Consider the following 54,282-nt stretch of genomic DNA (forward strand, 5'->3'; position numbering starts at 1 on the left):
GGGGGGGGCCGCCGGGCCCCCCAATCCCCCCCCCCGCGCGCCGCCCCGGGGGGGGGGCCCGGGGGGGGGGGGCCCCCCCCGGGGGCGGGGGGGGGGGGGCCCCCCCCCCCCCCCCACCACCCGCGGCCGGACTCAGCTGTAGTCGGAGAAGGTGGCCTGGGTCATCGACAGGGCCTCGGTCCCGTACTCGGTGGCGTCGAGCTCCACCAGGTCCTGCACGATCGCGTCGACGCGGAGCAGCTCGGTGTTCGTGATCTCGCTCATGGCGTTCTCCCTCGGTCTCGGTTGGGTTCGCCGCAGTGTCGTCTGCCGGCACGAGGAACTCTGCCGAACCGCCGGACCGCCGCCCAGCCACGTCTTCGCGGGGACGCGGTCCGGGTCACGGACACGCGTGACCGCTCCCGCGTGGGGGCAGGGGCACGCGACCGGGCACCCGACCACGCCGATCCCCGTGTTCACCGGGTCTCCACCGCGCGCACGCTCCGCCGCCGCACCGCTGTGGCACGGCTGTGACAGCCGACGCATGGAGCTGTGGATCTCCGCCCGATACAACTGGTGAGGAAGGTTTACGAACACGAGCGACACGGATACGGCAGGGAAGCCCTGCCTCGGGGGGAAACACACATGCGCACCGCAGCACGCCTGATCGCCACCGCCGCCGTAGCCCTGACCGCCGGCCTCGCGCTGACCGCCTGCGACGGGCCCGGCGCCGGTTCGGAGGCGGCGGGCTCCGCGCCCTCGGCGGCGGGCCCGGTCGCGTCCGGAGCGACGGCCGCGGCGAGTTCGGGCGCCGGCGCGTCCTCAGGCGCGGCGAGTGCGACGACGGGCGGTGGTTCCGGCGGTTCCGGCACCGCCGCGGGCTCCAAGAGCTGCACCCCCGCCGACGTGAAGCTCAGCGTGGCCGGCCCCACGTCCCACGCCTCCGAGCAGCAGCCCGCCACGGCGATCATCCGCGCGGTCAACACCTCCGGGCGCAACTGCACCCTCAGCGGCTTCCCCGGCGTCCAACTCGCCGACGACCAGGGCAAGTCCTCCCCGATCGACGCCGTGCGTCACGACGGCGGCCCGAACACCCCGGTGACGCTGGCCCCGGGAGCCCAGGCCACCGCGGATCTGCTCTACAGCGACGTGAACGGCCAGGCCACCGCCTCCGGCCGTTACGTGTGCGCGGTGACCGGCTCCAAGGTCTCGATCATCCTGCCGAACACCACCCAGCAGGTGCAGGTGGCCGTGACCGGCGGCGTCGACAACGGCACCCTCAGCGTCTGCGGCGACCTCAACGTCGACCCCTTCGCGAGCAGCCGGGGCTGACCGGGGCGCCGAGCGCGCCCGCCCTCGGACACCACGGACCCGCTCGACCTCCGCCGTTCCGGCGGACCGGGGCCCGGGGGAGCCCGGGCAAGTGAGCCGCTTCGATGTCCGGGGCCCGCTCCGCCCGCCGGCGCGGGCGGAGCGGGGCCGCCGTTCAGGAGTTGAGGCGGTTCAGTGCCGCGGTGACGATGCCTTCGACGTAGGCCGGGGCGTCGGTGGGACGGCCGGTGAGCTCGACGATGGCGACCTTGGTGCCGCTGCGCAGGACGGCGGCCCCGCCGCTGACGGTGCCGTCGCCGTTGTAGGCCAGATACCAGTGGGCGGTGCCGCCGTTGGTGGTCAGGGTGTGGGCCGCGCCGTAGTACCAGTGGCCGGCGGGCTCGTCCTGGCACTCCTGGACGAGTGCGACGAGCTGCTGCTCCCAGGTGGCGGCCTCGGTCCCGGTGGGGGCGCTCGCGGCCGACTCGGCCAGTCGGCCGGGGGTGTCGAAGGTCCAGGCCACGGACGCGTACCCGGTGGCCGTGCCCTTGGTCAGGTCGCGCATCGTCTCCTCGCCGGAGCACGCGGACAGCCCCTCGCGTCCGGTCAGCGAAACGGTCGCGCCGACCGGGTTCAGGCCCTGCCGGAAGTCCTCGCTCTGGACGAGGTCGGCGGAGCCGAGTCCGGGCGCGGCGACCGCGACCGCGGTCGGGCGCGCGGCGTTGGGCGTGGCCCCGTCCGCGGTGGCCGACTGGGTGCCGACGACGCCGACCGTGATCAGCGCGGCGGCGAAGCAGGCCGCGGCGGCGACCCGGTTGCGGCGAACGGACTTCTGCTGGACGGTCTGGTTCTCGGTCATCTGGTCCCCCTGCTGGTCGGGACGCCTGCTGCGTCCTCGTACAACCGGGGAGATGCCGCCGGAGAAGGGAAAGTTGGAGTCCCGACCGGCTGTTTCACAGCTGTGACAGAGCGGTCCTGACGACGCGGTCCATCGCGGCCGTCCCCAGGCAGGCGTGGACCTCCAGCACCGCGTAGTGGGTGCCGCTGCGCAGCACGGCGATGCCGCCGCAGGGCTCCTTGCCCTCGGGCGCCGTACCGGTGGTGTTGAGGTCTCCCTGGTAGCTGCCCATCCAGCTCGCGGTGACGTCCGGGGCGAGCCGCACCGTCGTGGTCCTGCCGTAGACCCAGTGCCCTGGCGTCGCCTCCTGGCAGGGCACCTCCTCCAGCAGCAGGCGGTCGGCGGCGTTCTGCGCCAGGGAAGGGCTCCGGGCCTCGGCGGCGACCTCGCGGGCGACCTGGTCGGCGATGCCGGCGGCGGTCCACGTGGGGTCTTCCGGGACGGTGCGGGGGCTGGTCATCAGTCCGCGGAAGTGGGCACCGGGCCCGCCCAGGGTCTGCGTGAGGGTCTTCTCGCCGGAGCAGGCCGCGTTGGCGTAGGCACCGTCGCCGTACCGGTCGGTGACGTGGATCCGCCCGGGGTCGACGTCCGGGTCGAACGCCGCGGGTCCCAGAAGGTTCGCGGTCGTCATCGGCCCGGTCGCACCGGTCGCACCGGTCGCACCGGTCGGCGAGGCGGGGCCGGAGCCGGAGGCCGAGGACTCGGGCGTCGGGACGGACACGCCGGGCGTCGCGGGAGCGGACGCGTCCTGGGACGCCCCGCCGGCCGCGGTACCCGACCGCGCTGCCGGGTGCGAGGTGGCGCCGGGGGGCGGTGGCAGGACGAAGCGGCCGGTCGCCAGCCCGAGCGCGGCCGCGGCCACCAGGGCGGCGACGGCGGACCGGCGCCGGACGGCGACGCGGCCGCGGCCCGCCGCGGGACCGTCGTTCACAGGCCGGTGACCAGACGCTCGCGCATGAAGCGGCGGGCCTGGTGGATCCGGTCCTTGACCGTGCCCAACGGAACGTCCAGCTCCTCGGCCACCTGGACGTAGGTCAGGTCGCCCAGGTCGCGCAGCACGAAGGCCTCCACCAGGGTGGGGTGCCGCCGCTCCAGCGCGGCCAGCGCCTCCATCACGTCGAGCCGGGTCCCGGCGATGACGCTGGTGGTGCGCGGGTCGACGGACTCGGGGAGGTCGGCGTGGCTGTCCTCGGCGCGCCGGCGCATCGAGCGGTAGGTGGACCGGGCGGCGTTGGAGGCGATCACCGTCACCCAGCCCAGGAAGGAGCCGCGGCCGCCGTACTCGTGCAGGTGCGTGCTGATGGACAGCAGCGCGTCCTGCGCGGCCTCCTCCGCGTCGGCGTGGTGGGGCAGGAAGCGCGAGCAGCGGCGCAGCACCACCGGCCGCAGCTTGGCCAGCAGGTACTCCGTCGACCCCGGCTCCCCCGCCTGAGCAGCCGTCACGAGCCGTTCCAGCTCGCCTTCCTCGAACACCCGGATCCCCCCGTTCCGTCCCGCCCGGCATCCCGCCCGGCATCCCGTCCATCGAACGGGAGTTCCGCGCTCCCCCCGACTCCGGCAGAATGCTGCCACATGCGCAAGCTCGGCCGTTACCTCCTCCTGGAGCGGCTCGGAGCCGGCTCCTTCGCGACGGTCTGGAAGGCCTACGATCCGGAGCTCGACACCGAGGTCGCGGTGAAGGTGCTGGCCGAGAACTGGGCCGCCAACGCCGATGTGCGCGAGCGGTTCCTGGCGGAGGCGAGGCTGCTGCGCCGGATCGCCAGCCCGCGGGTGGTCCGGGTGCACGACGTCGGGGTGCAGGAGGACCGGCCCTACTTCGTCATGGACTACGTACGCGGCGGCACCCTGGCGGACCGGGTCGGGCAGTGCGACCCGCAGGAGGCGCTGCGGCTGGCCGCGGAGGCGGGCTACGCGGTCCAGGTCCTGCACGAGGCGGGCGTGGTGCACCGCGACGTCAAGCCGTCCAACCTGCTGCTCGCCGACGGCCCCGCGCCCGCCGCGGTGCTGGTGGCGGATCTGGGCAGCGCGAAGAACCTGGCCGACGCGTCCGGGCTGACGGTGACCACGGGCACGCCCGCGTACATGGCACCGGAACAGGCCTTCCAGACCGGCGGGTTCGACGGGAGGGCCGACGTGTACGCGTTGGCCGTCGTGGCCTACGAGCTGCTGACCGGGCAGAAGCCGTTCGGCCCGGGCGGACGCGCCACGGCCCTGATGACCGACCAGCCGACCGCCTCGACGCTGCCGGCGCTCCCGGCCGGAGCGGAGATCCCGCCGAACGTCTCCCTGTTGCTACGGACCGCGATGTCCGTCGAGCCGGCGGACCGACCGCCGACCGCCCAGGCCTTCGCGGACGCGCTACTGGCTCCGGTCCCGCAGTCCCGGCCCCTGGCAGGCCCCGGGTGGCTGACCCCGCGCGCGGTCTGTCTGGCATCGGGCGCGGTGTTCACGGCGACGACCCTGCTGAGCTGGCTGCGGCGTTGAATCCGCGTCGACGATGACGACGGTTCACTGCCGTAGGGTCGTCGCCATGCGACTGAGCACCGTGATCCTCCCCGTCCACCGGTGGAGCGAAGGGCAGAAGATCTGGCGGCGGGCCGAGGAGCTCGGCTTCCACGCCGCGTACACCTACGACCACCTGAGCTGGCGCTCCTTCCAGGACGAGCCGTGGTTCGGCTCGCTGCCGACGCTGACGGCGGCGGCCTGCGCCACCGAGCGGCTGCGCCTCGGCACCCTCGTCACCTCGCCGAACTTCCGGCACCCGGTGACGCTGGCGAAGGAGCTGATCACGCTGGACGACGTGTCCGGCGGGCGGTTCACGCTGGGGATCGGGGCCGGCGGGACGGGCTTCGACGCGACGGCGCTGGGGCAGGAGGCGTGGTCGCCGCGGGAGCGGGCGGAGCGGCTCGGGGAGTTCCTGCCGCTGCTGGACGAACTGCTGCGCAACGACGCCACCACCCGGGAGGGCGCGTACTACTCGGCGGTCGAGGCGCGGAACGTCCCCGGCTGCGTGCAGACCCCGCGGGTGCCGTTCTACGTGGCGGCGACCGGGCCGCGCGGGCTGAAGCTGGCGGCGGAGTACGGGCAGGGCTGGGTGACGTACGGCGACCCGAAGGGCCCGGCGGACGTGCCCGTCGCGGAGGCGCCCGGTGTGGTCGCGCGGCAGATCGAGAAGCTGACGGCGGCGTGCGAGGCCGTCGGACGGGACGCCGGGACGCTGGAGAAGGTGCTGCTCCAGGGCTCGACGGCGGAGAAGCCGCTGCAGTCGGTGGACGCCTTCGTCGACTGGGCGGGCACCTACCGGGAGCTGGGCGTCACCGAGCTGGTGATCCACTGGCCGATCCCCGACTCGATCTTCGAGAACGACCTCGCGGTCTTCGAGCGGATCGCCACCGAGGGGCTGGCCCAGCTGGGCTGAGCGCCGCCGTCGGGGACGGTGTCGGGCCGGGGCGCTAGTCTGTCCGCCGCACAGGACAACTGATCATGCGTCACAACGGGGGGTTCTTCGTCATGCCTTCTTCCAGCTCCGGGAAACTGCTCGCCACCGCCCTGGTCGCCGCCGCGGCGTTCGGACTGGCCGCCTGCGGCCCGGACAACTCGGACCAGGGCGCGGGAGGCGGGTCGACCGCGGTGACCACCGCTCCGACCGGCGCCGGCGCCGTCCCGGCCACCGCGGCCCCGACCGGCGCCGGCTCCGCCCCGGCGGCGAGCGGCAAGCCCGCCCCGACCGGCAAGCCCGCGCAGAGCGCGAAGCCCTCCGACGAGCCGGAGGGCTTCTGCACCCACGAGCCGCTGCCCGCCGGGCAGAAGTGGGTGTACCCGGTGAAGGGCACCAGCGCGACGACCCTGGTCTACAAGGAGACCAAGGACGCCTGCGGTGTGAACGACGTCGTCTTCGAGCCCGTGGGCGCGGACAAGAGCGCCCCGATCGCGCCCACCGCCAAGGGCCACCTGAGCTCGGTGCTGGCCCCGCCGAAGGACGTCGCCGTGGCCGACCTGGTGAAGCACGTCAACGAGTGCCTCGCCGATCCGACCAACGTCAAGGGCTCCTACCCCTGCTCGGGCGTCGGCGACTACAAGGTGGCACTCGACGCCTCCGGCAAGGTCACCGAGCTGTGGGAGCGCGCCCACAGCTGACGCGCGCCAGGGGCGGTGCCGGGCGGCTCACATCACCTGGAGCCGTTCGGCACCGCCCGCGCAGCCGAGCTGCTTCCCGGCGGCGCGCTCGGCGAAGCCACCGGCGATCCTGCCCATCCGCGCCCGGCCCGGTCCGTCCGCGACGGCCTTGCCGTCCTTGCCGGTGAGCGTGACGACGGCCCGGTAGCCCGTGCGCTTGCCGTCCAGGGTGCATTCGAAGTCGACCGCCCCGGCGCTGTCGCCGCCGGGCAGCACGACGCCGAACGACGCTTCGGCGGTCAGCAGCCGTCCGTCCTCGCCGTTGACCGAGCACCGTACGGAGGCCGGGTTGGTCTCGTCCGCCGTCCGGTAGTCCGTCTGCACGTAGACCCGGGGAGCGCCGCCCAGCACCCTGGCGACGTCCGGGTCGTCGAGCAGGCCCCGGCACTCGCCGTGCGACAGGGCGACGGCCGGCGGCCGGTAGGACGTGTGGTCGAGGTGCAGGTGCCAGCCGAGCAGGCCGCCGCCGAGCAGCAGCGCGGCCCCGCCGGCGGTCAGGGCCCGGGGGTGCCTCATGAGCACTGTTCCTTCCTCGTCTCCTCCAGCGCGGCCCGGGCGAGCTGTTCGAGGTCGGCCCGGACGCCGTCGGCGGAGCCGCCGGGGGTGCGGACGGCCTCCCCGGCGACGATCTCCAGCTCGAAGTAGTCGTACCGATCGTGCTTCCCGGTCAGGCAGCCCGCGGCCGCGGCGGCGCCGCCCGGCCACGAGGCGCCGAGGCCGGCGACCTCGAAGGTGCGCGCGTCCGGCCGCTTGGCGGCCTCGGTGCCCAGGGCGAGCTCGCCCCGGCGGCCGACCGACGTCAGGGTGAGCACGGTGCGCCCGTCGATTCGGATGGCGCAGGTCCGCGGGTCGTCGCCGACGACGGACTTCGTCCGCTCCTCGGAGTCCTGGTCGCCGTCCGGCAGCAGCCGCCCGAGCGGGGTGTCGGGGCCGGTGGGCAGGTGGCAGAGCTGGGCCGACCGGCCGGCGGACTCGGCCGGGCGGTGGCCCTGCCAGTCCCGGTAGCCGACGAAGCCGGCGGCCGCCACCGCCACGACCAGCACGGCGGGCAGCAGCAGCGGATCGTGCAGGCGCCCGGCCCACCGGCCAGGGAGCCCGCTCACGCGTCGCCCTTCGCGTTGGTGCTGCTGTTGTTCGCCGTCCCGCGCGCCATGCCCTGGAGCGCGCTGTCCCGGGCGCTGTTGGCGAGCCGGTCGAGGTCCTGGCGGGAGATCCCGGTGCCGTCGCCGGCGTCCCGGACCGCCTGGTCGGCCCCCTTGGCCACCCGGCCCTCGGCGTCGGCGGTGTGGTCGCGGCTCTCCTGGCGGCCGTCCTCGGTGGTGTCGTGCTTGTTGGCCTCGATCACGCTGTCGGCGATCTCGTCGACCAGCGCGCCGGCGATCTCGCCGCCGAGCGGGATCTTTTCGGTCACGCTGCCGATGACGGCGTTGAAGGCGTCCTTGCCGTAGCCGACGTTCTTCTCCAGCGCGTCGTTGAACTCCTTGTCGGAGACGGCGTGCTGGTTCTGCACCTCGTCGATCCGGGCCTGGTTGAGGTAGCCGCTGACGACGCCGCCGGACTCCGCGTTGTGCTTGATGTCCGACTCCAGCCGGGCGAAGTCGGTCTGCCCGCTGTCCAGGTGGCCGCGGATGAGTGCGGTGGTGTACGCCTGGTTGGCGTTCGCCACCGCGCCGTAGGCGTCCGGGTCGCGCCCGAGGGCGTCGAGCAGGCCGGCCACGGACGAGGCGTTGAGGGTGGCCGGGGAGCCGTTGACCGGCAGGTCGTGCCCGTGGGAGAGCGAGTTCTGCACGTCCCCGATGTACTCGGCGGTCATGTGTCCGAGGCTGCCGCGCATCGCGGCGAGCTTGCCGTCGCCCTTGATGTCGTCCAGCGCGCCGTCGCCGCCGTGCCGGCCGAAGGTGTCCACGACCCGGTTCATCAGGTCGGCCTGCTCGGAGGTGTGCTTGGCCGGCGGGATCGGGCCCGGCTCGTCGTACGGGTGGCCGGTGGTGGCGGCCTCCAGGGCGCGGCCGAAGGCGGCCGGGCCGGCCTGCTTGCTCGCGTCCCACACCTTGGAGTCCCGCGAGGTGGTGTCGGGGATCCAGTCCTTGTCGTGGGAGTAGTAGGTGAAGTAGTCGGCGGGCTTGGGCTTGCCGCCCTGGTTGACCGTGCCGTCCTGGTTGTACGCGGTCGGCTGCTCGGTGAAGAACTTGGTGGACGCCTCCGGGCTGTGCGCGAGCGCCTCCAGGATGGCGGTGGTGGGGCGGAAGCCGGAGCCGGCCTCGTCGCCGCCGGTCAGGTTGAAGCCGTGGATCTTGGATCCGGGCATCGGGGCCGGCCAGTACCGGTCCTGGGTGTCGAGCTGGGTGACGTGCTCGGCGATCGGGTTGATGAAGTGGGCGTCGTAGTTCCCGTTCATCAGGATGCCGGAGAGCACCTGGTAGCCGTACGGCACGTAGTCCAGGCCGGAGGCCCGGTACGGCTTGTCCCAGACCGGCTGGGAGCCGGCCTTGCGCAGGGCGGCGGCCCACTCGTCGGACAGGTGCGGCTCGTTGGTGGTGCGGGTGGCGGTGGCCAGGCTGAGCCCGAGGTTCTTCTGGAGCTGCTCGTAGGCCTTCCAGCGCGGGTCCTTGGCGTCCCAGGGGTGCGCCGGGTCGCCGACCATGCCGTTCCAGGACTTGATCAGGCCGTCCGGGCCGAGGTCCTGGTAGAACTTGGTGGCGAACTTCGGGTCGCTGCCGTGCGAGGCCAACAGCGAGTTCAGCTCGGTGAGTTCGGGCTCGGTGATGTCCCCGCCGCGGGCGGCGAGCTGGGCGGCGCGCTTGCCGTCCGCCTCGGGGCCGCCGCCGATGGCCTTGCCGTTGAAGGACTTCTGCTGGTCGGTCATGCTGTCGGCGCGCAGTGCGTAGGCGATCCGCTCGTCGGCGGCGGTGGCCTCGGCGACGGCGGCGTCGATCTCCTTGCGGGCGGCTTCGGCCTTGTCGCCCCACTCCCGCTGGTAGTCCCGCATGGCCTCGTAGTCGTGGCGGGTGGCGTTGTCGGCCGGGGGCCAGCTCACGGTGCCGTTGTCGGTGACGGTCAGGCCGGCCGTCCGGGCGGCCGCGACGGCCTTGTCCAGCTTGGCCTTGGCGGCCTTGAACTCGGTCGACGCCTCCGTGAAGATCGAGGCGAAGGCGTTCGCCTCGGTGACGGCGGCGGTCAGCTGCTCGTTGGTGCGCTGCAGGCCGGGGCGGGCCTGGTCGGCCGAAGGGCCGCTCCAGCAGGCCGAGTTGACCTTGGCTATCACCGTGCTGTCCCAGTCGCTGTCCAGCGAGTGGAGCTTCTGGGCGACGGTGGTCCAGGCGGTGGCGGCGGAGTCCAGCACGCCGAAGTCGGCGGTGCTGAGTTCGTGGAAGTCGACCATGACGGGACTCCTCTCAGCCGGTGAAGCCGGCCTGCGTGGCCGACTCGTTCTGGCGGTAGTTTCCGGCGGTGGCGCGCAGCGCCTGGGTGGTCTGTCCGATGGTGCCGCCGAGCGCGGCGACGCACTGGTCCCAGGTGCCGGCGGCGCCCGCCGCGGCCTTTCCGGTGCTCCAGTTGGCGAGTGAGGTGGAGACCTTGGCGGTGGCCTCGTCGGCGCCCCGGCCGTCGGTGTTGAGGCGGGCGTGGATCTGGTCGGAGTTGTTCCCGGCGGTGGTGAGCGCGTCGGGGTCGGCGCTGAAGCCTCCGCCTCCGCCGCCTCCTCCGCCCGCCGCCGCGGCCGAGTTGAGCTGGGTGCGGGCCGTCTCCTGGGCGCGGGCCTGGGCGGTCAGGTTCCCGTCGGCGTCGTAGGCCCAAGGGTTCATCATCCGGTCGAACGCGGTCGCCCGATCAGACATGTCGATCGCTTCCCCTCCGTGCCGGCACGCTGTTCCGGCACCCCCGTCGGCAAAGAACTCGGCAAGTACGTCAAGAGTTCGACAAAGGGTACAGGCGGTTCCGCCTGTGCCGAACCCCTAGGGGTGAGGGGGGCCGACGTCATACCGCAGCAGCAGACGGCCTCGTCATTCCAGCTCATGACCCGTACCGCACAAGACCGTTACGTTGTGTCCGTGTCCACAGCTGTCATCACGACGGACGGCCTCACCAAGAGGTTCCCCCGCGTCACCGCCCTCGACCAGCTCACCGTCGAGGTGCGGCCGGGGGTGGTCGGGCTGGTCGGGGCCAACGGCGCGGGCAAGTCCACTCTGATCAAGATCCTGCTCGGGCTCGCCCCGGCGACCTCCGGCCGGGGCGAGGTCCTCGGTCTGGACGTCGCCACCCGGGGCTCCGAGATCCGCGCCCAGGTCGGCTACATGCCCGAGCACGACTGCCTGCCACCGGACGTCTCCGCGACCGAGTTCGTGGTGCACATGGCCCGGATGGCCGGCCTGCCCGCCACCGCGGCCCGTGAGCGCACCGCGGACACCCTGCGGCACGTCGGCCTGTACGAGGAGCGGTACCGCCCGATGGGCGGCTACTCGACCGGCATGAAGCAGCGGGTCAAGCTCGCCCAGGCGCTGGTGCACGACCCGAAGCTGGTGCTGCTGGACGAGCCGACCAACGGCCTCGACCCGGCCGGCCGGGACGAGATGCTGGCGCTGATCCGCCGGGTGCACACCGACTTCGGCATCTCGGTGCTGGTCACCACGCACCTGCTGGGCGAGCTGGAGCGGACCTGCGACCACCTGGTCGTGATCGACGGCGGCAAGCTGCTGCGCTCCTCCTCCACCGCCTCCTTCACCGGGGCGACGGCCGTCCTCGCGGTCGAGGTCGGCGACTTCCCGCAGGACCACCGGCGGGAGCCGGGCCCGGAGGTCCGCGAGCGGCTCGCCGTGGCGGGCCTGTCCGTCCAGTCCGAGGGCTCGCACCAGCTGCTCGTCCGGCTGGCCGACGAGTCGACGTACGACACCATCCGCGACGCCGTCGCCGAACTGGGCCTCGGCCTGGTCCGGTTGGAGCAGCGCCGGCACCGGGTCGCCGAGCTCTTCACCGACTCCGGGGGCGCCGAGCGGAACGAGGACACCGAGCAGAGCAAGGGAGGAACGGACGATGTCGCTGCCTCCTGAGGCCAGGTCCACCGACACCGGCGTCATCCACGACATCGGCTACCGCGGCTACACCGGCCCCCGGCTCGGCCGCTCCTACGCCACCCGCGCGCTCTTCACCCAGAGCCTGCGCGCCGCGTACGGGCTCGGCCGCTCCGGCAAGTCCAAGGTGCTGCCGATGCTGGTGCTGGGCGTGATCACCGTGCCCGCGCTGATCATGGTGGCGCTGTCGGTCGTGATGAAGCGCGAAGAACTGCCGGTCGAGTACGCGGGCTACCTCTCCATGCTCAGCCTGGTGGTCTCGGTCTTCCTCGCCTCCCAGGCGCCGGTGCTGTTCTCCCGGGACCTGCGCTACCAGACCGTCCCGCTCTACTTCTCCCGCCCGATCACCCGCACCGACTACGTCCGGGCCAAGTTCGGCGCCATGGTCTGCGCCCAACTGCTGCTCATGGCGGCCCCGCTGCTGGTGCTGTACATCGGCGCGCTGCTCGGCGGGATGGACTTCGCGCACAACACCGGGCACTTCCTGTACGGCCTGGTCGCGGCCCTGCTGTACGCCCTGGTGCCGACCTCGGTGGCCGTGGTGATCGCGGCCGCGACCCCGCGCCGGGGCTTCGGGGTGGCCGCCATCATGGGCTACCTGGCGGTCAGCGCCGCGCTGGGCGCCGCCGTGGTCGGGATCAGCCACACCGGCACGACCGACTCCGACGCCGCGCAGTGGGTGTCCCTGATCTCGCCCACCGACCTGGTGGAGTCCCTGGTCAACGAGCTGTTCGGGCTCGGCGACGGACTCGACCGCCGGCACGCGCCGGGCGGCCTCGGTCTGGCGGTGTTCGCGCTCGTCGCGGCGGCCATGGTGGTCGGCTCGTACCGGCTGCTGCTGCGCCGCTATCGGAACGTCTGAGAGGGCGGCATGGCCACCATCAGCATCGACAAGGTCTCCCGCTGGTTCGGGAACGTGGTCGCGGTCAACGACATCACCATGGCCATCGGCCCCGGCATCACCGGCCTGCTCGGGCCCAACGGGGCGGGCAAGTCCACGCTCATCCACATGATGAGCGGCTTCCTGGCCCCCTCCAGCGGCTCCGTCACCCTGGACGGCGCGCCGATCTGGCGCAACCAGCAGGTGTACCGGCAGATCGGCCTGGTGCCCGAGCGGGAGTCGATGTACGACTACCTGACCGGCTGGGAGTTCGTCCTCGCCAACGCCGAACTGCACGGCCTGCCCCAGCCGGGCGCCGCCGCCCGCCGGGCACTGGACCTGGTGGAGATGGACTACGCCAAGGACCGCCGCACCGGCACCTACTCCAAGGGCATGAAGCAGCGGGTCAAGATGGCCTCCGCCCTGGTCCACGACCCGTCCGTGCTGCTGCTCGACGAGCCCTTCAACGGCATGGACCCGCGCCAGCGGCTCCAGCTGATGGACCTGCTGCGCCGCTTCGGCGCGGACGGCCGGACGGTGCTGTTCTCCTCCCACATCCTGGAGGAGGTCGAGCAGCTGGCCCGGCACATCGAGGTGGTGGTCGCCGGACGGCACGCCGCCTCGGGCGACTTCCGCAAGATCCGCCGGCTGATGACCGACCGCCCGCACCGCTACCTGGTCCGCTCCAGCGACGACCGCCGGCTCGCCGCCGCGCTGATCGCCGACGGCTCCACCACCGGCATCGAGGTGGACGAGCGGGAGCGGGCACTGCGGATCGAAGCGGTCAACTTCCAGGGCTTCACCACCCTGCTGCCCAGGGTCGCCCGGGAGGCCGGCATCCGGCTGTACACCGTCTCCCCGGCGGACGAATCGCTGGAGAGCGTCTTCTCGTACCTGGTCTCCGCGTGAGCGCCGCCGCCAGGACCGTTGTTGCCCAGGAAGGGGCCGACCGACCATGAACCCCACCGTCGCCAGGCTGACCCTGCGCGGGCTGCTGGGCCGTCGCCGCGGCCTGCTGCTGCTGGTGGTCCCCGCCCTGCTGCTGGTCGTCTCGGCCGTCGCGAGCGTCTCCAGCGCCGACCCGCACGACACGGCCGACAACATCATCGGCGCCCTCGGCCTCGGCACCCTGGTCCCGATCCTCGGGCTGGTGGTCGGCACCGGGGTGATCGCCAACGAGATCGACGACGGCTCGATCGTCTACCTGCTCGCCAAGCCGCTGCCCCGGTGGCGGATCGTCACCACCAAACTGGTCGTCGCGATCGGCGTCACCTGGCTGTTCTCGGTCGTCCCGACGCTGCTGGCCGGGCTGCTGCTGGTCGGCACCCAGGACGGCGTGGCGCTCGGCTACACCGTGGCGGTGCTGGTCGCCGGGGCCGTGTACAGCGCGGTGTTCCTGCTGCTCGGCGTCGTCACCCGGCACGCCGTGGTGGCCGGGCTGGCGTACGCCCTGATCTGGGAGTCGACGATCGGGAACTTCGTCGAGGGCGCCCGGACGCTGAGCATCCAGCAGTGGGGCCGCTCGGTGGCCGAGGCGGTCGCCGGACAGAACGCGATCAGCGCCGACGTCTCGCTCGGCGCGGCCGTACCGCTGCTGCTGGTGGTCACCGTCGCGGCGACGGTGTTCGCCTCGGTGAAGCTGGCCGGGATGACGCTCGCCGGCGAGGAGTGAGCGCCGTACCGGACCCGGTACAGCGCTGAGCCCCGAACGGCGGTGGGGGGGGCCCCCCCCCCGGGGGGGGGGGCCCCCCCCCGGGGGGGGGGGGGGGGCCGCCGCCGGGGGGGGCCCCCCCCCCCCCCCCGCCCCCCCGGGGGGGGGGGGGGGGGGGGGGGGGGGGGGGCGCCCGGGGGGGGGGGGGGGGCCCGCCCCCCCCCCCCCCCGCCCCGCCGCCCCCCCGCCGGGGGGGGGGCCCCCCCCCCCCCCCGGCCCCCCCCCCCCACCGCCGTTGTGCTCGGAGGTTCAGAGCGTCCGGTTGCGGCCCGCGCCCCAGCCGGCCGTGCCGACCACCACGACCAGCACCAGCATCAGCACCAGCGGGGTCTCCCAGCCGCCGGTCAGCTGGCGCAGCGCGCCCGCGCCGACCGGGCCGGCCGCCGCGACCAGGTACCCGATCGCCTGCGACATCCCGCTCAGCTGGGCGGCACCGGCCGCGGTGCGGGTGCGCAGCACGATGAACGCCAGGCCCAGGCCCAGCGAACCGCCCTGGGCCACACCCAGGATGGTCGCCGACACCCACGCCGCGGAGACCGGCGCGACCAGCAGCAGGGCGATGCCGGTCCCGTTCAGCGCGACCATGGCCACCGCCAGCGCGCGCTGGCTGGTCATCCGGCCGGCCATCAGCGGCACCAGGAAGGCACCCGCCACCTGCACCAGGTTGGAGAAGGCGAAGACCAGACCGGCCTGCCCGCGGTCCATGCCGTGCTCGGCCAGGATGGTCGGCATCCAGGCGACCAGGGTGTACACCAGCAGCGACGAGATGCCCATGAAGAGGCTGATCTGCCAGGCCAGCGGGGACTTCCAGATGCCCTCGATCGGCTTGGCGGCCGCGGCGGCCGCGGCCGGCGTCCCCCGCTGCTGCTCCTGCTGCCGTTCCTGGCGGGCGCGCAGCACCTGCGGCAGCCAGGCCACCGCCGCGATCAGCGCGAGCAGCGACCAGGCGCCGAGCGAGGCCCGCCAGCCGCCGCCGAGCGCGTGCTCCAGCGGGACGGAGGTGCCGGCCGCGAGCGTGGCGCCGATCAGCATGGTGGTCGAGTAGACGCCGGTCATGGCGGCCGCGCGGTCCGGGAACTCGCGCTTGACCAGACCGGGCATCGACACGTTCAGCACCGCGATGGCCACGCCGATGACCACGCAGCCCGCGTACAGGGCCGCCACCGAGGGCAGCACCCGCAGCAGCACGCCCGCGCCGAGCACCAGTACCGCGCCGAGCACCACCCGCTCGGCGCCGAAGCGGCGGGTCAGCCGGGGGGTGAGCGGGGCGCCGACGCCCTGGAAGAGCACCGGGACGGTGGTGATCAGCCCGCCCACGGTGGCGGACAGGCCGAAGGTCTGCCGGATCTCGCCGACCATCGGGGAGACCGCCGCCAGGCAGGCGCGCATGTTCAGCGCGACCAGCACGATGCCGGTCAGCAGCAGGAGCGGATGGGCCAGCCGGGCGCGGACGGGGACCGGGGCGGGAGCGGTGACAACCGGCTGCTGGGCACGGGTGACGGCCATGGATGTGCTGTTCTTTCGTGGATGTGCGTGGAAGCGGACGGTGGAAGGGGAGGCTCGCGCCGTCCTACTTCCGGGCCGCGATGGCCGCGAGCAGCTGCTCGACGGCCGCGGTCGGGCCGGCGAGCAGCGCACGACACGCCGCCTCGGCCCGGTCCGGGTCACCGCTCTCGATCGCGTCGACCAGGTCCTCGTGGGTCGCCACGACCGCCTCGGGCATGTCGTGGTCGCCGAAGGCGGAGGTCATCGCCTCGCGGACGGAGGCACCGAAGTAGCGGTACACCTCGGCCAGCGCGGGGTTGTGCGCGGCCTCGACGACGGCGGTGTGGAACTCCAGGTCGTGCTCGACGGTCGCCTCGCGGCTCGCCCGCTCGGGGTGCTTCGCGAACACCTCGGCCTCACGGGCCAGGGCCGCGCGCATCCGCCGGACGTCCTCGGGGGTGTGCCGCAGCGCGGCCAGCCGGGCGCCCTCGGTCTCCAGCGCCGCACGGACCTCCAGGACGTCCCGGATGCCGGAGCGCTGGACGCCGCGCAGCACGGACGCCGGATCGCTGGTGGAGCGGACGAACGTGCCCTCACCCTGCCGGGAGACCAGCATTCCGGCGTGCACCAGCACCCGGATCGCCTCCCGGACGGTGTTCCGTCCGACGCGCAGCTGCTCGGCCAGCTCGTGCTCGGTGGGGATCTGCGACCCGACCGGCCACGTCCCACCCGCGAGCTGCTCCCGCAGCTGCTCGATCGCGGTGTCCACCAGGGAACGCCGCCCGGCCGCCTGCAGACCGCCGCTCATGCCGGACCTCCCTTCCCACCGCATCTCGCCACCATCGGTCGTCGGTCATCCTACAACCGCTTGCCCGGTCATCCTACAACTGCCCCGCGGGCCTGTCGGGCGCCGAGCCGGGCGTCGCGGGGTGCGCCGGTCGCGGGCCCTGGCGGACCGGATTCTGCGCGCCGGCGGATTCGCCACCTGATGACAGGTCAGGTTTCGTCGTGGAGCGGGTAGTTACGTCACACGAACCCTCACCGAAGGGTGGTCGATCATGAGCACCTTCGACACCTGGACCTGTCCGACCTGCGGGCTGGTGAACCCTCCGGGAGTGCCCTGCACGGGGTGCCGCGCGGACCCCGACCCGGCCACGGCCTTCCACCGGGCCCCCACCAGCACCTGGAAGACCCCCGCACCGGCCCCCGCACCGGCCCCCGCCCAGGCCGGCCCGACCTTTCACCCGACCCCCGCCGGTGCCGCCGGCGGCCCTGCGCCGACCCCCGTCCCCGGCAGTCCGGCGTCCCCGCTCGGCCCGCCCCCGCGCGCCTCGGACGCCACCCGCTACCTGTGCGCCGCCGTACAGATGGACAGCGCCCTCGCCCGCCGCGCCATCGACACCGTCCTCGGCGAGCCGCGCCGGGCCGTCGCCTCCTCACCCGACGTCGACCTGGCCTGCGTGCTGCGCTACGCCGTCGCCGCCCGTACCCGGCACACCACCACCAAGGTGCTGCTCGCCCTGATCGCGGCCTGCATCGTCGCCTCGTTCTTCCTCCACCCCTTCGAGCAGGCGGACGCGCCCGTCCCCCTCCCCGGCTACCCCGGCGTCTACACCGTCCCCCGGTCGGACCCCTCGCTGCTCCCCTTCGACCTGCCGGTCGTCCTGGTCCCGCTCCTGGTGGTGGCCTGGGCCGTCGTGCTCATCGAGCAGCTCACCGCCTACTTCGGCGTGATCAAGCCCAGGCTGAGCCGCTCCGCGTTCGACCCCGCGCGGGCGCCGGTGGCCACCCGGCCCAAGGAGGAGGCGCAGCTGCGCGAACTGGCCGGGCTGGACCACAGGGGCAACGTCACGATCTTCTCCGGCTTCGAGCCCTTCCTCGGGTACGGGCGGCTGCTCGACACCTGGAACTTCACCATCCCGGTGGACCGGCCCGGTGAGCACGCCGACCGCGTCCTGCCGTTCTCCATCGCGGAGCTGACCGCCGAGATCACCAGGGCGGTGGAGTCGCTCGGACTGCCCGGGGTCGACGTCCGCGAGCGGATCTTCGTCAGCGGCGCCGACCTGTCCCTGGGCCTCGACCCGGCCGTCCGCGGCTTCCTGCTCCCCTGGCCGACCAAGCGGCCGTCCCCCGAGCTGCCGGCCGCCCTCGTCGACCGGCTGCGGGAGGACGGCGCCGCCCGGGCCCGGCCCTACCTGGTCACGACGGTGTCCGGCTGGGGCAGCGAGGTGGTGACCACCAGCACCGTCCGGTTCGGCCTCAGCCCCGCCAAGGACGTGCTCTTCGTCGAGGGCGCCTCCTCGATGCTCCCCCCGGTCAAGGAGGCCTACCACCTGGTCGACCACCTGCTCGACCGGCCGACCTGGCGCCAACTGACCGCCCTGGCCCGGATGTCCCTCACCAGCATGCCCGGCAGGCTGGTGCGCGGCACCGGTTACGTGCTGGCCCTGCCCTTCGCGCCCCTCCTGGCCCGGCTCACGGACGGCGACCAGCTGCGCCAGATCCGGCACAGCGCCTTCAACTACGGCTCCATGGCCAGCATCCGGCAGCTGGCGGCCGACTCGAGGTTCCACCGCTACTACCAGCAGATCGACCACCAGATGTACACCAAGGTCGTCGAGCGGCGGATCCTGGACAGCCTGATCGACTTCCTGGAGGAGCACCAGGTCGACATCTCCGAACTGCGCGAACGCCAGAGCGTCATCTACAACGGGGGCATCTTCACCTCCGGCAACGCCAGGATCAGCTTCGTCAACTCCCCGGTCGCGGCCGGGGCGGGCAGCCGGGTGCGCGCCATGCTGGCGCCCCGCGGCCCCGAAGGAGGGAAGGCCAAGTCATGAGCGAGGACCGGAACACCTCCGGCGGCTTCCACGTCAGCGGCCACGCCACCGTCCACTTCACCGACTCGCCCGTGGCGGCGGGCCGGAACTCCTCGGTCACGGTCAACTCCGGTGCGGGGGAGGTCGACGAGGAGGCGCTCGCCCGGCGGGTGCTCGCGCTCGCCGACCGGCTGCGCCAGGACAGCGAACCGGACAGCAGCCAGGCACAGGCTGCCGAGGACCTCCAGGCCGAGGTCGCCTCCCCGGCCCGGCGCTGGGACCAGGTGCTGCGCTTCCTCACCCGGGCCAGGGCCGGCGTCGTCGCCACCACGGCGGTGGCCGCCGAGATCCAGAACCTGGACGAGGCGGTCCGCTCGCTGCTCCCGTAGCCGCTCCGTCGGCCGGCCGACGCGGGAAGTCGGCCGGCCGCGCAAGGAAGAGGTCCACCCGACAAGAAGGGGGAGTGCGGTGGCCGAGACCAAGGGTGTCCTGCTGCCCGCCTACGTACTGGCCGACGAGTCGGCCTCGATGGAACCGTACCTGGCCGAACTCTCCGGCGGCCTGGTCTCGTTGTGCGAGGGGCTGCGGGCCGAGCCGATGATCGCCGCGAAACTGCGGCTGGCCGTCCTCGGCTTCTCCGACGACGTGCGGATCCGCCTCGCGGTGACCGACATGCGGACCGAGACCAGGCTGCCCCAGGTGGTCATCCGCGGACTGACCGTCTACCGGGCGGTCTTCGAGGACCTGCTGGACCGCATCCCCGAGGACGTCCGGTGGCTGCGCGGCCAGGGGTACAAGGTGCACCGCCCGGTGGTCTTCCTGCTCAGCGACGGCCAGCCGACCGACGGCGAGGAGTGGCGGGACGCGCACGCCCTCCTCACCGACCACCAGCGGACCCCGACCGCCCCCAACATCATCGCCTGCGGCATCGGCGAGGCCGAGCCCCGGACCATGCTCGCGGTGGCGACCCGCCCGGAGTTCGCCTTCGTGGCCCGGTCCGGCATCGACCTCGGCCGGGCCATCGGCGAGTTCTTCCACGCGCTCACCACCAGCCTGGTCGCCTCCGGTCAGGCCCTGGGCTCGGCCAACCCCCACCTCGTGGTCAACCGGCCCGACCAGTTCGTCCTCGCCATCGACGAGGTCGGGCAGTGACCCGGCGCGGTCCCGGCCCGGAGCGGGCGCCCGGCCCGGAGCAGGGGCCCGGTCCGGCCGCCGCCGTCCCCTGGGAGCGGATCGCCGTGGGCACGCCCGGGATCGAGTTCGAACCGAGGCCGCCGCGCCAGCCCGCCTACGACTTCCCCGACACCGAGTGCGACGGCTGGTCCACCGAAGCGCTGGCCGTGCGCTTCGCCTCCGTCCGCGGCGCCAAGCACCGCTACTACGGCCGTCCGCGCCAGGACGCCGCGCGCGCCGCCCTGCACCAGCCCACGGGCGCGGTCGCCTTCGCCGTCGCCGACGGCGTCTCGGCCGCGACCAGCGCCGAACTCGGCGCCATCGAGGCCTGCCGGGCCGCCCTCGCCCGCACGCTCCACCTGCTCTCCGCGAGCCCGGGCCCGGTGGACTTCCCGGACGTCGCCCGGCACGCCGCCCGACGGCTCCGGCAGGTCGCCCGCTGGCGGCTGGGCGGCGGGGAACCGGACCCGGCCGAGGTCTCCCGGCTGTACGCGACCACCCTGGTCACCGGCGTGGTCCACCCCGACCCGGCCGGCCCCGTCGTCGAGCTCTGCCGGATCGGCGACTCCGGCGCCTGGCTGCTCGACCTCCCGCACGGCCGCTACCACCCGCTCTTCGACCCGAAGTCCGCCGGCGACACCCCGCTGATCGGCACCGAGGTGACCCCGCTGCCCACCGTGCCCGACCCGATCGAGCGCACCAGCGTCCGGCTCACCCCGCAACTCGCCCTGCTGATCGGCACCGACGGCTTCGGCGACCCGCTGGGCGACGGGGACGGCCTGGTCGGCGCCCTGTTCGCGGACGCCCTCGCCGAGCCGCCCACCCCGCTCCGGCTCGCCCACCTGCTCGACTTCTCCCGCGAGACCTTCGACGACGACCGGACCCTCCTGGTCGTCTGGCCGCACGCCGCCGGGGAGGAGCGATGACGGACGGCCGCTCCGTCAGGACCGTCGACCACGACGACCTGGTCCTGCTCCGCCGCCTCGGGCAGGGCGGCCAGGGCACCGTCCACGAGGTGGCCGACCGGGCCGACGGCCACGCCGTCGCCTACAAGGAGTACCGCCCGGAAACCCTCCCCGGGCTCGACACCGACGCGCTGACCGCGATGGTCGCCCTGCTCGCCGAACTCGACCCGGCCGAGGCCCGCTGGCTCCTCGACCGGGCCGCCTGGCCCACCACCCTGGTCCGGCAGCGGGGCCGCACCTGCGGCTTCCTGATGGGGGCCGCCCCCGAACGCTTCCACTTCGACCTGCACGCCCTCGGCGGTGCCACCGCGCCCACCAGGCGGCTGGCCACCCTGGAGTTCCTGCTCAACGACGACGACTACGTCGCCCGGGTCGGCCTCACCGTCAGCGACCGCGACCGCCTGAGACTGCTCGCCGACCTCGCCACCACGCTGTCCCGGCTGCACCGCCTCGGCATCGCCGTGGGCGACCTGTCCCCGAAGAACCTGCTCTTCGCCACCGGAGCCGACGGCGGCCGGGCCGCCTGCTTCCTCATCGACTGCGACGCCGTGCGGCTGCGCGGCGCCACCGTCCTGCCCCAGGTCGAGACCCCGGACTGGCAGCTCCCGCACGGCGAGGAGCGCGGGACGGCGGCGGGCGACGCCCACAAACTGGCGCTGCTCGCCGTACGGCTCTTCGCCCGCGACCAGAGCGCCGTCGACCCGGCCGCGCTGACCGCGCTCAGCCCCGCCCTCGGCGAGCTCGCCCGGGCCGGACTCGACCCGGACCCCGCCCGCCGACCCGCCCCGGCGCTCTGGGCGGAGCACCTCACGGCGGCCGCCGCCACCGCCTCCACCACCCCGGCCGCCGCGGCCCCGTCCATCCCGTACGCACCGTCAGCCCCGTCAGCCCCGTCAGCCCCCGTTCGTACGGTGGGAGCGCCGGCCGCGAGCTGGGGTCAGGGCGCGCCGGTGCCGACCAGGACGCCGTACGCCGCCGGCATCGGCGTCGCCGCGGTCCTCGCGGCCGTCGTCCTGGCGATCGTGTTCGCGGTCGTCCACAACCGGTCCGACTCCCCGGTGGCGGACTCCGGCCCCTCGTACACGCCCACCTACACGCCGACGTACACGCCCACGCGCACCTACACGCCGACCTACACGCCCACGTACACGCCCAGCACCCCGGCCTTCGACCCCGCCTCGCTCGACGACGCCGGGACCGACCGCACCCCGCTGACCCACACCGCGCTGCTCGCCGACGCGTTCACCGACGCCAAGGGGGTGCGCTACGAGAAGGCGAGCGGGGGGCTGCACAGCTGTGTGACGGCCGACATGAGCAAGAACGTCCAGACCGTGCTGAGCAACGGCGGCTGCGTGAACCAGATCGTCGGGACCTACCGGGACACCGACGCCAAGATCCTGGTGATCGTCCAGGTCAAACCGATGGCGGATGCCCGGACCGCCGAGGCGGCCCTCAACACCCTCTCCACCGCGTACAGCACTGATTGGGACTTCTGGTGCCCGAACAAAGGGCCGGGCTCCGAACTGTGCGACGCGGGCGTGGACGTCAGCCGGGCCACCCAGACCGGCAGGAAGACCACCGACCACCGGTACCTGATTCACGCCCAGGCCCTCTATATCAACCTGGGCACCGACGACAGCCTGGAGCCGTGGACGGACGCGGCCACCCGTGCTGCACTCAGGGCCGCCGGCCCCGACAACTACTGGGGGTAGAGGCTCTCCAGGACCTCGGCGACGCCGTCCTCGTCGTTGCTGGCGGTGACGGCGTCGGCGACGGCGAGGAGTTCCTCGTGGGCGTTGGCCATGGCGACGCCGTGGGCGGCCCAGCCGAACATCGGGACGTCGTTGGGCATGTCGCCGAAGGCGATGGTGTCGGCGGCGCGGACGCCCAGGCGGCGGGCGGCGACGGCCAGGCCGGTGGCCTTGGACAGGCCGAGCGGGAGCAGTTCGACCACGCCGGCGCCGGCCATCACCACGCCGACCAGGTCGCCGGCGGCGCGGCGGGCGGCCTCGGCGAGGGCGTCGTCGGTGAGGGCGTGGTGCTGGATGTACAGCTTGCTGAGCGGGGCGTCGAACAGCTCGCCGCGCTCGACCCGGACGACCGGCAGGTCGGAGCCGATCAGCAGTTCGTAGCCGGGGCCGGCCAGCACCTGGCCGTCGAGGCCGTCCTGGTTGGCGGCGATGGCCAGCGGGCCGGTCTCGGCCTCGATCTTCTCGATCGCGATCGCGGCGAGCCGCCGGTCCAGGGTGAGCGAGGTGAGCAGCTTGTGCGCGCCGGCGTCGTACACCTGGGCGCCCTGGCCGCAGACCGCTATCCCGGTGTAGCCGATCTCGTCGAAGACCGGGCGGGCCCAGACCGCCGAGCGCCCGGTGACGATGATGTGCAGCGCGCCCGCGCCGGTGGCCGCGGCCAGGGCGGCGCGGGTGCGCTCGGAGACGGTCTCCCCGCTGGTGAGCAGGGTGCCGTCGAGGTCGGTGGCGACCAGCCGGTAGGGCAGGTCGCCACCGCCGCTGGCTCCGGGGGAGGCGGGGCTGGGGCTGGTGGTGCTCATGGGCCGTGCGTCTCCCGGGAGTTGCGGGTGGTGCTGGGTGGTGCGGACCGGGTTACCCGACCGGCTGGAGGACGGTCCGCCCGCCGAGGAACGGCCGCAGCGCCTCGGGCACGACGACCGAGCCGTCGGCCTGCTGGTGGTTCTCCAGGATCGCCACGATGGTGCGCGGGATGGCGACCAGGGTGCCGTTCAGGGTGGCCAGCGGGCGGGTCTTGCCCTCCTCGCGCATCCGGATGGAGAGCCGGCGGGCCTGGTACTCGGTGGTGTTGGAGGTCGAGGTGACCTCGCGGTACTTGCCCTGGGTGGGGATCCACGCCTCGATGTCGAACTTGCGCGCGGCCGAGGCGCCGAGGTCGCCGGAGGCGACGTCGATCACCCGGTAGGGCAGTTCGAGGGCGTTGAGGAAGTCCTTCTCCCACTGGAGCAGGCGGCGGTGCTCGTTCTCCGCGTCCTCCGGAGTGGTGTAGACGAACATCTCCACCTTCTCGAACTGGTGGACGCGGATGATGCCGCGGGTGTCCTTGCCGTAGGTGCCGGCCTCGCGGCGGAAGCAGGACGAGTAGCCGGCGTAGCGCAGCGGCAGCTTGTCGGCGTCGAGGATCTCGTCCATGTGGTACGCCGCGAGCGGGACCTCGCTGGTGCCGACCAGGTACCGGTCGTCCTCGGCGAGGTGGTACACGTTCTCGGCGGCCTGACCGAGGAAGCCGGTGCCGTCCATGGCGGCCGGGCGGACCAGGGTCGGGGTGATCATCGGGGTGAAGCCGGCCGCGGTGGCCTGGGCGATCGCCATGTTGACCAGGGCGAGCTCCAGCAGCGCGCCGACGCCGGTCAGGTAGTAGGAGCGGGCACCGGCGACCTTGGCGCCGCGCTCGGTGTCGATCGCGCCGAGGATCTGGCCGAGCTCGACGTGGTCACGGGGCTCGAAGCCCTCGGCGGCGAAGTCGCGCGGGGTGCCGATCTCCTCCAGGGTGACGAAGTCCTCCTCGCCGCCGACCGGGGCGGCCGGGTCGATGAGGTTCGCCAGGGAGCGGAGCAGGCGGTCGGCCTCCTCCTTGGCCGCGCTCTGCTCGGCGTCGGCGGCCTTGACCTCGGCGGCCAGGTCCTTGGTGCGCTGGAGCAGGGCGGCCTTCTCGTCGCCCTTGGCCTGGGCGACCTGCTTGCCGAGCACCCGCTGCTCGTTGCGCAGTTCGTCGAAGCGGCTGCCCGAGGACCGGCGCCGTTCGTCGGCGGAGAGGAGGGCGTCGACCAGGTCGACGTCCTCGCCACGGACGCGCTGCGAGGCGCGCACTCGGTCAGGGTCCTCACGGAGCAGGCGAAGGTCAATCACAGGCCCAAGCGTACCGGGAGACCGTTCCTCCACCGGTACGGCTTTTCCCCTGGGGATAACTCACCCTCGCCTGTGGATAACTTCTGTGGGGAACTCTCCGCCGGCGGGTTATCCACAGGCCGAACCCCGAACCTGTGGATCAAAGGGGAGGATTGCCTTCCGCGTGAACGAACCAGGGAATTGAGGTTTCAAACCTCAATCAACCTTCTCGGGTGAGGGAATTGAACCACTCGGACGGGTGATTTGCTGGCAACCGGGTGACTCTGGTCCGATTGGTCATCTCTGCAACGCAAACCGATGGTCCGACCGGATCCGGGCAATGGCTATACCGGTTTGTCGACTCGTCCCCAGGCCTGTGGATAACTCCCGGCTGTGGACAGTCGGGGTCCCCTGTGGACAGCGGCCGCCGACCGGGGGCCGCCTGTGGATGACGGTGAGGTCACTCGTCCCGCCCGATCGGGTCGATCAAAAACGGTCGGAAAAGGCTGGAATGACGATGGATGGCGTTCAGATGTCCCCGCGGCCGTCGAGCGCGCGGGAGAGCCAGTCCGCCGCCGAGGTGAAATCCTCGTCCGAGGTCCCCGGCCGCCGCTGGGTGGACGCCTGCCGGTCGGCGCGCGGATAGGAGCCGAGGTACCGCACCTTCGGGCAGATCCGCTTGAGCCCCATCATCGCCTCGCTCACCCGGCGCTCGGACAGGTGGCCCTCGCAGTCGATCAGGAAGCAGTAGCTGCCCATGCCCTCGCCGGTCGGGCGGGACTCGATCCGCATCAGGTTGACCCCGCGCACCGCGAACTCCTGCAGCAGCTCCAGCAGCGCGCCCGGGTGGTCGTCCGGCAGCCAGACCACCATCGAGGTCTTGTCCGCGCCGGTCGGCGAGGAGACCCGCCCGGGGCGGCCGACCAGCACGAACCGGGTGGCCGCGCTCTTCGCGTCCGCGATCTCCTTGACCAGCGGCTCCAGCCCGTAGATCGGCGCCGCGAACTCGCCCGCGAACGCGCCGTCGTAGCGGCCCTCGGCGACCAGCCGGGCGCCGTCCGCGTTGGAGGCGGCCGACTCCCACGTCGCCTCCGGCAGGTTGGCCGCCAGCCAGCGCCGCACCTGCGGCTGGGCCACTGGGTGGCTGGTCACCGTCTTGACCCCGGACAGCTCGGTGCCAGGCCGCACCAGCAGCGCGAAGGCGATCGGCAGCAGCACCTCACGGTAGATCATCAGCGGTGCGCCGGAGGCCAGTTCGTCGTTGGTCGCGGTGACCGCGCCCTCCACCGAGTTCTCGATCGGGACGAACGCCCCGGCCGCCTCCCCGCCGCGTACCGCGTCCAGCGCCAGCGCCACCGAGGACAGCGGGACCAGCTCCCTGGTCGCCGCCTCCGGCAGGGTGTGCAGGGCCGCCTCGGTGAACGTGCCGGCCGGTCCGAGGTAGGTGTAGCGGGTGGCCGACATGACGCCTCCGGGGCTCTCGGTGCTGCGCGGTCAGGGTGTGCCGAAGCAGTCACCATAACGATTCCGCGGCCCCGGCAGGAAAGCGTTCCGGTGGCCGGGACCGCGGCGGTGGACCGGGTGAACCCGGGGGAACTACCCCTCCAACAACTGCTGGCCGAGGTAGCCTCCGGGCGGCGGGCCCGGCGGCAGCGCGTACAGGCCGCTCGCCTCGTGCCGCAGGAAGCGGGAGAGGCCGTCGCCCCGGGAGAGCTTGCGCTGCACCGGGGTGAACCCCTTGCGCGGGTCGGCCTGGAAGGCGAGGAAGAGCAGCCCGGCGTCCGGCGAGCCGTCCGGCAGCAGCCCGTCGTGGTACGAGAAGCCGCGCCGCAGCATCGCCGCCCCGCCGTTGGCCGCCGGGGCGGCGACCCGGATGTGCGCGTCGGCGGGGATCGCCAGGGTGCCGTCCGGGCCCTGCGCGGTGAGGTCGACCGGGGCGCGCTCACCGGCCCCGGCGGGCGCGCCGAGCGGGGCGCCGTCCGACTTGCGCCGTCCGATCACCCGCTCCTGGCGGTCCACCGGCAGCGCCTCCCAGTGGTCCAGCAGCATCCGGATGCGCCGGAACACCAGGTACGAGCCGCCGGCCAGCCAGGCCGGCTGGTCCCCGCCGGCGGCGCAGAACACCTTGGCGGCGAAGCCCTCCTCGTCCGGCCGGGGGTTGTTGGTGCCGTCGACCTGGCCCATCAGGTTGCGTCCGGTCACCGGCTGCGCGGCGGCGCCGGGGGTGCGGGCGAAGCCGGCCGACTGCCAGCGCAGCGCCGCCGTCCCGGCCGCCAGCCGCTGGAGCACCCGCAGGGCGTGCACCGCGACCAGGGCGTCGTCCGCGCCGATCTGGACGAACAGGTCGCCGTCGCCGCGGGCCGGGTCGAGCGCGTCGCCGGGGAAGGCGGGCAGCGGTTCGAGCCCGGGCGGGCGGCGGTCGGCCAACCCGGCCTTGTCGAACAGCGCGGCGCCGAAGCTGACCGTGACGGTGAGCGAGCAGGGCCCGGCGTCCAGCGCGACCTGGCCGTCGAACTCCTCGGCCGGCTCCCCGGCGGTCAGCCGCTCGGCCGCCCTCGTCCAGCGCTGCAGCAGGGTGCGCAGCCCGTCCCGGCCGACGCCCTCGGCCAGGTCGAAGGCGGCCAGCTGGACCCTGGCCTGCGCCGGGTCGGTGATCCCGGCCTGGTGCTCGCCGCGGAACGGCACCCGGGCCGCGCCCAGCGCCCCGCCGGACGGGCCCGCCGCGACGGTCGTCCCGCCGCCCCGCCCGTCCAGGGTGACCGCCCCGGCGACGCCCGCGCCGGCTCCCGCCAGCAGCCCGGCCCCGGCGGTGCCGAGCAGCGCCCGCCGGGTGAAGCCCGCCGGCCCCGCCGACCCGTTCGAAGCCGACTCGTGCGCCGTCGCGCCGTCCGCCGTCGGACCGTGCTCCGTGGAAACGTCCGTCACCCCGCTCACCCGATCTTGAACTGCTGGGTCGGGGTGGTCTGGTCGATGTCGGAGGAGCGGACCTGCACCGACACCACCCAGTTGCCCGCCAGCGGCAGCTGCGCGATGCCGCTCCAGCGGCCGGTGCCCTCCGGGGTGAGCTGGACCGGCAGCGGGCCGAGGTCGCGGTCCGGCAGGGTGAAGGCGAGCTGCACCTCGGGGACGTCCACCGGCTGGCCGTCCGCGCCGTCCAGCGCGAGCTGCACCTCGTTCGCCCCGGTCCGGGCCGGGTTGAGGCTGACGGTCGCGGTGCCCTTGGCGTTCGGCGTCCGGCCCTTGGTGTCGTACGGGAGCTTGAGCTCGACGGTGCGGCCCGGCTCGGTCTGCGCCGCCGCCCCGGGCCCGCCGGCCACCGCGGCGCCGGCCGCCCGGGCCTTGATCTCGTCCGCGACCCGTCCGGGCGGGGAGTTGGTGAGCATCGTGGTGACCACCAGCACCGCCACCGCGACCAGCGCCTCGACCAGCACCGAGCGGCGCAGCCCGGCCCGGGTCGGGGTCAGCCCGCGGTCGCGTCCGGCGCTCTGCCGGGCGGCCAGCTGGCGCTCCAGCTGCGCCTGCCGGACCGGGTCCTCGCTGTTCGCCGCCACGGCGACCGGCTCCGGCAGCTCGACCGGCGCGACCTCCTCCGCCTCGGCCGGAGCCGAGCGCAGCCTGGCCAGCCAGGTGCGGGACATCCAGGCGACGCCGAGCATCGCGACCACGCAGCCGCTCTTCACCAGCAGCAGCCGCCCGTACTCGGTGCCGGTCAGCGCGTTCCAGCTGCCCAGGCCCCGCCAGGACTGGTAGATCCCGGTCACGGCCAGCACGGCCACCGAGCCGAAGGCGATCTTCGAGAAGCGGTCCACCACCTCGACGCCGACGCCCTCGCGCAGCGCGACCAGCAGCGCGGCCAGCCCGCCCAGCCAGAGCGCCATGGCGATCAGGTGCAGGACGCCGAGCGGCAGGGCCAGCCAGACCTGGATGCCCACCGAGGCGTGGTCGGCGCCGACCCAGGTCGCCGCGAGGGCGACCGCCAGCACCAGTCCGGCCACGCCGAGGCCCAGCCGGACCTCGCGCTGCGGCCGTTCGGCGGCCCGGCGCTCCAGCTCGCGCAGCTCGGCGGCCTCGGCGTCGTCCTCGGAAGCGGCGGAGCCCTCGGCGGCGGTGCCGTTCCCGTCCTCGTCCCGCGGCTTGGGCACGACCGGCCGCGGCGCCTGCCCCAACTGCCCGACCAGGAGCGACAGGAACACCCCGCCCGCCGCGAGCAGCAGCAGCCGGGCGGCCAGCCCGGTGCCGATCCGCTCGTCCAGCGTGGCGCGCATCAGCGACAGGTCGAAGGCCTGCCCGACCCCCGTGCCGCGCTCGTAGGGGCCGCGCAGCATCAGCACCGCGACGGTGGAGACCAGCAGCGCCGTCCAGCCGGTCATCAGCAGCCGCTGCACCCGGGGCCGGGCGGTGCCGGCCGGCCAGCAGATCAGCACGAAGGCGGCGACGCCGACCAACAGCGCGAAGGCGGTGTACGCGACGGCGCGCCCGGTGCCGTACAGGGCGGCGACCAGGCCGTCGGCCTCGGCGCCCTGGAACGCGGTGGCCGACACCGTGGTGTCCGAGGGGGCACCGATGGAGAAGGTGAACGCGCCGCCGACCGGGTGCGAGTCGTCCGAGACGGCCCGCCAGGCCACCGTGTACGTGCCGTTGGCGAGCCCGTCCTGCAGCCCGACCCGGGCGGTGTTGCCCTTGCCGTCGGCGTGCGCCGGGTTGCCGGTGTCCACGGCCTTGCCCGCCGGGTCGAGCACCCGCACGGAGTCGCCGGAGAGCGAGACGGACTCGCTGAAGGTCAGCGTCACCGCCCGTGGGGCGGTCCCGACCACCGAGTTCTGCGACGGGTCGGTGGAATCCAGGGTGGCGTGCGCGGAGGCCGGCCCGGCGCCCGCGAGCATCAGCGCGAGCAACGCGCCGAGCACTCCGAGCACCCCGGCGATCCGGCGGTGGGTGGCCTTCTCCAGGCCGGCCGACTGCATGCTGGCGGTCCCCTTAACTCTGGCCGGGTCGGTAGGTGAGCTCCTTGACCGGCACCTTGACGGAGATGGTGCCGGACTTGGCGAAGGTGAGGTCGAGTTCCAGCTCGTCGCCGAGGGCGGGGGCCTTCTGCCACCCCATGATCATGAGGTGGTTGCCGCCGCGGGCGAGCTGCAGGGCGCCGTGCGCGGGGACGTCCAGGCTGTCCACCTGCTCCATGGTCGACGCGGTGGAGCGGTGCATGGTGACCGACTCGGCGGCCGGGCTGGTCACCTTGAGCAGCTGGTCCTTCCCGCCGTCGTTGCGGACGGTCAGGTAGCCGGCCGCCATGCCGCCGGTCGGCGGCAGCGGGATGTACTCGTCGGCGACGCTGATCCTGGCCGGGCCGGCGGAGGCGCCGTCCTGGCCGCCCGTTCCGCACGCGGCCAGGATCACGCCGCCGCCCAGGGCGGTCGCGACGACGGCGCCGAGCAGGGCACTGCGGCGGAACCGGCTGGTTCCGGTCTGGACCGGGCTCACGCCGCGACCCCCTTGGCGAGCAGCGGCAGGTCGTGCTCGTAGGTCTTCTCCTCGGTGCCGCTCATGTAGAGCACGTGCGCCTTGTCGTCCGAGGGGAGGAAGGCCAGCACCTGCGCGCCGTGGGTGGAGGTGACGGTGCCGTCCCCGTTGACCACCGGGTCCTCGATCATGATGCCGAGCGACTTGGCGGCGGTCTTCACCTTGGCCAGGTCCCCGGTGAGGCCTATGAAGTCGCTGCCCATCGAGTCCAGCCAGGTGCGCAGCACCTTGGGGGTGTCGCGCTGCGGGTCGGTGGAGACGAAGACGACGTTGATCTTCTGCCGGTCCTCCGCCGGGAGCGCCTTCATCGCGACGCCGATGTCGCCCATGGTGGTCGGGCAGACGTCCGGGCAGCTGGTGTAGCCGAAGAACAGCAGGGTGGCCTTGCCGTTGGTCTGCTGCCGCAGGTCGAAGGGCTGGCCGGAGGTGTCGGTCAGCTGGAGGTCCGGCTTCTCGAAGTTCTTGGCGAGCTTGGTGCCCTGGTACGGGGTGTCCTCCTTCTGCCGGGTGACCTTGGCGGCGGTGGAGTCCCCGCCGCCGGAGGACCCGCAGGCGGAGAGGGTCAGGGCGGCGGCCAGCGCGAGGGCGGCCGCGCCGGCCAGGCGGGTGGTGCGGGTGGTGCGGGACATGCGGGTTCCGATCGTGCGCGGTGGACGTCCGGCGGTGCCGCACCCGGTGTGCGGGTGCGGCACCGCCGGCGCGGTGGGTCAGGAGGCGGAGCCGCCGCTCTTGCGGCGCAGGCCGAGCACGCCGACGGCGGTGCCGATCACGCCGACCACGATGCCGACCACGCCCAGGGTGCGGGCGGTGGAGTCGCTGGACTTGGCGTCGGCGGAGGCGGCCTGGTCGGAGCTGTCCCCGTGGGCGCCCGCGGCGGGGGTGGCGGTGACGCCGTGGCCGTCGCCCCCGGCGGCCTTGGTGAGCTTCAGGACGGGCGCGGGCTTGGCCGGCTCGGGCTGGCCCTCCTTGGACTCGTCGATCCAACGGGCGATGTCGCCGTTGTCGTAGGTCTGGAGGGTCTTGAACTCCATGCTCTCGGTGTCGGTCGGCAGCGGGCCGAGCGAGACCCGGAACTCCTGGAACTGGCCGGGGGCGATCTTGGTGCCGGCGTCGGCGGTCCAGGTGATCTTGGAGACGGCCTCGGTGACGTCGTTGCCGTGCACCTTGATCGGCTTGTCGAGCTTGGCCTTCTCGACGGTGGCGGTCCAGCCCGGCAGCGGCAGGGTCCGGACCGAGGCCAGCGGGTGGTCCAGCGGGAGGTTGACCTCCAGCTTCACGGTGCTCGCGGTGTCGCTCTCGTTCGGCACCCGGAAGTCGACGGCCGTGTAGCCGCCCTGGGTGGCCGAGCCCGGGTTCACGGTGACGTGCGCGAAGGCGGGGCCGGCCAGCGCCACCACGGAGGCGGCGGCGGTGAGGGCGACGGCGGCGAGACGGCGGGTGGGAAGGGAACGCATGATGCGGGTCTCCGATCGGAGCTCGGCGGCGGCCGGAACCGGGCGACGGACGTGAGCCGTGCCGCGGGGCCGCGCGTGGGGAGGTGGGGGCAGAGCCTCGGGCCGCCCCGGTGGTCGGGGGAACGGCCGGACGGTGCGCACGCCGCGAACCCGGCCCGCACGGGGCGCCAGGAACGTCGGTCAGTACGCGAGGGCCCCGCACGGCGGGCCGCGCCGCACCACGCTGTGCCGCAGCACGGCACCCGCCGGGAGCGGGCTCTCCCCGCCCCGGGCACCGAACCGGCGGGCCGGGCCGGCCTCGCCGAACAGACCGCGCAGCAGCGCGGCCACCAGCGCGAACGCCGTGCGCAGCGGCGCCGCCCAGTGCTCCCGGGCAGCCGCGGCGGCCACCCGCAGCAGCCGCCACAGCGCCGCCTCGCCGCGCCGCAGCCACCAGCCCGCGACCAGCGCGGCGCCCAGGTGCCCGACCAGCATCGACGGCGTCATGCCGAACAGCCCGGCCTGCCACCAGGGCGCGGTGGCGAACGCGTGCGGGTCCAGGCCCGCGGAGGAGACCAGCTGCTCCGGGGAGGGGCTGCCGGGCAGGCCGACCAGCGTGCCGGGCCTCGCCTCGTTGCAGATCAGCCGGCCGGCCACCTGCGGCACGGTCAGCGGACCGGCACCGCCGTGGTGCATGCCGGACATGGCGCCGTCGAAGCCGTGGAAGAGGAAGTGCAGCCCGAGCTGCCCGGCGCCGAGCGCCCCGGCGATGGCCGCCAGCGAACGCTCCCGCCCGCCGCAGACCGCCGCGAACGCCAGCACCGCGGCGAAGCCCAGCGCCAGCGCCGTCGGCGGCACGTTCCCGCCGCCCGCCAGGGAGTGCCCGGCGGCCGCGATCAGGGTGCACACCAGCGCGAACGGGACCGCCCGGGCAAGCCGCAGGTCCCAGGCGGCGGACCCCACCGGCTGAGCCGGTCCGGGGGCGCCCGGGAGCGGGGCGGCGGCGAGGGCAGTCATGGCCGGGCCATCCTCTCATTGCGTACGCCGCTGACACGGGCAGGGTGGGAAATCCCTACGAATGCCCCTTTCGGCCGCGGCGTGCGCAGGGGCGTACGCGTCGCCCGGCACAGACCACGTCCCCCGGTCCATCCGCCGAACGGGCGGTAGCGGGCCCCGGGCACGGTTCACCCGCGAAACGCCCGGAGATACCTAGTTGTATGTGGAGCCGCAGCCAGGAGGGACCTCCCGTGGACATCTGGTGGACTCTGCACCTCAAGCGCGACCCGGCCAGCGTTCCGCTGGCCCGGCGCATCCTGCTCGGTGCGATGGCGACCGCGGGCGTCGACCCGCAGATCGCGGACGACCTCGGCGTCGCCCTCACCGAGGCCTGCGCCAACGCCGTCGAGCACGGCGCCACCGGGCGGCCCGACGACGGTTTCCAGGTCACCGCCTCGATCTGCGGCGACCGGCTGCGGATCGAGGTCACCGACTCCGGGCCCGGCCTGCCCACCCCCGCGGTGCCCGCCGCGCCCGCCCGCCGCCCGGCGGCCCCGGCCGAGGCCCGCCCGGCGGCCGGCCGTGCGGCCCGGCGCACCCGCCGCGGCCGCGCCACCGTCCCGGTCCGCGTCCTCGCCGCCCACCGCCCCCGCCGCGACGGCCACCCGTACGACACCCACGTCCTGCCGTTCCGCCCCAGCGCCCCCACGCTGCGCCCGGTCGACCTGGACACCCTCCCCGACCTCACCGCCGAATCCGGCCGGGGCCTCTTCCTCATCCACGCCCTCACCGACCACGTCCAGCTCCGCAACCACCCCCTGCGCGGCGCGATCGTCAGCTTCGACAAGATCCTCAAGTGGCAGGACGGCGCCCTGCTGCGCGCGGCGTCCTGAGGGCGGGCGGGCGTCGGCGCGGAGCCCGGAGCGTGGCCCCCGGCCTGCGGTTGCCGGGGGTGGGGGCGGGCCGGACGATGGGGGCATGAGGCACCAGATGCGGGCTGAGTACGGCGAGGGCGGTGCGGCCGCGGGGGTGCGGCTGTGGCACGTGGTCCGGGGCGAGGAGAGCGTCGCGATGTGCGGGCGCGAACTCGATCCGGGCGCGCGGGTGCGGGAGGCGGTGGACTGGGGGAAGACCACGGAGCTGTGCTGCCACACCTGCGGGGCGTACTTCCTGCGCGAGGCACCGTACTTGGCGGCCGAACACCACGAGTGAGGCCGGTCGCGTGAGGCCGTCTACTGTGACCGGCATGGAGGAACCCCTCGTCCGGCCGCGGCCGTTGACCGACGAGGCCGCCGGACTGCGCGCCGGTGTGCCCGAACTTCCCGAGTACGTCGACCGGTTGTGCGCGCTGGTCGAGCGGGTGGACCCGATGATCCACGCGTTCGTGCCGGAGCCCGGGCGGTACGGGCGGCTGCGGTCGCAGGCGCGGGAGCTGGCCGAGCGGTACCCGGAGCCCTGCGGGCGGCCGCCGCTGTACGGGGTGGCGGTCGGGGTCAAGGACATCGTGCACGTGGACGGGCTGCCCACGCACGGCGGTTCGGCGCTGCCGCCCGGGGTGCTGGCCGGGCCGCAGGCCGCGGTGGTGGACCGGCTGCGGGCGGCGGGGGCGCTGGTCGCGGGCAAGACGGTGACCGCCGAGTTCGCCGCGAGCGCCCCGGGCCCGACCCGCAACCCGCACCATCCGGGGCACACCCCGGGCGGCTCCAGCAGCGGCTCGGCGGCGGCGGTCGCGGCCGGGCTGGTGCCGCTGGCGATCGGCACCCAGACCGTCGGCTCGGTGATCCGCCCGGCCGCGTACTGCGGGGTGGTGGGCTTCCGGCCGACGTACGGGCGGATCCCGGTCACCGGGGTGATCCCGAACGCGCCGAGCCTCGACACCCTCGGGACGTTCACCGCCGACCTGGCGGGCGTGGCCCTGGTGGCCCCGCTGCTCTGCGACGGCTGGCGCGCGGAGCCCGCGGCGCCGTCCGCGCCCGTGCTCGGGGTGCCGGACGGGACGTACCTGGAGCACGCCGAACCGGCCGCGCTGCACGCCTTCGAGGAGCGGCTGGCGCGGCTGGTGCGGGCCGGGTTCACGGTGCGCCGGGTCGAGCTGTTCCCGGACTTCGCCGGGATCACCCGGCAGTTGCAGGCGGTCAACCGCTTCGAGCTGGCCCGCAGCCACGCCGACTGGTTCGCCCGCTTCGGCGGGCTCTACCGGCCGGAGACGGTGGCGAGCATCCGGACCGGGCAGGGCGTCGCGGCCGAGGACCGGGCGGCCGGGCTGCGGTTCCGGGAGGAGCTGGGCGAGCGGGTGGCCGCGGCGGGTGCGGCGGCCGGGGTGGACCTGTGGCTGGCGCCCTCGGCCACCGGCGGGGCGCCGGAGGGCCTGCACAGCACCGGGGACGCGGTGATGTCGCTGCCGTGGAGCTTCCTCGGGCGGCCGGCGCTCAGCCTGCCGGCCGGGCGGACCGCGCGGGGGCTGCCGCTGGGGCTCCAGGTGGTCGGTGCGGAGGGCGGGGACGAGCGGCTGCTGGCGCAGGCGGCGCTCCTCGAGAGCGTCCTGGCGGAGCGTTAGGGACGCCGCCGGGGCCGCCAGGGTGAGCCGGAACGGCGCGCTGCCCCTCAGGAGGTCCGGGAAGAGCCGGTGGCCCCGGTGCCCGCGTGTCGGGCGGTGTCGGGGCCGCGCCGCTCGTCGGGGAAGCGCGGCCCGCCGATCAGGTAGAACAGGGCGGCGGTCGGGAAGCCGAGCGAGGCGGCCAGCAACACGATGAACTCCCAGAACATCTTCCGCTCCTCGTCAGTCGCGGGCGGCCCGGACCCCCGAAGGTGATCCCGAACCCGGCCCGCTCCGATTGGCCGAATCGTCCGGTCACTGTCCGACGGTATGGCCGAATCGCCCCGGCTGCCACCGGGCGCCGTGCCCCGGACCGCGCCACACCGGCGCACGGGTCTGGGCGCGGACCGGGGGTGGCGGCCACACTGTCGGGATGCAGCTACAGCTCGCAGGGGAAGCACGGCGGCCCGACCGCGAGAGCGAGGACTTCGCGGCGGCCTCGCCGGAGGCGCTGGTCCTGCTGGACGGCGCGAGTTCGCCGGCCGGCCTGGAGTCCGGGTGCCGGCACGGGACGGCCTGGTACGTGCGCCGGCTGGGCGTGCACCTGCTCGCCCGGCTCACCGACCGGGCGGACCGCTCGATCGCCGAGTGCCTGGCCGACGCCATCGTGGAGACGGCCGCGCTGCACGGCGGCCGCTGCGACCTGGCCCACGCCAACACCCCCGCCGCGATGGTCGTCGCGGCCCGGCGGCACGGCGAGGCGCTGGAGTACCTGGTGCTCGGCGACTCCCTGCTGGTGCTGGAGTTCAAGGACGGTCCGCCGAGGGTGATCGGGGACAACCAGCGCTTCCCCGGCGGGGAGGAGCTGCGCCGCCAGGTCTGGGAGACCGTCCCCGGCTCGGCCGAGCGGGCCGCGCTGCACCTGGAGTACGCGCTGGCCGTGCGCGCCGCCCGCAACCGGGGCAACGGCCCGTGGATCGCCGCCGCCAGCCCGCGGGCGGCCGAGCACGCCGAGACCGGCTTCGTGCGGCTGGACCGGCTGCACGCGCTGGCGGCCCTCACCGACGGCGCCTCGCGCTACACCGAGCGCTTCGGTCTCGGCAGTTGGGGCGACGCGCTGCGACTGCTCGCCGAGTCGGGGCCGGGCGAGCTGATCGCCCAGGTCCGGGCGGTGGAGCGGGCGGACGCCGACTGCGCGCGCTGGCCGCGGGGCAAGACGCACGACGACGCCTCGGCCCTCTACGCGCTGCTGTAGCGGGGGACGGCGGGAACGGCGGAGCGGCCGCAGGTGCCACCTGCGGCCGCTCCGCCGTTCCGGCTCCGGAGCCCTCAGTGACCGGAAGCGGGGATGGTGCCGAGCCGGCCGGCCTGGAAGTCCTCCATGGCCTGCTGGAGTTCGCGGTGGCTGTTCATCACGAACGGGCCGTAGTGGGCGACGGGCTCGCGGATCGGGAGGCCACCGAGCAGGACCACCTCGAAGTTGTTGTCGCGGGAGTCCTGCTTCTCGTCGGCGCGGATGGTGATCGAGTCGCCGTCGCCGAAGACGACGGCCTGGCCCCGGTGGAAGGGGCGCCGCTCCGCGCCCGCCGAGCCGCTGCCCGCGAGGCCGTAGGCGAGGGCGTTGAAGTCGGAGCGCCAGGGCAGGGTGATCTGGGCGCCGGGGCTGATCGAGGCGTGGATCATGGTGATCGGGGTGAAGGTGGTGCCGGGGCCCTGGTGGCCGTCGAGCTCGCCCGCGATCACCCGGAGCAGCGCGCCGCCGTCCTCGGTGCTGAGGAGCTTGACGTTGCCGCCGCGGATGTCCTGGTACTTCGGGGCGATCATCTTGTCCGAGGCGGGCAGGTTCACCCACAGCTGGAGGCCGTGGAAGAGGCCGCCGGACATCACCAGCGACTCCGGCGGGCTCTCGATGTGCAGCAGGCCGGAGCCGGCCGTCATCCACTGGGTGTCGCCGTCGGTGATGGTGCCACCGCCGCCGTGCGAGTCCTGGTGGATGAACGTTCCGTCAATGATGTAGGTGACGGTCTCGAAGCCGCGGTGCGGGTGCCAGGGGGTGCCCTTGGGCTCGCCGGCCGCGTAGTCCACCTCGCCCATCTGGTCCATCATGATGAACGGGTCGAGGTACTTCTGGTTGATCTTGGCGAAGGCGCGGCGGACGGGGAAGCCCTCGCCTTCGAAGCCCTCGGGGGCGGTCGCCACGGTGAGGACCGGCCGGGCGCTCGTGACGGCGGGGTCCGGCGTGGTGACGCGCGGGAGGGTCAGCGGGTTGTCGACGGTCACGGCGGGCATGTCGGCCTCCTTCGGGGGGTGTCTGGCCTACGTCCACGAGGTTAGTTCAATTCTCAACAACAAGCAAGTTGAATGTTGAACTATGTGGTGACAAAGGAGCGCGGGGCTCCTCGTCCAGGATGGGTCAGCCGTACATCCGGCGCATCGTGAAGTCGACCATCTGCTCGACGGCCTTGGCGTCGAACACCATCCGGTGCTCGCCCTCCATGTCCAGCGCGAAGCCGTAGCCGGTCGGCAGCAGGTCCAGGACCTCGGCGCCGGTGACGGTGAAGTGCTTGGAGTCCTTGCCGGCGTAGCGGCGCAGCTCCTTCAGCGAGCTGAACATCGGGATCACCGGCGTCGGGGTGTTGTGCAGCGCCAGGAAGCCGGGGCGGTCGCCGCGGGGGCAGTGCACCTTCGAGGTGATGAAGATCGCCTGGAAGTCCTCGACCGCCATCGAGCCGGTGGTGAAGGCCCGCACGGCGTCCGCGAGTGAGGGCGGCGAGGGTTCGGGGTACAGGGACTGCTGGGGGGCCTGCGCCTGCCCGCCGTAGGCGTCCGGTCCGGGCATGCCGTTCATGCCCTGTTGCGGTCCCGCCTGCTGCTGGTAGGGGTCGCCCGGGTATGTGTTCTGGTCATATCCGTACACACGGACAGGCTAGCGGTCGCGCACCCTCCTCCGCTGGCGCCGATCCTGACAAGGAGTGGCCGTCCCGGCTGTGGGACGTGACCACGTTCATAGCGGCGGATTCCCCGGCGGGGGCTTGCCCAAGTTACCGCTGGGTAGCATCATGATGCCTACTGGTGGGTACGGGACGCCGGAAGCGGCGGTCTCCCGGAAGCGACGAACCGGAGATAACGGCCATGGGTCACTACAAGTCCAACCTGCGGGACGTGGAGTTCAACCTCTTCGAGGTGTTCGGCCGCGAGCAGGTGTACGGCACCGGACCGTTCGCGGACATGGACGTCGAGACCGCGAAGAACATCCTCAGCGAGATCTCGCGCCTCGCCGAGAACGACCTGGCGGCGTCCTTCACCGACACCGACCGCAACCCGCCGGTCTTCGACCCGGAGACCAACACCGCGCCGATCCCGGCCACCTTCAAGAAGAGCTACCAGACCTTCATGGACGCCGAGTGGTGGCGTCTGGGCATCCCGGAGTCGATCGGTGGCCAGGTCACCCCGAACTCGCTGATCTGGGCCTTCGCCGAGCAGATCCTGGGCTCCAACCCGGCCATCTGGATGTACTCCTCCGGCCCGGCCTTCGCCGGCGTCATCGCCGAGGAGGGCACCGAGGAGCAGCTCGCGGTCGCCCAGCGGATGACCGACCGCCTGTGGGGCTCCACCATGGTCCTCACCGAGCCCGACGCGGGCTCCGACGTGGGCGCCGGCCGCACCAAGGCGATCCAGCAGGAGGACGGCTCCTGGCACATCGAGGGCGTGAAGCGCTTCATCACCTCGGGCGAGCACGACATGTCCGAGAACATCGTCCACATGGTGCTGGCTCGCCCCGAGGGCGGCAAGCCCGGCACCAAGGGCCTGGGCCTGTTCATCGTCCCCAAGTTCGACTTCGACTGGGAGACCGGCGAGCTGGGCGAGCGCAACGGCGTCTACGCCACCAACGTCGAGCACAAGATGGGCCTCAAGGCCTCGAACACCTGCGAGATGACCTTCGGTGCCAAGCACCCGGCCAAGGGCTGGCTGCTCGGCGAGAAGGTCGACGGCATCCGCCAGATGTTCAAGATCATCGAGTTCGCCCGGATGATGGTCGGCACGAAGGCCATCGCCACCCTCTCCACCGGCTACCTGAACGCCCTGGAGTACGCCAAGGAGCGCGTGCAGGGCGCCGACATCTCGCAGTTCCTGGACAAGACCGCCCCGCGCGTCACCATCACCCACCACCCGGACGTGCGCCGCTCGCTGCTGACCCAGAAGGCCTACGCCGAGGGCATGCGCGCGCTGGTGCTGTTCACCGCGTCCACCCAGGACGACATGATGGCCGCCAAGCTGCGCGGCGAGCGCGACGAGGCCGCCGAGCGCCTCAACGACCTGCTGCTGCCGATCGTCAAGGGCTACGGCTCGGAGAAGTCCTACGAGCAGCTCGCCCAGTCCCTGCAGACCTTCGGTGGCTCCGGCTACCTGCAGGAGTACCCGATCGAGCAGTACATCCGGGACGCCAAGATCGACACCCTGTACGAGGGCACCACCGCGATCCAGGGCCAGGACTTCTTCTTCCGCAAGATCGTCAAGGACGGCGGCCAGGCGCTCACCGCGCTGTCCGAGCAGATCCAGAAGTTCATCGGCTCCGCCGCCGGCGGCGACGCCCTGGCCGCCGAGCGCGACCTGCTCGCCAAGGCCGCGGGCGACCTCGAGGCCATCATCGGCAAGCTCCTGGCCGACCTCTCCTCGGTCGAGCAGGACGTCAAGAACATGTACAAGGTGGGCCTCAACACCACCCGCCTGCTGATGGTCTCCGGCGACGTCGTGGTCGGCTGGCTGCTGCTGCGCCAGGCCGCGGTGGCCCTGGCCAAGCTGGAGGCCGGCGCCTCGGAGAAGGATGTCCCCTTCTACCAGGGCAAGGTCGCGGCGGCCCGCTTCTTCGCCAAGAACGTCCTGCCGACCGTCGCCCCGCAGCGCCTGATCGCCGAGGGCATCGACAACGAGATCATGGAGCTGGCGGAGGAGGCCTTCTGAGCCTCGGTTCCTGACCGGACCGCCTGACACACCCTCACACCGAAGGGCCCGGCTGCCACCGGGCCCTTCGGTGTGTCGGTGCCGAGGTGCCGTGGTGCTTCGGCGTCGTGGTGCCGATGTGCCGCGGCGTCGAGCCGCTGACGTGCCGTGGTGCCCCGGGGCGGAACCCCCCGGTCCCGCAGGGCGGTTCGCGGACACGTCCGGGGCACATCTCGAACGAGGTGTTCCGAATGCCCTGTCTGTGTACGGGCATATGCTCAGGTGCGAAGTCGACTCCCCATCCGGCTTCGGCCCTCACTCGACCCAGGAGCAGTATGTCGACCGCCGCCCGCCAGGCATTCTTCGACCGGACGCACAGCGACGACCTGATCGCGTTCCTCGGCACCTCGCCGTCTCCGTACCACGCGGTGGCGAGCGCCGCCGAGCGGCTGGAGAAGGCGGGCTTCCGGCAGGTCGCCGAGACGGACGCGTGGGACACCGCGGCCGGCGGGCGCTACCTGATCCGCGGGGGCGCGCTGATCGCCTGGTACCTGCCGGAGGGAGCGGGCCCCGAGACGCCGTTCCGGATCGTCGGCACCCACACCGACTCGCCCAACCTGCGGGTCAAGCCGGTCCCGGACACCGGTTCGGAGGGCTGGCGGCAGGTCGCCGTGGAGATCTACGGCGGCGTCCCGCTGAACACCTGGCTGGACCGCGACCTCGGCCTGTCCGGCCGGCTCGCGCTCAAGGACGGCACCGCCCGGCTGGTCCAGCTGGACGAGCCGCTGCTGCGCGTGCCGCAGCTCGCCATCCACCTGGACCGCCAGGTCAACGAGGGCATGAAGCTCGACAAGCAGCGCCACCTCACCCCGATCTGGGGCCTCGGCCCGGTCGACGAGGGCGCGCTGATCTCCTACGTCGCCGAGCGGGCCGGCCTGGCCGCCGCCGACGTGGTCGGCTGGGACCTCATGACCCACGACGTCCAGCCCGCCTCCTACCTGGGCCGCGACCGCGAGCTGCTGGCCGCCCCGCGCCTGGACAACCTGCTCTCGGTGCACGCGGCGACCGCCGCGCTCGCCGCGGTCGCCACCGCCGACGGCGCCGCCCGGCTGCCGTACATCCCGGTGCTGGCCGCCTTCGACCACGAGGAGACCGGCAGCGAGTCCGACACCGGCGCGCAGAGCCCGCTGCTCGGCAACGTGCTGGACCGGACGATCCACGCGCGCGGTGGCACCACCGAGGACCGGGCCCGGGCGCTCGCCGGCACCGTCTGCCTCTCCTCGGACATGGGCCACGCCGTCCACCCGAACTACAGCGAGCGGCACGAGCCGGGCCACCACCCGATGCCGAACGGCGGGCCGATCCTCAAGGTCAACGTCAACAACCGCTACGCGACCGACGGCGTCGGCCGGGCGGTGTTCGCGGCCGCCTGTGAGAAGGCGGGCGTGCCGTGGCAGACCTTCGTCTCCAACAACGCCATGCCCTGCGGCACGACGATCGGCCCGATCACGGCGGCGCGGCTGGGCATCAGGACGGTGGACTGCGGCATCGCGGCGCTCTCCATGCACTCGGCGCGCGAGCTGTGCGGGGCGGAGGACCCGTACCTGCTGGCGAGCGCGCTCAAGGCCTTCCTGGAGGGCTGAGCACGGTTCGCGGAAGGGGCCCGGCGTTCGTTCGCCGGGCCCCTTCCCGCTTGCTCCGCTCCGTGTGCTCCGGGGGTCTACTCCATCCCGGCCAGGACCAGCGGGAGGCGGCGGGCGCCGTCGGCGACCAGCTTCACCGGCACGCCCCAGTCCTGCTGGTGCACGTGGCAGGCCGGGTACTCGATCTCCGGGTCGTCGTCGCAGGAGGCGGCCATCGCCGAGACGTGCAGCACGCCCTCGGCGACCTCGGCGGAGAGCACCAGCTCGCGGGAGAGGTCGCTGTCCGCGCCGGCTCCGGAGACCAGCAGCTCGGGCGGGGTCGCGCTGACCAGCAGCCGGGTGGACGGGCCGTAGCGCTCGTCCAGCTTCTGGCCGTTCGGCGCCTCGAAGACCACGTCCAGCCGGAAGGCGCCCGGGGCGACCTCGGTGGCGGCGCGCTGGGTGCGGTGCGCCACCGACTCGACCCGCACCGCCTCCTCCGGCAGCCGCAGCCTGGTCAGCCGGTGCCGGGCCGACTCGACCACCACCACGTCGCCGTCCACCAGCACCGCGCCGGAGGGCTCGCGCAGGTCGGTGGCCAGCGTTTTGACCTCGCCGCTCGCCGGGTCGTAGCGGCGCAGCGCGTGGTTGTAGGTGTCGGCGACGGCCACCGAGCCGTCCGGCAGCACGGTGACGCCCAGCGGGTGCTGGAACAGCGCCTGGTCGGCCGCGCCGTCGCGGTGGCCGAAGTCGAACAGGCCGGTGCCGACGGCGGTGTGGACCGTTCGTGTTTCACGTGAAACCCAGCGCAGCGCGGAGGTCTCGGAGTCCGCCACCCAGAGCCGCTCGCCGTCCGCCGAGACCGCGAGGCCGGACGGCTGGGCGAACCAGGCCTCGGCGACGGGCCCGTCCACCAGGCCCTCGTTGGTGGTGCCGGCCGCGACCGCGACCGTGCCGGCGGCCGGGTCGTACGACCACAGCTGGTGCACGCCGGCCATCGCGATCCACACCCGGCCGTCGAACCAGGCGACGTCCCACGGCGAGGAGAGGTCCACCTCGCGGGCCGGGCCCTCGGTGGCCGAGCCCTGCCACCACTGCCGGCCGGTGCCGGCCAGGGTGGTCACCAGGCCGTCGGCGAGCCGGACGCCGCGCAGGGCGTGGTTGACCGTGTCGGCGACGACCACGTCGTACTCCGAGCCCTCCGGCAGCAGCGCGAGGCCCTGCGGCTCGCTGAACCGCGGGCCGGCACCGTCCGTGCCGTCGCCGTCCACCAGACCGCGCCGCCCGTCGCCGATCCGGCGCACCACCGTCTCGCCGTCCTCGGCCAGCTCGACCAGGGAGTGGTGGCCGGAGTCGGCGACCAGGAAGTGGCCGTTCGGCAGCCGGAGCGCCTTGCCCGGGAACTTGAGGTCCCCGGCGGTCGGCTCCGGCGCCACGTACGGGCCGTCGCCGCGGCGCAGCGTGCCCTTCGCGGCGTGCTCGGCCTCCAGCTCCTCGACCAGCCGGGCGAGTGCGTGGGCGTGGCCCTCGCCGGCGTGCTGGGCGACCACGTAGCCCTCCGGGTCGATCACCACCAGCGTCGGCCAGGCCCGCACCGCGTACTGCTTCCAGGTGGCCAGCGCCGGGTCGTCCAGCACGGGGTGGTGCACCTCGTAGCGGGCGACGGCGTCCACGACGGCCGCGTGGTCGGCCTCGTGCACGAACTTCGGCGAGTGCACCCCGACGATCACCACGGTGTCGCGGTGCTTCTCCTCCAGCTCCCGCAGCTCGTCCAGGACGTGCAGACAGTTGATGCAGCAGAAGGTCCAGAAGTCTAGTACGACACACTTACCTCGCAGGTCGGCAAGCTTGAGTTCCTTGCCGCCTGTGTTGAGCCATCCACCGGCGCCGACCAGCTCGGGGGCGCGGACACGTGCACGAGAAGCCATGCCCCAATCAAACCTCACGCCACCCGTCCGCATTCCGGTGCAGGGCTGGTCACCGGTGCCGGCTGAGGCCCGGGCCGTCGGTCTAGCCGAGGTAGGGAGAGGTCCGCTGCTCCAGGAAGTGCCGGAGCCGTAGCTGCTGGGTGTGGTGCATCGGCAGGTCGGCGATCTCCTCGGGGAGGACGAAGCGGAGGTCGGTGGACTCGTCGGAGATGCGCAGCGCGCCGCCCGTCACCCGGGCGGTGAAGCAGACGTTGAACTGTTGGCGGACCTCACCGTCCGAGTACGCGATGACGTGGCGCGGGTCGGTGTACGTGCCGACCAGGCCGGTGATCTCGACTTCCAGGCCGGTCTCTTCGAAGACCTCCCGTGCAGCAGTAGCCGGAAGCGACTCGCCGAGGTCCATCGTCCCGCCGGGCAGGGCATACAGGCCGTTGTCGACCCTTCGTTGAAGCAGGATGCGCCCGGCCTCGTCCGTCACGACGGCAGAGGCGGCGACCACCAGCCGGTTGGGCTTGGGGGCGTCGGGATCGTCGTAGTACTCGGTCCGTGCCACGGATCAGCTCTCCTCGACCGGTCGGGCGGTGCTCCACACCGCATCGAAGCTCGAAGCGTAGGTGTCGAAGAGCCTTCCTGCACCTGTCCGTCGAAGGTGCCAGACGGGCGCTCCGAAAGCGTTCACGCCCCACACGTGGGCGTTCACCAACAGCTGGTCGTCGGCCCGGTAGAGGCTGTTGTAGAGCGTGGTCCCGTGGGTCCGGACCTCGATGCCGGGCGTGCCGAGGAGCGGCCGGTAGTGCATGAGGGCGAGCCTGCACCGGGACTCGATGCCGTGGCCGAACTTCTCTTCCTCCCCGCGCTGCCGCACGTTCTCGCTGTCGGGGTCGCCAATCGCGATCCGGACCGCACAGCCCTCGGCGGCGCGCTCCCGGAGCAGCTCGTTGAGCCGTGGGTAGGCCTCGTGGAGGAAGACAGCGGCGTAGACCAACACGTCGATGCGCTGGGTTGCCTTCTCCAGCAAGTCCACGATGACGGACACCGGTAGGTCGGCCCGCTGCTCGTACAGGGCCACCAGCTCGGGGCTTATCGCTCGCGCGGCTCGTGGCTGCCGCAGGCTCGGCCACAGTGCGAACATGTCTTCTCCCAGCGCTTCGGCAGCCACACGGGCCGTCCCCAACCGGGGCGTCCGGTTCTGATTGGCCCAGCGCTCAACCGACTTGGTGTCGACGCCGGCCTTGTCCGCCAGGGCAGCGCACGTCCAACCACCCGACTCCATAACGGCTTTCAGTCTCTCGTTCGGCATCTCGCGTGTCTCCCCGCAATGTCCGGACTCTTGTAGGGACGTTGTACCGCCCGAGGGACGTTCTGAAGTGTCCTTTGCATGAGGTTTCACCGTCCCGGGCGCTGTCAGATCTTGGAGACAGTTCAACGGGAGGAGGCCGATGAAGGCGAAGAACCGGGGCACGCGGACGTTCTCCGAGCGGAAAGAGGCGCGCAGCGGGGCGTTGGTGTCCTTCCGCGTTCTCGGCGACCACGGCGCCGAGGTGTCGGCCTTGGTGGTCGCCCAAGGGGCTCCTGGCGATACGGCGGTGTCCTGTGGCGGGCGTTAGCCGGATGGCGCTGGTTGGGCGCATCCTGCCGATCAGCGCCGAGACCGCCCCGGACGCCGGCCAGTGTCCCGGATGTGAACTCTTCGACGGCATGGCAGCGCAGTACCCGGACAACCCGACGATCCTGCGCAAGGTCGCCAAGTGGCGCGCCCAGCACGTGGATGACGGGGAATGTCTGGCGGTGCGCGATGACGGATGACGTCCAGGAGGGCCCTCAGGCCCCCTTGGAGGGCCCTTGTGAGGGTGCTGCGCCTGTGGACCCGTACGGCTGGATGAAGTCTCACCTGTGGCCCCCTGCGCGGTTCGCCGGGCTTCGACCGGTCCTCTCTCCGGAGGAGTTCAGCGAGGCCCCGTTGACGCCCGAGGAACGCGACCGGCGGGCAGCTCTGCTCGCCAGGCTGCGGGAAGCCAACCACCCCTGGCGCTGACGTGTCCACGGACTCGCTTTGAGTGCCTTGAGCACCCGCTAACGACGGTCAGAGGTGTCTTCGCGACCCGTTTCCCTACGTCTATCGAAACGAAGTCGCTGGCAGAAATGGCTAGTTGGTCACCGTGGGGGAAGGAAATCAGCAGTACACCCAGGGCACGTGTGGCGAGCTGGGGCCGGGATCGCCGACGGCCACGGCTGTGAACTTTCACAACGCCTACGCCCCTGGGTGCCAGAGCCAGCGAAAGCCGCCCATCCATGGCGGGCAGACGGCTCTCACGGCAGGCGTAGCGGCTACGACTCGGCGATCTCCAGGTGCCGGTACAGCGTCGCACGGCTGATCCCGAGCGCCTTCGCGATGCTGCTCACGCTCTCCCCCTTCGTCCGGCGGGTGCGGGCAATGATCAGTTTGTCCTCGCTGATCACGGACGGCCGCCCACCGGTCCGCCCCTGAGCCTTGGCCGCTTCCAGCCCGGCGCGGGTCCGGTCCTTGATCAACGATCGCTCGAACTCCGCCATCGCACCGACCACTTGGAGCATGAGCCGCCCGTCCGGAGTGTTCGGGTCGATGCTGGCCAACGCGCCCGTGAGGACCTTGAAGCCGATCCCACGTGCCGACAGCGCGTCCACCATGGTCACGAGGTCGATCAGCGACCGGGCGAAGCGGTCCAACTTCCATACGCACAGGGTGTCGCCGGGGCGGAGGTAGTCCAGGACGGCCGACAGCTCCGGGCGGTCGGTGTTCTTCCCGCTGGCCTTGTCGGTGAAGATCCGGGCGCAGCCCGCTTCGGTGAGTGCGTCGCGCTGGAGCTGCGCCTCCTGGTCGTCGGTGGAGACTCGCGCGTAGCCGATCAGGTGGCCGGTGCTCTTGGGCGTCGTCATGTCTCAACTGTCTCAGAACTCGTCTCATAACAACAGAGGTTTCGAGAGGATTTTGAGACGGGTTTTGAACATCAAAACGGGGTCGCTGCGCGTCGTTGGCGGACCGTCTCACAAACCATCGTTTCTGAGACGCCCTCCGGTGGTGACCCAGCGTCACGGAGGCCGACATGGTGGGCGACTCATGCGGGTGCCTTCGGAGCGGCAACCTTCCCCAGACTCGTACGGCTTGGGAGAACCAGCACCTAAGCGGTCGGCGGGATGCATCGTCGGGGTCATCCCCCTCCCCCATGGTCCCGGAGTGGCCAAAGTGCCCGACTAACCCCTTATTTCCAAACCTCTTAACACGAGTAAGAAGAAACCTGGAGAGACCAAAAGTTTCGGCACTTTCGCCCCCTGGCGCTACGAGGAGTGACGGCGGCGGGAGATTCATGACGTGCCGTGACGACTTCTCGTCTTCGCGTCTCTCCATGCGCGGCGGCTCCGGCTGTCTGGAGCGCAAGCCCTTCCAGTGGTGGTTTGGTGTTTGGGACGTCGATCCTGGCTTCCCTTAGAAATCTCTATGGTGTGTTGAGAAGAGGCGTCAAAACACCAAACCACCATCGGCCCCGCTGTGGCGGTGGAGGCTATTCCTTGATCTCGGCCCACTTGATGCGGACCCGCTGCTCCGGGATGAAGCGCTTCCCGCGTTCGCCCTTGCTGATGAACACGCCGTCTATGGCCAGCGACAGGCGGTCCCGCTTCTCATCCTGCGTCGAAGCCTCCCAAGCCGGGTACAGCAATTCGCTGTCCAGCATCGGAGTGATGTCGACGGCGGGGAGCGGGATGTTGGCGAGGTCAGCGCGCAGGCCGTCGATGCGGCTCTGGAGCCGGGCGGCGAGGCGGTCGTAGCGATCGAGTGCGCCGGGGCGGTCGAACTCGCCACGGACGTAGCGTGCGTCTTCCAGGTCAGCCAACCGGGCTTCCTGGTCAGTGATCTCGTCGGCTACGGCGTCTCGCTTGGCGAAGGTCTCGGGGTCGGTCCGCTTCACCCACCGGTCAGCGATGGTCACCAACAGGGGGTCGTCCAACTCCAGGGCGGGGAGCAGCGAGAGGAAACGCTCGGACACGTAGGCGTCCACCCGGTCGGCCATGGCGCTGGCGCCGGGGCACTGGTTGCCCGCTCGGCGGGCCATGCACTGGTAGCTGTTGCCGACCTTGTGCATCCGACGACCGCACCCCGGTACGTCGCAGAAGATCAGGCTGGTGAGCAGCGCCGTGCCGTTCGGCTTTGGCATCCGCTTGCCCGCGTGGGCACGGGTCCGGGATTCGAATTGCCGGATGATCCGCTCGCGCTCGCCGACCGTGACGATCCCCTCGCCGATGCTGACCGTGTCCAGCGTCTCTGGGTCTCGGTAGGGGAACACGCGGCTGGTGAACTTGCGACTGCCGTCCTCGGCTTCGACGGATTCGGTCTCGGGCATGAGACCGGCGAAGGCGGGCGACTTGACCAGGTTCATGATGCTCGCGGCGTTCCACTGGCCACCGCGAGCCGAGGGGATGTCGTACTCGTTGAGCAGCCGCGCGATCTGTACGAGGGACTTGCCGGCCAGAGCGTCATCCGCGATCAGCCGGGCATAGACGGCCGTCTCGGGGTCGTGCACCAGCTTCTTCGTGGCGGGATCGACCAGCAGCCCGTACGGGGGCTGTCCGCCGATCCACTGGCCCTGTCGGCGCAGGTGCCGCTTCGCGTGGGCCACGCGGGTACCGAGGTTCTTCGACTCGGACCGGGCGAGTTCGGCGAGCATGGCGACGACCATGCGGGCTGAGTCGTTCGAGGTGTCGAGACCGTCCACGACGGACACCAGGCGGCCGCCCGCCTTCTCGATGTCGTCCAGGACCTTGCCGACCTGTCCGATGCCCTTCCGGGACAGCCGGTCCAGCTTCCAGACGATCAGGCTGCCGACGACGCCCGCCGTGACGGCGGCAAGCGCCGAGTCGAACCCCTTGCGCTCAACGTCCTTGAAGCCGGAGCGACCCCGGTCGATGTGGACCTTGCGGACCGTCAGCCCGTTCCGCTCGGCCCATGCGCGGCAGTCGGCTTCCTGCCGCTCGATCGCCGTCTTGCCGTCCCGGTCCAAGGACAGCCGAAGGTACAGGTCACACAGGGTGTGGTGGTGCACGTACGCCCCCTCTGGAGTTCCCTACATTGTGTAGGACTTCCAGAAGTCCAGGATGGTGATCTTGCCGCGGAAGTCGGCGAGGGTGAGTTCCTTGCCGCCGGTGTTCAGCCAACCGCCTGCCCCGACGAGTTCGGGGGCGCGTACACGTGCACGAGATGCCATGCGTCAATCAAACCGCACGGCGGGGGCCCGCATTCCGGGTGAGGTCGGCCTGCCAGCGGGTCTCGCCGTCCTGGGGGCGGGCGGTGGGGTGCAGGCCGAGGGCGCGGGCGACCCCGGCGGAGGCGTGGTGGTCGGGGTGGATGTGGGCGACGGCGGTGGGGACGCCGGCGGCGGCGAGGTGGGCGAGCAGGGCGCGGGCGGCCTCGGTGGCCAGGCCGCGGTGCTGCCAGGGGGTGCCGACCACCCAGGCGAGTTCGGCCTCGTCGGGGCGGACGGTGGTCTGCACGTAGCCGGTGAGGGCGCCGTCGGCGCGCAGCCGCAGCACCCAGTTGCCCCAGGCCTCGGCCGGGTCGGGGGAGCCGGCGGCGAGCCGCGCGCAGCGGGCGTGCTGCTCCTCGACGGTGGCCGGGCGACCGCCGGTGTGGGTGTGCAGGGCCGGGTCGGCGAGCGCGGCCGCCAGTTCCTCGGCGTGCGCGGGGGCGATCGGCAGCAGGTCGAGGCGCTCGCTGCGCAGTTCGGCGGTGGTGAGGTCGGGGTGCATGGCGGTATTGAAGGGGATCGGGGGCCGCCGCGCGACGCGGTTTCCGGCCGGTGTCCCCGTGGCGGTGCTTTTCCGCGGCCGGGGGCCCGGGGTCGAATGGGACGACGTCAACGGACGTCGACACGGAGGAGGTCGTACGGTGCGGTATCTGGTCAGGGAGAAGCTGTTCGCGGTCGGCGAGGACTACTGGATCGAGGACGACCGGGGCCACAAGGCGTACCTGGTGGACGGCAAGGTGCTGCGGCTGCGGGACACCTTCGAACTGAAGGACGCGCACGGGCGGGTGGTCGCGGTGGTGAAGGAGAAGATGCTCACCGTCCGCGACGCGATGAAGATCGAGGACGCCGACGGCGAGGTGGTCGCCACCGTCCGGGAGAAGCTGTTCACCCCGTTCCGGGACAAGTACCTGGTGGAGCTGGCCTCCGGCGGCGAGCTGAAGATCCACGGCAACCTGATCGACAAGGACTACCGGATCGAGAACCAGCACGGCGACGAGCTGGCCCGGATCAGCCGCAAGTGGTTCCGGATCCGGGACACCTACGGGGTGGAGATCGCCGACGGCGCCGACACCGGTCTGCTGCTGGCCGTCGCGGCCTGCGTCGACCACCTGGTGCGGGAGGAGGACTGACCCGTCCCCGGTTTCCGGATCCCGGTCCGCCCCTCACCCGGGTGGGGTATCTTTTGCCAACCCTTGACCGTGCCGGTCGGGGGCCCTGACCGGCACGGTCGAGGGGCACGGCGTGAGCGGACCGGGGGCTGGAACCACGATGAACGACATCCTGCACGGGCTCGGCGCGGCGGCCGCCTACGGCGCCCTCGGCGTGGTGCTGCTGCTCCTCGGCATCGGCCTGGTCGACCTGCTGACGCCCGGCAGGCTCGGCCACCAGATCTGGGTCGAGCGCAACCGCAACGCCGCCGTCCTGCTCAGCTCCGCGCTGCTCGGCATCGGCGGCATCGTCTTCACCGCGATCATGTACACCTACGCCGACTTCGCCAAGGGCCTGGTCTCGACGGCCTGTTACGGCCTGCTCGGGCTGGTGCTGATGGCCGTCGCGTTCTGGCTGGTGGACCTGCTGACGCCGGGCAAGCTCGGCGCGATCCTGGTCGAGCCGGAGCCGCACCCGGCGGTGTGGGTCTCCGCCGCCTGCAACATCGCGGTGGCGGCGGTGGTGTCGGCCGCGATCGCCTGACGGCCGCTCCGGGCGCCGGGCCGGGCCCTAGGGTGCCGGGCCGGGCGTTCGGCGGCCGGGCCGGGCCGGGCGTTCGGGGGCGCTACGCCGGGTGCGGCGCCCTGCCCAGGAGGTGCTGCTCCCCCCAGTCCCCCAGCGGCCCCAGCGCCGTGTTGAGCCGGCGCCCCGCCTCGGTCAGCTCGTACTCGACCCGCGGCGGCACCTCCTCGTACGCCTCCCGGTGCACGATGCCGTCCGCCTCCATCTCGCGCAGGTGCGCGGCCAGCACCTTCTCGGTGATGCCCGGCAGCAGTCGGCGCAGCTCGCCGAAGCGGCAGCGCGGGCGTTCGCCCAGGGCCCAGAGGATCGACACCTTCCACCGGCCGGCGATCACGTCCATCGCGGCGTCCGTCCCGCAGACGTGCGCCCCCGGCCTCGGCACGATCGCCATGCCCACCCCTCCCGGTCCCCGCGAGCTCGATGCTCACCCCAGGGTAACCGCCCACTTCGAAGTGCGTACTTGATCGTTTCCCGGGGTCGCACGGAGGCTGACTGCCATGGCAACCAACCCCGCTGACAACCCGTCGAAGACCCCGCTCACCCTGCTCGGCCTCGGTGCGATGGGCACCGCGCTGGCCGAGGCCTGGCTCGCCGCCGGGCACCCGCTGACCGTCTGGAACCGCACCGCCGCCCGCGCCGAAGCGCTCGCCGCCCGCGGCGCCACCGTCGCCGCCACCGCCGCGGAGGCCGTCGCCGCGAACCGGCTGGTCGTCGTCTGCCTGCTCGACGACGACTCCGTGCTGGAGGCGCTGGACGGCGCCGACCTGACCGGCAGGGACCTGGTCAACCTGGTCACCAACACCCCCGGGCAGTCCCGCCTGCGCGCCGCCTGGGCCGAGCGGCACGGCGCCCGCTACCTGGACGGCGCGATCATGGCCGTCCCGCCGATGATCGGCGTCCCGACCGCCGGCGGGTACGTGTTCTACGGTGGCTCGGCCGAGCTGTTCGAGGAGCACCGGGACACCCTCACCGCCCCGGCCGGCACCCGGTACGTGGGCGCGGACGCCGGGCACGCGGCGCTGTACGACGTGGCGCTGCTCAGCGGGATGTACGGGATGTTCGCCGGGGTCGCGCACGCCTTCGCGCTGATCCGGGGCGAGTCCGTGGCCCCGAGCGAGCTGGCGCCGCTGCTGGGCGGCTGGATCTCCGCGATGTCCCACTCGGTGGGCACGACCGCGGAACAACTGGAGAGCGGCGACTACACCAAGGGCGTGGTGTCCAGCCTGGCGATGCAGGTGGCCGCCAAGGGGACCATGCTGCGCACCGCCGAGGAGCAGGGGGTGAGCCCCGAACTGATCGAGCCGTACTTCCGGTTGATGGAGCGTCGACTGGAGATCGGCAGCGGCGAGGAGGACCTGTCCGGGGTCGTCGACCTGCTGCGACGGTGAGGCCCGGCCGGTAACGTACCGGCATGGCAGACCTAGAAGAACGCGCCACCGTCGTCGCGTCCGACCCACGGCAGGCCGGGGCGGGGGTGGTGGTCCGACCGCGCCGCGCCGACGACCTCGCCGACTGCGTCCGGGTGCTGGCCGACGTCCACGCCGCCGACGGCTACCCCGCCGACTGGCCCGACCGCCCCGCCGTCTGGCTGACCCCGGACGGCCTGCTGGCCGCCTGGGTCGCCGAGTCGGACGGCCGGCTCGTCGGCCACGTGGGCGTCGCCCGCAGCGCCCCGGGCGACCTCGCCCCCGCCCTGTGGAGCCACCGCACCGGCGGCCGCCCGGAACTCGCCACCGTGATCGGCCGGCTGTACGTCGCCCCCGGGGCGCGCGGCCGCCTCATCGGCGCCCGGCTGCTGGCCTGCGCCGTGGCGCACGCGCGGGCGCTCGGCCTGCACCCGGTGCTCGACGTGCTCGCCACCGACACCGCCGCGGTGGCCCTCTACCGCCGCCTCGGCTGGACCCACCTCGGCGGTGGCGACCAGCGGTGGGCCTCCGGGCGGACCGTCACCGTCCACTGCTTCGCCGCGCCGAGGGGGTGAGCCCGGGCCCGCCCGGCCACCGAGGCCGCCGCGACCGGGCGGCCTCACGGTCGGCCGGGAGAGCGGCGCACCCCGCCTCCACGCCCGCCGGCCGTCGGGTCCCGGCCGCTGTCCGTACCGGGGCCTCGGCCGTGGCGACGTCCTGGGAGAACTCGGCCGGCAGGACGGAAGCCACGGCGGCCTCGACCGGTGGGAGCCGAGGAAGACCGGTCGCCGTGTGGCCGTCGAGCCGGCCGGGCCGGTGCCGTCCGTTCACGCGCGCCCCCAGGGGTCGCCGCTGACTCGGTCCTCGTCGCCGTGGAAGGCGTCGGCCTCGGCCCGCATCCGCGCGGCATCGACCGCGGGAGCGCCCCGCCACCTGCGTTGGAGCTCCGCCACGGGAACGAAGCGTCGGCGGTTGCCGATCGGCCGGATCTCGGCGATCTCCGCACCGTCGCGGGTGATGCGGTAGATCTCGCCGGTTTCGACGTCATCGAGTACGGCCCTGGACCGCGCCGCGAGTTCGCGCTGCGTGATGGTCTTCATGGCGCCACTGTCTCGCGCCGTGGAGCATCGTGTCGCGCTTCGGGGGCCGCCCGGTTCCCCCGGGTGGGGGAGCCGGATCACCGCGCCGGGGGAGGGGCGGACGGGCGGCGCGGGCGAGCCTGGCGGCATGGTGAGAAACGGGTGGGCGGTGACCGGCTGGGGCCTCGGGTCCGCCGGGTTCGGGCTGGGGTGCGCGCTGAGCGGGACGGAGCTGTTCGGGGCGGGGCGGTCGGGGTGGGTGGTGGCCGGAGTGGGGGTGGCCTCGGCCGCCGCCGGCCTGGCGGTGGTGCGGCGGCGGCCGGTGCTCCGGCTCCGATGGTTCCGGCGGCTGCTGTGGGCGCTGTGCGGGGTGGCCGCGGTGGGGGCCTGGGGTCTGCTGATGGACGGGGTGACGCTGCTGTTCGGCCAGTCGGTGGACAGCGTCCCCGACTCGGTGGAGCGCGCCCTGGCGGCGGTGGGCGCGGTGCTGCTGGCCCGCACCGCCCTGGGGCTGCGGCCCGGAGCCCGCGGTGGCCGGGGCGGTCGGGCCGTTCCCGCTCCCACGGCGGCTCCGCCGCTCGTCCAACTCGCCGCCTGGGCGGGGACCCTGGCGTTCGCGCCGTACGTGCTGATGAAGCTGGTCTGGGCGCTCGGCGGTTCCTTCGCCGGAGTCGGCGGCGACCGGATGTACGCCGACTACGTGCGCAACGGATCCTCCGGGCTCTGGCTCACCCTGGAGCGCTGGGGGCTCGACGGCACGATGCTGCTGGCGCTGCTCGGGGTGTTCCTGCTCTGGGGGCTGGTCCGGCCGTGGGGGCAGGTCTTCCCGCGCTGGACGCTGCCGCTGCGCGGCCGCCGGGTGCCGCGCTGGCTGCCGCTCACCCCGGCCCTGCTGGGCGCGGCCACGCTGGCGCCGTACGGGGTGGTCGGGATCGGCTACCTGACGCTGTGCACCGCCGGGGTGACGCGGATCAGGCTGGGCGCCTTCGCCAGTGAGCAGAGCGCGTTGGAGGTCGGCTGGGTCGGGATGTGCGGGTTCGCCGGGTACGGGGTCGCGCTGGTGGTGGCCGCCCGGTCGTACTGGCGGCGGACAGGTGGGTCGGCCGGGGTGCGCTGAGGCCGGGGTGCGCTGAGGTCGGGGTGCGCTGAGGTCGGGGTTTGCCGAGGCAGCAAGAAAGCTTGCCGGTGCCGTGAGGCGGGCCGCAGCCTGGCGGTGGAGGTGAGCGCCGTGGGCGAGACGGCCGGGATCGGGAGGAGCGAGCGCTACGACGCGGTGGTGGTCGGCGCCGGAGCTGCCGGGCCTGGTCGAGCGGTGGGCCGCGACGTGCCGCACTGCCCGTACTGCCACGCCTGGGAGGTCCGCGACCGGCCGCTCGGGGTGCTCGGCACCGGTCCCGGCGCGGCGGCCGCCTTCGCGCTCGACCACGACCTCGTGGCGGAGGAGGTCGACCGGGCGGTGCGGCGGTACCGCGCGTCCGGTGCCGCCCTGCCCGC

At 73.1% G+C, this 54,282-nt stretch carries 57 protein-coding genes (1 of these 57 only partly in view); 26 read left to right on the top strand and 31 right to left on the bottom strand.

Features of this window, described 5'->3' with window-relative positions; genetic code table 11:
* Positions 1-132: 132 nt before the first annotated feature.
* Complete coding sequence (locus tag ACGF13_RS31305) at positions 133-264, bottom strand: hypothetical protein (RefSeq protein WP_392881613.1); 132 nt, start codon at positions 262-264, stop codon at positions 133-135.
* A gap of 360 nt (positions 265-624) precedes the next feature.
* On the opposite strand from ACGF13_RS31305, the gene ACGF13_RS31310 reads away from it, so the two are divergent.
* Positions 625-1,311 carry a DUF4232 domain-containing protein gene (locus ACGF13_RS31310; RefSeq protein ID WP_392881615.1) on the top strand — a complete coding sequence of 229 codons (687 nt, stop codon included), beginning with the start codon at positions 625-627 and terminating at the stop codon, positions 1,309-1,311.
* Between the two features lie 154 nt (positions 1,312-1,465).
* Here the strand turns inward: ACGF13_RS31310 and ACGF13_RS31315 are convergent, their stop codons facing one another.
* The 3 genes from ACGF13_RS31315 to ACGF13_RS31325 form a co-directional block, all read right to left on the bottom strand.
* The gene (locus tag ACGF13_RS31315; protein WP_392881617.1) at positions 1,466-2,149 is read right to left on the bottom strand and encodes a hypothetical protein; all 684 of its coding nucleotides are present in this window, start codon (positions 2,147-2,149) and stop codon (positions 1,466-1,468) included.
* A gap of 94 nt (positions 2,150-2,243) precedes the next feature.
* On the bottom strand, positions 2,244-3,119 hold the full coding sequence (locus tag ACGF13_RS31320; RefSeq protein WP_392881619.1) for a hypothetical protein: 876 nt from the start codon (positions 3,117-3,119) through the stop codon (positions 2,244-2,246).
* Positions 3,116-3,631, bottom strand: coding sequence for an RNA polymerase sigma factor (locus ACGF13_RS31325; RefSeq protein ID WP_392881622.1), 516 nt, complete (start codon positions 3,629-3,631; stop codon positions 3,116-3,118). The genes ACGF13_RS31320 and ACGF13_RS31325 overlap by 4 nt, the downstream gene beginning before the upstream one ends.
* 129 nt (positions 3,632-3,760) lie before the next feature.
* Here ACGF13_RS31325 and ACGF13_RS31330 point away from each other — a divergent pair, with 129 nt between their 5' ends.
* The 3 genes from ACGF13_RS31330 (at position 3,761) to ACGF13_RS31340 (ending at position 6,325) form a co-directional block, all read left to right on the top strand.
* A complete protein-coding gene (locus ACGF13_RS31330; protein WP_392881624.1) occupies positions 3,761-4,672 on the top strand; it encodes a serine/threonine-protein kinase in 912 nt (303 codons plus the stop codon).
* A gap of 46 nt (positions 4,673-4,718) precedes the next feature.
* Positions 4,719-5,606, top strand: coding sequence for an LLM class flavin-dependent oxidoreductase (locus tag ACGF13_RS31335; protein ID WP_392881626.1), 888 nt, complete (start codon positions 4,719-4,721; stop codon positions 5,604-5,606).
* 92 nt (positions 5,607-5,698) lie between these two features.
* A complete protein-coding gene (locus ACGF13_RS31340) occupies positions 5,699-6,325 on the top strand; it encodes a hypothetical protein (RefSeq protein ID WP_392881628.1) in 627 nt (208 codons plus the stop codon).
* A gap of 27 nt (positions 6,326-6,352) precedes the next feature.
* On the opposite strand, the gene ACGF13_RS31345 is transcribed toward ACGF13_RS31340, so the two are convergent.
* From ACGF13_RS31345 to ACGF13_RS31360, 4 genes are read right to left on the bottom strand one after another with little or no spacing between them, the layout of a single operon-like run.
* Positions 6,353-6,880 (bottom strand): hypothetical protein, encoded by a 528-nt coding sequence (locus tag ACGF13_RS31345; RefSeq protein ID WP_392881631.1) that lies wholly within the window; start codon positions 6,878-6,880, stop codon positions 6,353-6,355.
* A complete protein-coding gene (locus ACGF13_RS31350; protein ID WP_392881634.1) occupies positions 6,877-7,467 on the bottom strand; it encodes a hypothetical protein in 591 nt (196 codons plus the stop codon). The genes ACGF13_RS31345 and ACGF13_RS31350 overlap by 4 nt, the downstream gene beginning before the upstream one ends.
* Positions 7,464-9,746 (bottom strand): hypothetical protein, encoded by a 2,283-nt coding sequence (locus tag ACGF13_RS31355; RefSeq protein ID WP_392881636.1) that lies wholly within the window; start codon positions 9,744-9,746, stop codon positions 7,464-7,466. The genes ACGF13_RS31350 and ACGF13_RS31355 overlap by 4 nt, the downstream gene beginning before the upstream one ends.
* Positions 9,747-9,759: 13 nt before the next feature.
* The gene (locus ACGF13_RS31360; RefSeq protein WP_392881638.1) at positions 9,760-10,200 is read right to left on the bottom strand and encodes a hypothetical protein; all 441 of its coding nucleotides are present in this window, start codon (positions 10,198-10,200) and stop codon (positions 9,760-9,762) included.
* Positions 10,201-10,377: 177 nt separating this feature from the next.
* On the opposite strand from ACGF13_RS31360, the gene ACGF13_RS31365 reads away from it, so the two are divergent.
* Genes ACGF13_RS31365 through ACGF13_RS31380 form a run of 4 tightly spaced genes read left to right on the top strand, consistent with a single transcriptional unit; the run spans position 10,378 to position 13,982 of the window.
* Complete coding sequence (locus ACGF13_RS31365; protein ID WP_392881641.1) at positions 10,378-11,409, top strand: ABC transporter ATP-binding protein; 1,032 nt, start codon at positions 10,378-10,380, stop codon at positions 11,407-11,409.
* On the top strand, positions 11,393-12,292 hold the full coding sequence (locus ACGF13_RS31370) for an ABC transporter permease (RefSeq protein WP_392881644.1): 900 nt from the start codon (positions 11,393-11,395) through the stop codon (positions 12,290-12,292). Before ACGF13_RS31365 ends, ACGF13_RS31370 begins: the two co-directional genes overlap by 17 nt.
* Positions 12,293-12,301: 9 nt before the next feature.
* A complete protein-coding gene (locus ACGF13_RS31375; RefSeq protein WP_392881646.1) occupies positions 12,302-13,219 on the top strand; it encodes an ABC transporter ATP-binding protein in 918 nt (305 codons plus the stop codon).
* A 46-nt stretch (positions 13,220-13,265) separates the two neighbouring features.
* A complete protein-coding gene (locus tag ACGF13_RS31380) occupies positions 13,266-13,982 on the top strand; it encodes an ABC transporter permease (RefSeq protein WP_392881648.1) in 717 nt (238 codons plus the stop codon).
* Positions 13,983-14,270: 288 nt separating this feature from the next.
* Here the strand turns inward: ACGF13_RS31380 and ACGF13_RS31385 are convergent, their stop codons facing one another.
* Together ACGF13_RS31385 and ACGF13_RS31390 are read right to left on the bottom strand one after the other, a co-directional pair.
* On the bottom strand, positions 14,271-15,527 hold the full coding sequence (locus ACGF13_RS31385; protein ID WP_392881650.1) for a CynX/NimT family MFS transporter: 1,257 nt from the start codon (positions 15,525-15,527) through the stop codon (positions 14,271-14,273).
* 64 nt (positions 15,528-15,591) lie between these two features.
* Positions 15,592-16,314 (bottom strand): FadR/GntR family transcriptional regulator, encoded by a 723-nt coding sequence (locus tag ACGF13_RS31390; RefSeq protein WP_392881653.1) that lies wholly within the window; start codon positions 16,312-16,314, stop codon positions 15,592-15,594.
* Positions 16,315-16,564: 250 nt separating this feature from the next.
* On the opposite strand from ACGF13_RS31390, the gene ACGF13_RS31395 reads away from it, so the two are divergent.
* The 5 genes from ACGF13_RS31395 to ACGF13_RS31415 all read left to right on the top strand — a co-directional run bounded on the left by ACGF13_RS31395 (position 16,565) and on the right by ACGF13_RS31415 (position 22,175).
* Complete coding sequence (locus ACGF13_RS31395) at positions 16,565-18,346, top strand: hypothetical protein (RefSeq protein ID WP_392881655.1); 1,782 nt, start codon at positions 16,565-16,567, stop codon at positions 18,344-18,346.
* Entirely contained in the window at positions 18,343-18,714 is a 372-nt protein-coding gene (locus tag ACGF13_RS31400) for a hypothetical protein (protein WP_392881658.1), read from the top strand. Before ACGF13_RS31395 ends, ACGF13_RS31400 begins: the two co-directional genes overlap by 4 nt.
* Positions 18,715-18,793: 79 nt before the next feature.
* A complete protein-coding gene (locus ACGF13_RS31405) occupies positions 18,794-19,477 on the top strand; it encodes a hypothetical protein (protein WP_392881660.1) in 684 nt (227 codons plus the stop codon).
* Positions 19,474-20,424 carry a protein phosphatase 2C domain-containing protein gene (locus tag ACGF13_RS31410; RefSeq protein WP_392881662.1) on the top strand — a complete coding sequence of 317 codons (951 nt, stop codon included), beginning with the start codon at positions 19,474-19,476 and terminating at the stop codon, positions 20,422-20,424. The genes ACGF13_RS31405 and ACGF13_RS31410 overlap by 4 nt, the downstream gene beginning before the upstream one ends.
* On the top strand, positions 20,421-22,175 hold the full coding sequence (locus ACGF13_RS31415; protein ID WP_392881665.1) for a lipopolysaccharide kinase InaA family protein: 1,755 nt from the start codon (positions 20,421-20,423) through the stop codon (positions 22,173-22,175). The genes ACGF13_RS31410 and ACGF13_RS31415 overlap by 4 nt, the downstream gene beginning before the upstream one ends.
* Here ACGF13_RS31415 and ACGF13_RS31420 read toward each other — a convergent pair.
* The 9 genes from ACGF13_RS31420 to ACGF13_RS31460 all read right to left on the bottom strand — a co-directional run bounded on the left by ACGF13_RS31420 (position 22,163) and on the right by ACGF13_RS31460 (position 32,290).
* Entirely contained in the window at positions 22,163-23,014 is an 852-nt protein-coding gene (locus ACGF13_RS31420) for an HAD family hydrolase (RefSeq protein WP_392881667.1), read from the bottom strand. The genes ACGF13_RS31415 and ACGF13_RS31420 overlap by 13 nt on opposite strands.
* A 52-nt stretch (positions 23,015-23,066) precedes the next feature.
* Positions 23,067-24,341: a serine--tRNA ligase gene (serS, locus tag ACGF13_RS31425; protein WP_392881670.1), complete on the bottom strand. Its 1,275-nt coding sequence runs from the start codon at positions 24,339-24,341 to the stop codon at positions 23,067-23,069.
* Between the two features lie 507 nt (positions 24,342-24,848).
* Positions 24,849-25,784 (bottom strand): prephenate dehydratase, encoded by a 936-nt coding sequence (pheA, locus tag ACGF13_RS31430; RefSeq protein WP_392881673.1) that lies wholly within the window; start codon positions 25,782-25,784, stop codon positions 24,849-24,851.
* 132 nt (positions 25,785-25,916) lie between these two features.
* Positions 25,917-27,245: an iron uptake transporter deferrochelatase/peroxidase subunit gene (gene efeB, locus ACGF13_RS31435; protein ID WP_392881675.1), complete on the bottom strand. Its 1,329-nt coding sequence runs from the start codon at positions 27,243-27,245 to the stop codon at positions 25,917-25,919.
* 5 nt (positions 27,246-27,250) lie between these two features.
* On the bottom strand, positions 27,251-29,284 hold the full coding sequence (locus ACGF13_RS31440; RefSeq protein WP_392881677.1) for a FixH family protein: 2,034 nt from the start codon (positions 29,282-29,284) through the stop codon (positions 27,251-27,253).
* A 13-nt stretch (positions 29,285-29,297) separates the two neighbouring features.
* On the bottom strand, positions 29,298-29,801 hold the full coding sequence (locus ACGF13_RS31445; protein ID WP_392881679.1) for a copper chaperone PCu(A)C: 504 nt from the start codon (positions 29,799-29,801) through the stop codon (positions 29,298-29,300).
* Entirely contained in the window at positions 29,798-30,469 is a 672-nt protein-coding gene (locus ACGF13_RS31450) for an SCO family protein (RefSeq protein WP_392881681.1), read from the bottom strand. Before ACGF13_RS31450 ends, ACGF13_RS31445 begins: the two co-directional genes overlap by 4 nt.
* A gap of 78 nt (positions 30,470-30,547) precedes the next feature.
* Positions 30,548-31,294, bottom strand: a complete 747-nt coding sequence (locus ACGF13_RS31455; RefSeq protein ID WP_392881683.1) for a YcnI family protein — start codon at positions 31,292-31,294, stop codon at positions 30,548-30,550.
* A 180-nt stretch (positions 31,295-31,474) separates the two neighbouring features.
* On the bottom strand, positions 31,475-32,290 hold the full coding sequence (locus tag ACGF13_RS31460; protein WP_392881684.1) for a hypothetical protein: 816 nt from the start codon (positions 32,288-32,290) through the stop codon (positions 31,475-31,477).
* 230 nt (positions 32,291-32,520) lie between these two features.
* On the opposite strand from ACGF13_RS31460, the gene ACGF13_RS31465 reads away from it, so the two are divergent.
* The 3 genes from ACGF13_RS31465 (at position 32,521) to ACGF13_RS31475 (ending at position 34,826) form a co-directional block, all read left to right on the top strand.
* Positions 32,521-33,162: an ATP-binding protein gene (locus ACGF13_RS31465; RefSeq protein ID WP_392881687.1), complete on the top strand. Its 642-nt coding sequence runs from the start codon at positions 32,521-32,523 to the stop codon at positions 33,160-33,162.
* 85 nt (positions 33,163-33,247) lie between these two features.
* A complete protein-coding gene (locus ACGF13_RS31470; protein WP_392881690.1) occupies positions 33,248-33,481 on the top strand; it encodes a hypothetical protein in 234 nt (77 codons plus the stop codon).
* Between the two features lie 34 nt (positions 33,482-33,515).
* The gene (locus ACGF13_RS31475; protein WP_392881693.1) at positions 33,516-34,826 is read left to right on the top strand and encodes an amidase; all 1,311 of its coding nucleotides are present in this window, start codon (positions 33,516-33,518) and stop codon (positions 34,824-34,826) included.
* A gap of 47 nt (positions 34,827-34,873) precedes the next feature.
* Here the strand turns inward: ACGF13_RS31475 and ACGF13_RS31480 are convergent, their stop codons facing one another.
* On the bottom strand, positions 34,874-35,035 hold the full coding sequence (locus ACGF13_RS31480; protein ID WP_392881695.1) for a hypothetical protein: 162 nt from the start codon (positions 35,033-35,035) through the stop codon (positions 34,874-34,876).
* Positions 35,036-35,238: 203 nt separating this feature from the next.
* On the opposite strand from ACGF13_RS31480, the gene ACGF13_RS31485 reads away from it, so the two are divergent.
* Entirely contained in the window at positions 35,239-36,060 is an 822-nt protein-coding gene (locus tag ACGF13_RS31485; RefSeq protein WP_392881698.1) for an integrase, read from the top strand.
* Between the two features lie 74 nt (positions 36,061-36,134).
* Here the strand turns inward: ACGF13_RS31485 and ACGF13_RS31490 are convergent, their stop codons facing one another.
* Both ACGF13_RS31490 and ACGF13_RS31495 read right to left on the bottom strand, forming a co-directional pair.
* Entirely contained in the window at positions 36,135-37,094 is a 960-nt protein-coding gene (locus ACGF13_RS31490; RefSeq protein WP_392881700.1) for a pirin family protein, read from the bottom strand.
* Between the two features lie 124 nt (positions 37,095-37,218).
* Complete coding sequence (locus ACGF13_RS31495) at positions 37,219-37,722, bottom strand: SseB family protein (protein ID WP_392881702.1); 504 nt, start codon at positions 37,720-37,722, stop codon at positions 37,219-37,221.
* A gap of 215 nt (positions 37,723-37,937) precedes the next feature.
* On the opposite strand from ACGF13_RS31495, the gene ACGF13_RS31500 reads away from it, so the two are divergent.
* Entirely contained in the window at positions 37,938-39,767 is a 1,830-nt protein-coding gene (locus ACGF13_RS31500; protein WP_392881704.1) for an acyl-CoA dehydrogenase, read from the top strand.
* A gap of 314 nt (positions 39,768-40,081) precedes the next feature.
* Positions 40,082-41,389 (top strand): M18 family aminopeptidase, encoded by a 1,308-nt coding sequence (locus tag ACGF13_RS31505; protein ID WP_392881707.1) that lies wholly within the window; start codon positions 40,082-40,084, stop codon positions 41,387-41,389.
* Positions 41,390-41,466: 77 nt separating this feature from the next.
* On the opposite strand, the gene ACGF13_RS31510 is transcribed toward ACGF13_RS31505, so the two are convergent.
* From ACGF13_RS31510 to ACGF13_RS31520, 3 genes are all read right to left on the bottom strand, one after another.
* Positions 41,467-43,296 carry an NHL domain-containing thioredoxin family protein gene (locus ACGF13_RS31510; protein ID WP_392881709.1) on the bottom strand — a complete coding sequence of 610 codons (1,830 nt, stop codon included), beginning with the start codon at positions 43,294-43,296 and terminating at the stop codon, positions 41,467-41,469.
* Positions 43,297-43,378: 82 nt separating this feature from the next.
* The gene (locus ACGF13_RS31515; protein WP_392881711.1) at positions 43,379-43,849 is read right to left on the bottom strand and encodes an NUDIX domain-containing protein; all 471 of its coding nucleotides are present in this window, start codon (positions 43,847-43,849) and stop codon (positions 43,379-43,381) included.
* Between the two features lie 3 nt (positions 43,850-43,852).
* Positions 43,853-44,596 carry an XRE family transcriptional regulator gene (locus ACGF13_RS31520; protein WP_392881714.1) on the bottom strand — a complete coding sequence of 248 codons (744 nt, stop codon included), beginning with the start codon at positions 44,594-44,596 and terminating at the stop codon, positions 43,853-43,855.
* Between the two features lie 311 nt (positions 44,597-44,907).
* Here ACGF13_RS31520 and ACGF13_RS31525 point away from each other — a divergent pair, with 311 nt between their 5' ends.
* Positions 44,908-45,102, top strand: a complete 195-nt coding sequence (locus tag ACGF13_RS31525; RefSeq protein ID WP_392881716.1) for a hypothetical protein — start codon at positions 44,908-44,910, stop codon at positions 45,100-45,102.
* 522 nt (positions 45,103-45,624) lie between these two features.
* Here ACGF13_RS31525 and ACGF13_RS31530 read toward each other — a convergent pair.
* From ACGF13_RS31530 to ACGF13_RS31545, 4 genes are all read right to left on the bottom strand, one after another.
* Positions 45,625-46,212, bottom strand: a complete 588-nt coding sequence (locus tag ACGF13_RS31530; protein WP_392881718.1) for a recombinase family protein — start codon at positions 46,210-46,212, stop codon at positions 45,625-45,627.
* 623 nt (positions 46,213-46,835) lie between these two features.
* The gene (locus ACGF13_RS31535; RefSeq protein ID WP_392881721.1) at positions 46,836-48,371 is read right to left on the bottom strand and encodes a recombinase family protein; all 1,536 of its coding nucleotides are present in this window, start codon (positions 48,369-48,371) and stop codon (positions 46,836-46,838) included.
* Positions 48,372-48,392: 21 nt separating this feature from the next.
* A complete protein-coding gene (locus ACGF13_RS31540) occupies positions 48,393-48,533 on the bottom strand; it encodes a hypothetical protein (protein WP_224281159.1) in 141 nt (46 codons plus the stop codon).
* 7 nt (positions 48,534-48,540) lie between these two features.
* Positions 48,541-49,074: a GNAT family N-acetyltransferase gene (locus ACGF13_RS31545; protein ID WP_392881724.1), complete on the bottom strand. Its 534-nt coding sequence runs from the start codon at positions 49,072-49,074 to the stop codon at positions 48,541-48,543.
* Positions 49,075-49,213: 139 nt separating this feature from the next.
* Between ACGF13_RS31545 and ACGF13_RS31550 the strand changes: the two genes are divergently transcribed.
* Both ACGF13_RS31550 and ACGF13_RS31555 read left to right on the top strand, forming a co-directional pair.
* On the top strand, positions 49,214-49,702 hold the full coding sequence (locus ACGF13_RS31550; RefSeq protein WP_392881727.1) for an LURP-one-related/scramblase family protein: 489 nt from the start codon (positions 49,214-49,216) through the stop codon (positions 49,700-49,702).
* 139 nt (positions 49,703-49,841) lie between these two features.
* Entirely contained in the window at positions 49,842-50,264 is a 423-nt protein-coding gene (locus tag ACGF13_RS31555) for a DUF350 domain-containing protein (RefSeq protein WP_392881730.1), read from the top strand.
* An 82-nt stretch (positions 50,265-50,346) separates the two neighbouring features.
* Here ACGF13_RS31555 and ACGF13_RS31560 read toward each other — a convergent pair whose 3' ends face one another.
* Positions 50,347-50,694, bottom strand: a complete 348-nt coding sequence (locus ACGF13_RS31560) for a winged helix-turn-helix transcriptional regulator (RefSeq protein ID WP_392881732.1) — start codon at positions 50,692-50,694, stop codon at positions 50,347-50,349.
* 106 nt (positions 50,695-50,800) lie between these two features.
* Between ACGF13_RS31560 and ACGF13_RS31565 the strand changes: the two genes are divergently transcribed.
* Both ACGF13_RS31565 and ACGF13_RS31570 read left to right on the top strand, forming a co-directional pair.
* Positions 50,801-51,691, top strand: a complete 891-nt coding sequence (locus ACGF13_RS31565; RefSeq protein ID WP_392881735.1) for an NAD(P)-dependent oxidoreductase — start codon at positions 50,801-50,803, stop codon at positions 51,689-51,691.
* A 23-nt stretch (positions 51,692-51,714) separates the two neighbouring features.
* Positions 51,715-52,284 (top strand): GNAT family N-acetyltransferase, encoded by a 570-nt coding sequence (locus ACGF13_RS31570; protein ID WP_392881737.1) that lies wholly within the window; start codon positions 51,715-51,717, stop codon positions 52,282-52,284.
* A 252-nt stretch (positions 52,285-52,536) separates the two neighbouring features.
* Here the strand turns inward: ACGF13_RS31570 and ACGF13_RS31575 are convergent, their stop codons facing one another.
* Positions 52,537-52,809, bottom strand: coding sequence for a type II toxin-antitoxin system Phd/YefM family antitoxin (locus ACGF13_RS31575; protein WP_392881739.1), 273 nt, complete (start codon positions 52,807-52,809; stop codon positions 52,537-52,539).
* 127 nt (positions 52,810-52,936) lie between these two features.
* Between ACGF13_RS31575 and ACGF13_RS31580 the strand changes: the two genes are divergently transcribed.
* Positions 52,937-53,905, top strand: coding sequence for a hypothetical protein (locus ACGF13_RS31580; RefSeq protein ID WP_392881742.1), 969 nt, complete (start codon positions 52,937-52,939; stop codon positions 53,903-53,905).
* A 111-nt stretch (positions 53,906-54,016) separates the two neighbouring features.
* Positions 54,017-54,282 carry the 5' portion of a hypothetical protein gene (locus ACGF13_RS31585; RefSeq protein ID WP_392881744.1) on the top strand. It continues 4 nt past the right edge of the window, so 266 of the gene's 270 nt are visible here — the first part of the coding sequence; the start codon lies at positions 54,017-54,019; the stop codon falls past the right edge of the window.

The sequence above is a fragment of the Kitasatospora sp. NPDC048286 genome (assembly GCF_043201735.1).
Lineage (GTDB): Bacteria > Actinomycetota > Actinomycetes > Streptomycetales > Streptomycetaceae > Kitasatospora.

Coding starts and splice junctions, on each gene's coding strand:
- ACGF13_RS31305 (WP_392881613.1), bottom strand. CDS start 264: ATGAGCGAGATCACGAACACCGAGCTGCTCCGCGTCGACGCGATCGTG.
- ACGF13_RS31420 (WP_392881667.1), bottom strand. CDS start 23,014: ATGAGCACCACCAGCCCCAGCCCCGCCTCCCCCGGAGCCAGCGGCGGT.
- ACGF13_RS31500 (WP_392881704.1), top strand. CDS start 37,938: ATGGGTCACTACAAGTCCAACCTGCGGGACGTGGAGTTCAACCTCTTC.
- ACGF13_RS31580 (WP_392881742.1), top strand. CDS start 52,937: ATGGTGAGAAACGGGTGGGCGGTGACCGGCTGGGGCCTCGGGTCCGCC.
- ACGF13_RS31380 (WP_392881648.1), top strand. CDS start 13,266: ATGAACCCCACCGTCGCCAGGCTGACCCTGCGCGGGCTGCTGGGCCGT.
- ACGF13_RS31390 (WP_392881653.1), bottom strand. CDS start 16,314: ATGAGCGGCGGTCTGCAGGCGGCCGGGCGGCGTTCCCTGGTGGACACC.
- ACGF13_RS31570 (WP_392881737.1), top strand. CDS start 51,715: ATGGCAGACCTAGAAGAACGCGCCACCGTCGTCGCGTCCGACCCACGG.
- ACGF13_RS31475 (WP_392881693.1), top strand. CDS start 33,516: ATGGAGGAACCCCTCGTCCGGCCGCGGCCGTTGACCGACGAGGCCGCC.
- ACGF13_RS31520 (WP_392881714.1), bottom strand. CDS start 44,596: ATGCCGAACGAGAGACTGAAAGCCGTTATGGAGTCGGGTGGTTGGACG.
- ACGF13_RS31340 (WP_392881628.1), top strand. CDS start 5,699: ATGCCTTCTTCCAGCTCCGGGAAACTGCTCGCCACCGCCCTGGTCGCC.
- ACGF13_RS31540 (WP_224281159.1), bottom strand. CDS start 48,533: ATGGCATCTCGTGCACGTGTACGCGCCCCCGAACTCGTCGGGGCAGGC.
- ACGF13_RS31400 (WP_392881658.1), top strand. CDS start 18,343: ATGAGCGAGGACCGGAACACCTCCGGCGGCTTCCACGTCAGCGGCCAC.
- ACGF13_RS31315 (WP_392881617.1), bottom strand. CDS start 2,149: ATGACCGAGAACCAGACCGTCCAGCAGAAGTCCGTTCGCCGCAACCGG.
- ACGF13_RS31395 (WP_392881655.1), top strand. CDS start 16,565: ATGAGCACCTTCGACACCTGGACCTGTCCGACCTGCGGGCTGGTGAAC.
- ACGF13_RS31455 (WP_392881683.1), bottom strand. CDS start 31,294: ATGCGTTCCCTTCCCACCCGCCGTCTCGCCGCCGTCGCCCTCACCGCC.
- ACGF13_RS31575 (WP_392881739.1), bottom strand. CDS start 52,809: ATGAAGACCATCACGCAGCGCGAACTCGCGGCGCGGTCCAGGGCCGTA.
- ACGF13_RS31415 (WP_392881665.1), top strand. CDS start 20,421: ATGACGGACGGCCGCTCCGTCAGGACCGTCGACCACGACGACCTGGTC.
- ACGF13_RS31365 (WP_392881641.1), top strand. CDS start 10,378: ATGACCCGTACCGCACAAGACCGTTACGTTGTGTCCGTGTCCACAGCT.
- ACGF13_RS31505 (WP_392881707.1), top strand. CDS start 40,082: ATGTCGACCGCCGCCCGCCAGGCATTCTTCGACCGGACGCACAGCGAC.
- ACGF13_RS31335 (WP_392881626.1), top strand. CDS start 4,719: ATGCGACTGAGCACCGTGATCCTCCCCGTCCACCGGTGGAGCGAAGGG.
- ACGF13_RS31555 (WP_392881730.1), top strand. CDS start 49,842: ATGAACGACATCCTGCACGGGCTCGGCGCGGCGGCCGCCTACGGCGCC.
- ACGF13_RS31530 (WP_392881718.1), bottom strand. CDS start 46,212: ATGACGACGCCCAAGAGCACCGGCCACCTGATCGGCTACGCGCGAGTC.
- ACGF13_RS31470 (WP_392881690.1), top strand. CDS start 33,248: ATGAGGCACCAGATGCGGGCTGAGTACGGCGAGGGCGGTGCGGCCGCG.
- ACGF13_RS31460 (WP_392881684.1), bottom strand. CDS start 32,290: ATGACTGCCCTCGCCGCCGCCCCGCTCCCGGGCGCCCCCGGACCGGCT.
- ACGF13_RS31385 (WP_392881650.1), bottom strand. CDS start 15,527: ATGGCCGTCACCCGTGCCCAGCAGCCGGTTGTCACCGCTCCCGCCCCG.
- ACGF13_RS31345 (WP_392881631.1), bottom strand. CDS start 6,880: ATGAGGCACCCCCGGGCCCTGACCGCCGGCGGGGCCGCGCTGCTGCTC.
- pheA (WP_392881673.1), bottom strand. CDS start 25,784: ATGTCGGCCACCCGCTACACCTACCTCGGACCGGCCGGCACGTTCACC.
- ACGF13_RS31485 (WP_392881698.1), top strand. CDS start 35,239: ATGCAGCTACAGCTCGCAGGGGAAGCACGGCGGCCCGACCGCGAGAGC.
- ACGF13_RS31330 (WP_392881624.1), top strand. CDS start 3,761: ATGCGCAAGCTCGGCCGTTACCTCCTCCTGGAGCGGCTCGGAGCCGGC.
- ACGF13_RS31310 (WP_392881615.1), top strand. CDS start 625: ATGCGCACCGCAGCACGCCTGATCGCCACCGCCGCCGTAGCCCTGACC.
- ACGF13_RS31545 (WP_392881724.1), bottom strand. CDS start 49,074: ATGCACCCCGACCTCACCACCGCCGAACTGCGCAGCGAGCGCCTCGAC.
- ACGF13_RS31370 (WP_392881644.1), top strand. CDS start 11,393: ATGTCGCTGCCTCCTGAGGCCAGGTCCACCGACACCGGCGTCATCCAC.
- ACGF13_RS31440 (WP_392881677.1), bottom strand. CDS start 29,284: ATGCAGTCGGCCGGCCTGGAGAAGGCCACCCACCGCCGGATCGCCGGG.
- ACGF13_RS31525 (WP_392881716.1), top strand. CDS start 44,908: ATGGCGCTGGTTGGGCGCATCCTGCCGATCAGCGCCGAGACCGCCCCG.
- ACGF13_RS31360 (WP_392881638.1), bottom strand. CDS start 10,200: ATGTCTGATCGGGCGACCGCGTTCGACCGGATGATGAACCCTTGGGCC.
- ACGF13_RS31490 (WP_392881700.1), bottom strand. CDS start 37,094: ATGCCCGCCGTGACCGTCGACAACCCGCTGACCCTCCCGCGCGTCACC.
- ACGF13_RS31480 (WP_392881695.1), bottom strand. CDS start 35,035: ATGTTCTGGGAGTTCATCGTGTTGCTGGCCGCCTCGCTCGGCTTCCCG.
- ACGF13_RS31375 (WP_392881646.1), top strand. CDS start 12,302: ATGGCCACCATCAGCATCGACAAGGTCTCCCGCTGGTTCGGGAACGTG.
- ACGF13_RS31510 (WP_392881709.1), bottom strand. CDS start 43,296: ATGGCTTCTCGTGCACGTGTCCGCGCCCCCGAGCTGGTCGGCGCCGGT.
- ACGF13_RS31450 (WP_392881681.1), bottom strand. CDS start 30,469: ATGTCCCGCACCACCCGCACCACCCGCCTGGCCGGCGCGGCCGCCCTC.
- ACGF13_RS31355 (WP_392881636.1), bottom strand. CDS start 9,746: ATGGTCGACTTCCACGAACTCAGCACCGCCGACTTCGGCGTGCTGGAC.
- ACGF13_RS31560 (WP_392881732.1), bottom strand. CDS start 50,694: ATGGCGATCGTGCCGAGGCCGGGGGCGCACGTCTGCGGGACGGACGCC.
- ACGF13_RS31565 (WP_392881735.1), top strand. CDS start 50,801: ATGGCAACCAACCCCGCTGACAACCCGTCGAAGACCCCGCTCACCCTG.